General features: G+C 54.3%; 61 protein-coding genes (2 of these 61 running past the window's edge). 20 read left to right on the top strand and 41 right to left on the bottom strand.

Annotated features, from left to right (window positions below; genetic code table 11):
- On the top strand, positions 1–435 hold the 3' end of the coding sequence (ldtC, locus tag AM379_RS16935) for a L,D-transpeptidase LdtC (RefSeq protein ID WP_032681246.1). Its footprint begins 531 nt before the window's first position; 435 of the gene's 966 nt are visible here — the last part of the coding sequence; its start codon lies beyond the left edge, outside the window; the stop codon is at positions 433–435.
- A gap of 79 nt (positions 436–514) precedes the next feature.
- Here ldtC and bhsA read toward each other — a convergent pair whose 3' ends face one another.
- On the bottom strand, positions 515–772 hold the full coding sequence (gene bhsA, locus AM379_RS16930) for a multiple stress resistance protein BhsA (protein WP_106503937.1): 258 nt from the start codon (positions 770–772) through the stop codon (positions 515–517).
- A gap of 243 nt (positions 773–1,015) precedes the next feature.
- Here bhsA and comR point away from each other — a divergent pair, with 243 nt between their 5' ends.
- Positions 1,016–1,651, top strand: coding sequence for a TetR family copper-responsive transcriptional repressor ComR (gene comR / locus AM379_RS16925; RefSeq protein WP_014169591.1), 636 nt, complete (start codon positions 1,016–1,018; stop codon positions 1,649–1,651).
- A 60-nt stretch (positions 1,652–1,711) separates the two neighbouring features.
- On the opposite strand, the gene AM379_RS16920 is transcribed toward comR, so the two are convergent.
- The 8 genes from AM379_RS16920 to hinT all read right to left on the bottom strand — a co-directional run bounded on the left by AM379_RS16920 (position 1,712) and on the right by hinT (position 7,799).
- Positions 1,712–2,251 (bottom strand): glycine zipper 2TM domain-containing protein, encoded by a 540-nt coding sequence (locus AM379_RS16920; protein ID WP_008500779.1) that lies wholly within the window; start codon positions 2,249–2,251, stop codon positions 1,712–1,714.
- 192 nt (positions 2,252–2,443) lie between these two features.
- Positions 2,444–3,748 (bottom strand): NAD(P)/FAD-dependent oxidoreductase, encoded by a 1,305-nt coding sequence (locus tag AM379_RS16915; RefSeq protein WP_014169589.1) that lies wholly within the window; start codon positions 3,746–3,748, stop codon positions 2,444–2,446.
- A gap of 238 nt (positions 3,749–3,986) precedes the next feature.
- Positions 3,987–4,529, bottom strand: a complete 543-nt coding sequence (gene ycfP, locus AM379_RS16910) for an alpha/beta hydrolase YcfP (RefSeq protein ID WP_013097106.1) — start codon at positions 4,527–4,529, stop codon at positions 3,987–3,989.
- Positions 4,530–4,563: 34 nt separating this feature from the next.
- On the bottom strand, positions 4,564–5,589 hold the full coding sequence (gene nagZ, locus AM379_RS16905) for a beta-N-acetylhexosaminidase (RefSeq protein ID WP_020884661.1): 1,026 nt from the start codon (positions 5,587–5,589) through the stop codon (positions 4,564–4,566).
- An 11-nt stretch (positions 5,590–5,600) separates the two neighbouring features.
- Positions 5,601–6,425: a thiamine kinase gene (gene thiK / locus AM379_RS16900; RefSeq protein WP_106503936.1), complete on the bottom strand. Its 825-nt coding sequence runs from the start codon at positions 6,423–6,425 to the stop codon at positions 5,601–5,603.
- Positions 6,406–7,053, bottom strand: a complete 648-nt coding sequence (gene lpoB, locus AM379_RS16895) for a penicillin-binding protein activator LpoB (protein ID WP_014169586.1) — start codon at positions 7,051–7,053, stop codon at positions 6,406–6,408. Before lpoB ends, thiK begins: the two co-directional genes overlap by 20 nt.
- A 10-nt stretch (positions 7,054–7,063) precedes the next feature.
- Complete coding sequence (locus tag AM379_RS16890; RefSeq protein WP_014169585.1) at positions 7,064–7,438, bottom strand: YcfL family protein; 375 nt, start codon at positions 7,436–7,438, stop codon at positions 7,064–7,066.
- Between the two features lies 1 nt (position 7,439).
- On the bottom strand, positions 7,440–7,799 hold the full coding sequence (gene hinT, locus AM379_RS16885; RefSeq protein WP_014169584.1) for a purine nucleoside phosphoramidase: 360 nt from the start codon (positions 7,797–7,799) through the stop codon (positions 7,440–7,442).
- A gap of 350 nt (positions 7,800–8,149) precedes the next feature.
- On the opposite strand from hinT, the gene fhuE reads away from it, so the two are divergent.
- Complete coding sequence (gene fhuE, locus AM379_RS16880; protein WP_106503935.1) at positions 8,150–10,339, top strand: ferric-rhodotorulic acid/ferric-coprogen receptor FhuE; 2,190 nt, start codon at positions 8,150–8,152, stop codon at positions 10,337–10,339.
- Between the two features lie 57 nt (positions 10,340–10,396).
- Here fhuE and ptsG read toward each other — a convergent pair whose 3' ends face one another.
- The 14 genes from ptsG to yceD form a co-directional block, all read right to left on the bottom strand.
- Positions 10,397–11,830, bottom strand: coding sequence for a PTS glucose transporter subunit IIBC (gene ptsG / locus AM379_RS16875; protein ID WP_014169582.1), 1,434 nt, complete (start codon positions 11,828–11,830; stop codon positions 10,397–10,399).
- 297 nt (positions 11,831–12,127) lie between these two features.
- On the bottom strand, positions 12,128–12,922 hold the full coding sequence (locus AM379_RS16870; protein WP_014169581.1) for a metal-dependent hydrolase: 795 nt from the start codon (positions 12,920–12,922) through the stop codon (positions 12,128–12,130).
- 10 nt (positions 12,923–12,932) lie between these two features.
- A complete protein-coding gene (gene holB, locus AM379_RS16865) occupies positions 12,933–13,937 on the bottom strand; it encodes a DNA polymerase III subunit delta' (RefSeq protein WP_078773892.1) in 1,005 nt (334 codons plus the stop codon).
- Positions 13,934–14,575 carry a dTMP kinase gene (gene tmk, locus AM379_RS16860; RefSeq protein ID WP_014169579.1) on the bottom strand — a complete coding sequence of 214 codons (642 nt, stop codon included), beginning with the start codon at positions 14,573–14,575 and terminating at the stop codon, positions 13,934–13,936. Before tmk ends, holB begins: the two co-directional genes overlap by 4 nt.
- On the bottom strand, positions 14,565–15,587 hold the full coding sequence (yceG, locus tag AM379_RS16855; protein WP_078773891.1) for a cell division protein YceG: 1,023 nt from the start codon (positions 15,585–15,587) through the stop codon (positions 14,565–14,567). Before yceG ends, tmk begins: the two co-directional genes overlap by 11 nt.
- 2 nt (positions 15,588–15,589) lie before the next feature.
- Complete coding sequence (gene pabC, locus AM379_RS16850) at positions 15,590–16,399, bottom strand: aminodeoxychorismate lyase (protein WP_106503934.1); 810 nt, start codon at positions 16,397–16,399, stop codon at positions 15,590–15,592.
- Between the two features lie 121 nt (positions 16,400–16,520).
- On the bottom strand, positions 16,521–17,762 hold the full coding sequence (gene fabF / locus AM379_RS16845) for a beta-ketoacyl-ACP synthase II (RefSeq protein ID WP_014169576.1): 1,242 nt from the start codon (positions 17,760–17,762) through the stop codon (positions 16,521–16,523).
- Positions 17,763–17,851: 89 nt separating this feature from the next.
- Complete coding sequence (acpP, locus tag AM379_RS16840; protein WP_003857954.1) at positions 17,852–18,088, bottom strand: acyl carrier protein; 237 nt, start codon at positions 18,086–18,088, stop codon at positions 17,852–17,854.
- A 154-nt stretch (positions 18,089–18,242) separates the two neighbouring features.
- Positions 18,243–18,977: a 3-oxoacyl-ACP reductase FabG gene (fabG, locus tag AM379_RS16835; protein WP_014169575.1), complete on the bottom strand. Its 735-nt coding sequence runs from the start codon at positions 18,975–18,977 to the stop codon at positions 18,243–18,245.
- Positions 18,978–18,989: 12 nt separating this feature from the next.
- Complete coding sequence (gene fabD / locus AM379_RS16830) at positions 18,990–19,919, bottom strand: ACP S-malonyltransferase (RefSeq protein WP_049022666.1); 930 nt, start codon at positions 19,917–19,919, stop codon at positions 18,990–18,992.
- Positions 19,920–19,934: 15 nt separating this feature from the next.
- Positions 19,935–20,888, bottom strand: a complete 954-nt coding sequence (locus tag AM379_RS16825) for a beta-ketoacyl-ACP synthase III (protein WP_014169572.1) — start codon at positions 20,886–20,888, stop codon at positions 19,935–19,937.
- Between the two features lie 6 nt (positions 20,889–20,894).
- The gene (gene plsX, locus AM379_RS16820) at positions 20,895–21,929 is read right to left on the bottom strand and encodes a phosphate acyltransferase PlsX (protein WP_014169571.1); all 1,035 of its coding nucleotides are present in this window, start codon (positions 21,927–21,929) and stop codon (positions 20,895–20,897) included.
- Positions 21,930–22,009: 80 nt separating this feature from the next.
- Entirely contained in the window at positions 22,010–22,183 is a 174-nt protein-coding gene (rpmF, locus tag AM379_RS16815; protein WP_003857964.1) for a 50S ribosomal protein L32, read from the bottom strand.
- 16 nt (positions 22,184–22,199) lie between these two features.
- A complete protein-coding gene (yceD, locus tag AM379_RS16810) occupies positions 22,200–22,721 on the bottom strand; it encodes a 23S rRNA accumulation protein YceD (protein WP_014169570.1) in 522 nt (173 codons plus the stop codon).
- 140 nt (positions 22,722–22,861) lie between these two features.
- Here yceD and AM379_RS16805 point away from each other — a divergent pair, with 140 nt between their 5' ends.
- Complete coding sequence (locus AM379_RS16805) at positions 22,862–23,446, top strand: Maf family protein (protein WP_032677877.1); 585 nt, start codon at positions 22,862–22,864, stop codon at positions 23,444–23,446.
- A 63-nt stretch (positions 23,447–23,509) separates the two neighbouring features.
- On the opposite strand, the gene rluC is transcribed toward AM379_RS16805, so the two are convergent.
- Complete coding sequence (gene rluC, locus AM379_RS16800) at positions 23,510–24,457, bottom strand: 23S rRNA pseudouridine(955/2504/2580) synthase RluC (RefSeq protein WP_014169568.1); 948 nt, start codon at positions 24,455–24,457, stop codon at positions 23,510–23,512.
- A gap of 572 nt (positions 24,458–25,029) precedes the next feature.
- Here rluC and rne point away from each other — a divergent pair.
- A complete protein-coding gene (gene rne, locus AM379_RS16790) occupies positions 25,030–28,140 on the top strand; it encodes a ribonuclease E (RefSeq protein WP_106503933.1) in 3,111 nt (1,036 codons plus the stop codon).
- Positions 28,141–28,180: 40 nt separating this feature from the next.
- On the opposite strand, the gene AM379_RS16785 is transcribed toward rne, so the two are convergent.
- Complete coding sequence (locus tag AM379_RS16785; RefSeq protein ID WP_063214589.1) at positions 28,181–29,116, bottom strand: LysR family transcriptional regulator; 936 nt, start codon at positions 29,114–29,116, stop codon at positions 28,181–28,183.
- A gap of 109 nt (positions 29,117–29,225) precedes the next feature.
- On the opposite strand from AM379_RS16785, the gene AM379_RS16780 reads away from it, so the two are divergent.
- A complete protein-coding gene (locus AM379_RS16780; RefSeq protein WP_106503932.1) occupies positions 29,226–30,440 on the top strand; it encodes an MFS transporter in 1,215 nt (404 codons plus the stop codon).
- A gap of 75 nt (positions 30,441–30,515) precedes the next feature.
- On the opposite strand, the gene flgL is transcribed toward AM379_RS16780, so the two are convergent.
- From flgL to flgB, 11 genes are all read right to left on the bottom strand, one after another.
- The gene (gene flgL, locus AM379_RS16775) at positions 30,516–31,469 is read right to left on the bottom strand and encodes a flagellar hook-associated protein FlgL (protein WP_106503931.1); all 954 of its coding nucleotides are present in this window, start codon (positions 31,467–31,469) and stop codon (positions 30,516–30,518) included.
- 14 nt (positions 31,470–31,483) lie between these two features.
- Positions 31,484–33,124, bottom strand: coding sequence for a flagellar hook-associated protein FlgK (gene flgK / locus AM379_RS16770; RefSeq protein WP_049022670.1), 1,641 nt, complete (start codon positions 33,122–33,124; stop codon positions 31,484–31,486).
- A gap of 75 nt (positions 33,125–33,199) precedes the next feature.
- Positions 33,200–34,153, bottom strand: a complete 954-nt coding sequence (gene flgJ / locus AM379_RS16765) for a flagellar assembly peptidoglycan hydrolase FlgJ (RefSeq protein WP_106503930.1) — start codon at positions 34,151–34,153, stop codon at positions 33,200–33,202.
- Positions 34,153–35,250 carry a flagellar basal body P-ring protein FlgI gene (locus AM379_RS16760; RefSeq protein WP_014169561.1) on the bottom strand — a complete coding sequence of 366 codons (1,098 nt, stop codon included), beginning with the start codon at positions 35,248–35,250 and terminating at the stop codon, positions 34,153–34,155. The genes flgJ and AM379_RS16760 overlap by 1 nt, the downstream gene beginning before the upstream one ends.
- A gap of 12 nt (positions 35,251–35,262) precedes the next feature.
- Positions 35,263–35,961 (bottom strand): flagellar basal body L-ring protein FlgH, encoded by a 699-nt coding sequence (flgH, locus tag AM379_RS16755; protein WP_023311139.1) that lies wholly within the window; start codon positions 35,959–35,961, stop codon positions 35,263–35,265.
- A gap of 57 nt (positions 35,962–36,018) precedes the next feature.
- Positions 36,019–36,801, bottom strand: a complete 783-nt coding sequence (gene flgG, locus AM379_RS16750) for a flagellar basal-body rod protein FlgG (protein WP_008500810.1) — start codon at positions 36,799–36,801, stop codon at positions 36,019–36,021.
- Between the two features lie 11 nt (positions 36,802–36,812).
- Complete coding sequence (locus AM379_RS16745; RefSeq protein WP_014169559.1) at positions 36,813–37,568, bottom strand: flagellar basal body rod protein FlgF; 756 nt, start codon at positions 37,566–37,568, stop codon at positions 36,813–36,815.
- 20 nt (positions 37,569–37,588) lie between these two features.
- Complete coding sequence (flgE, locus tag AM379_RS16740; protein WP_014169558.1) at positions 37,589–38,797, bottom strand: flagellar hook protein FlgE; 1,209 nt, start codon at positions 38,795–38,797, stop codon at positions 37,589–37,591.
- Positions 38,798–38,823: 26 nt separating this feature from the next.
- A complete protein-coding gene (gene flgD, locus AM379_RS16735) occupies positions 38,824–39,534 on the bottom strand; it encodes a flagellar hook assembly protein FlgD (protein ID WP_020884678.1) in 711 nt (236 codons plus the stop codon).
- 11 nt (positions 39,535–39,545) lie between these two features.
- On the bottom strand, positions 39,546–39,950 hold the full coding sequence (gene flgC / locus AM379_RS16730; protein ID WP_013097138.1) for a flagellar basal body rod protein FlgC: 405 nt from the start codon (positions 39,948–39,950) through the stop codon (positions 39,546–39,548).
- Between the two features lie 3 nt (positions 39,951–39,953).
- Complete coding sequence (gene flgB, locus AM379_RS16725; protein ID WP_014169556.1) at positions 39,954–40,370, bottom strand: flagellar basal body rod protein FlgB; 417 nt, start codon at positions 40,368–40,370, stop codon at positions 39,954–39,956.
- Positions 40,371–40,527: 157 nt separating this feature from the next.
- On the opposite strand from flgB, the gene flgA reads away from it, so the two are divergent.
- From flgA to flgN, 3 genes are all read left to right on the top strand, one after another.
- Positions 40,528–41,187 (top strand): flagellar basal body P-ring formation chaperone FlgA, encoded by a 660-nt coding sequence (gene flgA / locus AM379_RS16715; protein ID WP_032677870.1) that lies wholly within the window; start codon positions 40,528–40,530, stop codon positions 41,185–41,187.
- A gap of 93 nt (positions 41,188–41,280) precedes the next feature.
- The gene (gene flgM / locus AM379_RS16710) at positions 41,281–41,574 is read left to right on the top strand and encodes a flagellar biosynthesis anti-sigma factor FlgM (protein ID WP_014169554.1); all 294 of its coding nucleotides are present in this window, start codon (positions 41,281–41,283) and stop codon (positions 41,572–41,574) included.
- Positions 41,575–41,578: 4 nt separating this feature from the next.
- A complete protein-coding gene (flgN, locus tag AM379_RS16705) occupies positions 41,579–42,004 on the top strand; it encodes a flagella biosynthesis chaperone FlgN (RefSeq protein ID WP_025204463.1) in 426 nt (141 codons plus the stop codon).
- Between the two features lie 59 nt (positions 42,005–42,063).
- Here flgN and murJ read toward each other — a convergent pair whose 3' ends face one another.
- From murJ to rimJ, 4 genes are all read right to left on the bottom strand, one after another.
- Positions 42,064–43,599 carry a murein biosynthesis integral membrane protein MurJ gene (gene murJ / locus AM379_RS16700; protein ID WP_020884681.1) on the bottom strand — a complete coding sequence of 512 codons (1,536 nt, stop codon included), beginning with the start codon at positions 43,597–43,599 and terminating at the stop codon, positions 42,064–42,066.
- A 191-nt stretch (positions 43,600–43,790) separates the two neighbouring features.
- Positions 43,791–44,714: a Gfo/Idh/MocA family protein gene (locus tag AM379_RS16695; RefSeq protein ID WP_020884683.1), complete on the bottom strand. Its 924-nt coding sequence runs from the start codon at positions 44,712–44,714 to the stop codon at positions 43,791–43,793.
- Positions 44,715–44,716: 2 nt separating this feature from the next.
- Positions 44,717–45,367, bottom strand: coding sequence for a YceH family protein (locus AM379_RS16690; protein WP_014169549.1), 651 nt, complete (start codon positions 45,365–45,367; stop codon positions 44,717–44,719).
- 9 nt (positions 45,368–45,376) lie between these two features.
- Complete coding sequence (gene rimJ / locus AM379_RS16685; RefSeq protein ID WP_013097146.1) at positions 45,377–45,961, bottom strand: ribosomal protein S5-alanine N-acetyltransferase; 585 nt, start codon at positions 45,959–45,961, stop codon at positions 45,377–45,379.
- Between the two features lie 236 nt (positions 45,962–46,197).
- On the opposite strand from rimJ, the gene mdtH reads away from it, so the two are divergent.
- From mdtH to AM379_RS16640, 9 genes are all read left to right on the top strand, one after another.
- The gene (gene mdtH, locus AM379_RS16680; RefSeq protein ID WP_014169547.1) at positions 46,198–47,406 is read left to right on the top strand and encodes a multidrug efflux MFS transporter MdtH; all 1,209 of its coding nucleotides are present in this window, start codon (positions 46,198–46,200) and stop codon (positions 47,404–47,406) included.
- Positions 47,407–47,530: 124 nt separating this feature from the next.
- Entirely contained in the window at positions 47,531–48,091 is a 561-nt protein-coding gene (locus AM379_RS16675; RefSeq protein ID WP_020884685.1) for a lipoprotein, read from the top strand.
- 126 nt (positions 48,092–48,217) lie between these two features.
- The gene (pyrC, locus tag AM379_RS16670; RefSeq protein WP_032677867.1) at positions 48,218–49,264 is read left to right on the top strand and encodes a dihydroorotase; all 1,047 of its coding nucleotides are present in this window, start codon (positions 48,218–48,220) and stop codon (positions 49,262–49,264) included.
- Positions 49,265–49,338: 74 nt separating this feature from the next.
- Complete coding sequence (gene dinI, locus AM379_RS16665; protein WP_020884687.1) at positions 49,339–49,584, top strand: DNA damage-inducible protein I; 246 nt, start codon at positions 49,339–49,341, stop codon at positions 49,582–49,584.
- Positions 49,585–49,856: 272 nt separating this feature from the next.
- Positions 49,857–50,111 carry a biofilm formation regulator BssS gene (gene bssS / locus AM379_RS16660; protein ID WP_008500827.1) on the top strand — a complete coding sequence of 85 codons (255 nt, stop codon included), beginning with the start codon at positions 49,857–49,859 and terminating at the stop codon, positions 50,109–50,111.
- Between the two features lie 116 nt (positions 50,112–50,227).
- Positions 50,228–51,346, top strand: a complete 1,119-nt coding sequence (solA, locus tag AM379_RS16655) for an N-methyl-L-tryptophan oxidase (protein ID WP_049022472.1) — start codon at positions 50,228–50,230, stop codon at positions 51,344–51,346.
- A gap of 59 nt (positions 51,347–51,405) precedes the next feature.
- Positions 51,406–51,519 carry a DUF2770 family protein gene (locus AM379_RS16650; protein WP_032670549.1) on the top strand — a complete coding sequence of 38 codons (114 nt, stop codon included), beginning with the start codon at positions 51,406–51,408 and terminating at the stop codon, positions 51,517–51,519.
- A 228-nt stretch (positions 51,520–51,747) separates the two neighbouring features.
- Positions 51,748–52,314: a cytochrome b gene (locus tag AM379_RS16645; protein ID WP_032670551.1), complete on the top strand. Its 567-nt coding sequence runs from the start codon at positions 51,748–51,750 to the stop codon at positions 52,312–52,314.
- Between the two features lies 1 nt (position 52,315).
- Positions 52,316–52,894 carry a YceI family protein gene (locus AM379_RS16640; protein ID WP_020884691.1) on the top strand — a complete coding sequence of 193 codons (579 nt, stop codon included), beginning with the start codon at positions 52,316–52,318 and terminating at the stop codon, positions 52,892–52,894.
- 41 nt (positions 52,895–52,935) lie between these two features.
- Here the strand turns inward: AM379_RS16640 and trhO are convergent, their stop codons facing one another.
- Complete coding sequence (gene trhO / locus AM379_RS16635; RefSeq protein WP_020884692.1) at positions 52,936–53,985, bottom strand: oxygen-dependent tRNA uridine(34) hydroxylase TrhO; 1,050 nt, start codon at positions 53,983–53,985, stop codon at positions 52,936–52,938.
- Positions 53,986–54,208: 223 nt separating this feature from the next.
- Here trhO and AM379_RS16630 point away from each other — a divergent pair, with 223 nt between their 5' ends.
- Together AM379_RS16630 and mdtG are read left to right on the top strand one after the other, a co-directional pair.
- Complete coding sequence (locus tag AM379_RS16630) at positions 54,209–55,135, top strand: Kdo(2)-lipid IV(A) acyltransferase (RefSeq protein ID WP_014169534.1); 927 nt, start codon at positions 54,209–54,211, stop codon at positions 55,133–55,135.
- A 141-nt stretch (positions 55,136–55,276) separates the two neighbouring features.
- Positions 55,277–56,443, top strand: partial view of a multidrug efflux MFS transporter MdtG gene (mdtG, locus tag AM379_RS16625; protein WP_032681267.1) — the 5' portion only. Its footprint extends 63 nt past the window's final position; 1,167 of the gene's 1,230 nt are visible here — the first part of the coding sequence; its start codon is at positions 55,277–55,279; its stop codon lies beyond the right edge, outside the window.

Here is a 56,443-nt window from a genome sequence, read left to right as displayed (position 1 = left end):
GCGGGTCCGGAGAATCCGATGGGTCACCACGCGATCCGTCTTGCGGCCTATGGTGGCGTTTACCTTCTGCATGGAACAAATGCGGATTTCGGTATCGGGATGCGCGTCAGTTCCGGCTGTATTCGTCTGCGCGATGATGATATCAAGACGCTCTATAGCGTGATCACGCCTGGTACCCGAGTGAATATTATTAATACGCCCATTAAGGTTTCTGAGGAGCCGGGTGGCGTAAGACTGGTTGAAATTCACCAGCCGTTATCGAAAAACATTGGCGACGATCCGCAGACACTGCCAATTAATCTGAATGCCGCGATGGTGAGCTTTAAAACGAATGCCCGCACGGATGGCATCGTGATGGAGCGCGCGATGGAGGCGCGTTCCGGGATGCCCACCGATGTCACCCGGCATCAGGATGTCACCCAGCAGTCGATGTGATCCCCAATAAAAAAAGCCCTGCTGAGCAGGGCTTTTTTACAGTGGCATCGCAGTGGCATAAATGAGGGTTTAGCCAGGCTTATTTGTAGATAACAGCGGTGCCGTGCAGGGTGTTAGGACCGGTCACGGAGGTGATGCGGAAAGATTTTGCACCCATCTCGTCAGCTTTCTGCGCCAGCTGATCTTCCAGTGAGTCCAGGTTAGTCCCGGCAGAAGCAGAGATAGTCCCGACTTTATGCTGGTCAGCAGGGGTTGATTGCACTTCAACAGCAGCGAAGCTTGCGAAAGAAAGTGAACTCAGAACAGCAGCAGCGATGAGGGTTTTTACGTTTTTCATGATTTTTACCTTTGGCAGATGATTTGGAGGTCGTTAGCCATTTAGTTAACGATCGATAGGTAAATCATAAATGTGATCCAGCTCACGCGTCAACATCTTTTTATAACGAACATTAATTAAATTTTAAATTCGTTATTTTTCATACCCATATGATTAATTTATTTTTCTCTCATCAGTGCTGGTGGTCACCCGCGATTATTTTTATAATGATTATTCAACAAACCAACAGAGGACCAACGGCAAATGACAACCGACGTGACGAGTTGCGCGAAGAAAAGCCGTGGCCGACCAAAAGTGTTCGACAGGGATGCAGCGCTTGATAAGGCCATGACTCTCTTCTGGCAACATGGGTATGAAGCGACCTCGCTTTCCGATCTGGTGGAAGCTACCGGTGCCAAAGCACCAACGCTGTATGCTGAATTCACCAATAAAGAGGGGCTGTTCAGGGCAGTGCTGGACAGATACATTTCGCGCTTTGCGGCGAAACACGAAGCCCAGCTGTTTTGTGAAGAGAAAAGCGTCGAACAGGCGCTACGGGACTATTTCACCACCGTCGCGACCTGCTTCACCAGTAAAGATACCCCTGCGGGCTGCTTTATGATTAACACCTCTGCCACCCTTGCGGCCTCCTCAAAAGAGATTGCCAACACGGTGAAATCGCGCCATGCCATGCAGGAAGAGACGCTAAGCGCGTTCCTGTCTCAGCGCCAACAACGAGGTGAAATTCCTGCGCATTGCAATCCACAGATGCTGGCGCAATACCTGAACTGTATTTTGCAGGGTATGTCGATAAGCGCTCGTGAAGGGGCTACGCTGGAAAAACTGCAAACCATTACCGCGACCACGCTGAAACTGTGGCCTGAACTGCTCAAAATCTGACGCAAAAAAAAAGCTCCTCAGCCTGAGCGCTTGAGGAGCTAAGTTCAGAGAACATCTTTTTTACACTTTGTTATTCAGTACCAGCTGACCGTTTCCATCTAGCGGAATTTGAGTACCCGGGTCTTTATCCATACGGATCTTGCCCTGCTGATCGCCAATTTTGTACGTCACGTCGTAACCCAGCATTTTCTCCGACTTGTCATAGACGGTTTTACAGCGCTGCTGAGTCGTCGTGTACGTGTCGTTATCCTGCATAGCGCCCTGCACCTGGTTACCAGCATAGCCGCCGCCCAGCGCGCCGACCACGGTCGCCACATCTTTACCACGACCACCACCAAACTGATGGCCAATCACACCACCGGCAACCGCACCCAGTACTGAACCGGCGATACGGTTTTCATCCTGTACCGGACGGCGATGGGTCACGGAGACGTTACGGCACTCCTGACGAGGCGTTTTCACGGTTTCTTTAATCGGGGTAGCAGACACGACCTGTGCGTATTGTGGGCCGCGATCCAGTACGTTGAGACTGGCAACGGCAGCCACACCTAACGCAGCAGCGACGCCAATCCCTATACCCGCCAACATTGATTTATTCACGGGACTTCCTCCTTTGTTGCTATTGGTAACAATTTTGCAATGCAGGTCGCGCTTCGCCAATAAGACAAAGGATCAAAAAGTGGACGTGGAGGAGAGATATATCGTGTTTAGGAGAACTCTTAAGCACTCAATGTACGTTGAGCAGCATGATATGCTAAAAATTCCCTCCGGAGGCCCCGGAGGGAGAGAATATTAGTGCAGCTTCAGGCGTGGTCGAATAACGCGGTTGATTCGTCCCACCAGCATCATCAGCCCGGTTTTGAAGTAACCGTGCAGGGCAATCTGGTGCATACGATAGAGCGAGATATAGACAAAGCGTGCAATACGTCCTTCCACCATCATAGAGCCGCGCATCAGGTTACCCATCAGGCTGCCGACGGTAGAGAAGTTCGAGAGCGATACCAGAGAACCATGGTCTTTATAGACATAGGCTTTCATCGGCTTACCTTTGTACTGCGCCAGAATATTGTGCAGTACCAGGCTTGCCATCTGGTGCGCTGCCTGAGCACGCGGAGGCACAAAACCGCCCTCCGGACGCGCGCAGGAAGCACAGTCGCCGATGGCGAAAATGTCCGGATCGCGTGTGGTTTGCAGGGTCGGCTCGGTCACCAGCTGGTTAATACGGTTCGTTTCCAGCCCGCCAATCTCTTTCATAAAATCAGGTGCTTTGATGCCAGCAGCCCAGACCATCAGGTCTGCTTTGATGTACTCGCCATCTTTGGTATGCAGGCCGCCGCCGTCCGCGCTGGTTACCATGGTTTGGGTCAGAACCCGCACGCCCAGCTTGGTCAGTTCATTATGCGCCGCACCGGAAATGCGCGGAGGCAGCGCTGGCAGAATACGTTCACCCGCTTCAACCAGCGTCACGTTCAGCGCATCATTGGTTAAGCCTTTATAACCGTAGCTGTGCAGCTGTTTCACCGCGTTGTGCAGCTCAGCAGAAAGCTCGACGCCCGTCGCCCCCCCACCAACAATCGCGATATTAACTTTCCCGTTCGCACCCATATTGCTGGTGTACTTCAGGAACAGGTTCAGCATTTCCTGGTGGAAACGACGTGCCTGATGTGGGTTATCGAGGAAGATACAGTGCTCTTTTACACCTGGTGTGTTGAAATCATTGGAGGTACTGCCCAGCGCCATGACCAGCGTGTCATACGGCAGTTTGCGCTCAGGAACCAGCAGTTCCCCTTTTTCATCGCGCAGCTCTGCCAGGGTAATGGTTTTGCTCTCACGATTGATATCCACCACGGAGCCCAGCTGGAACTGGAAATGGTGATTGCGCGCATGTGCCAGATAGCTCAGCGCGTCCACGCCCTCATCCAGTGAACCGGTCGCCACTTCGTGCAACAGCGGTTTCCACAAATGGCTGTGGTTACGATCCACCAGCGTAATTTTGGCTTTTTTGCCGCGACCGAGCTTCTTGCCTAACTGTGTAGCCAGCTCCAGCCCGCCAGCACCACCGCCGACAATCACTATCTTTTTCAATGGCGTAGTCAACGTGACCCCCTCAAATTATTAACCAATTGTTAATTAAAAGTTATAAAAATAACCCTTAATTAACAACAGGTTACAGCACTGAAACCATTCAGGTGCATTGAGAATACCACGTCAGGCGCATTGGTCATACCAAAATTGATATGCATCAAGTTTTGATGGCTTAAAAGTAGACAATTCTGGACAAAAAGAAAGCCCGGCGCGCTTTCGCGGCCGGGCCTGGCAGGTCGTACGCAGTGGATTAGCCCAGGGTTTTGAAGGCTTTGATCCGCTGCAAATGCGGGGAGATATTCTTGAATTTGTGGGTCTGTTCTTCATCCCAGACAATTTCATAGTAATGATGCAGCAACTCAGCCGCCCGGTGGCTGTTAAGGGCTTCATCATTACGCGACAGGATCACCAGACAACGGTCGCGGTTTTTCTCCCGAAAATTACTGACGCACTTGGTGGCAATATCGACATACTCTTCAGGGCGGTCAATTTTGCCTTCCATGTTCTCATTCGGGAAAAGATTAGGATTGAACACCACCTGGCGGATATCGCACAGGAATCCAATCCGCTCTGCCCAGTAGCCACCTAATCCCACGCCACAAATCAGCGGACGGTCATCGATGTTGAGCTGCAACATCTTGTCCACCTCTTTGAGCAGGTGCTGCATATCATGCTTTGGATGGCGTGTGCTGTAACTGATCAGCCGGACATCCGGATCGATAAACTGCAGCTGCAGGACCTTCTCATGATTACCAGGACTGTTTGAGTCAAAACCGTGTAAATAGATGATCATTGTCTTCTCACCACGCTACGCCTTCCGGGAGGATTTACAGGCTGGCTTTATGTGCCTGCCAGCGTTCATTCAGGGCTTCAAGCTGCGCGTTGACCGTCTTCCAGCGCGCCGAGTCCATCAGCTCCTGACGGCTAAATGAACCTTTATGATACAATTGTGTAACACGCTGTGCATTGATCGGCGACAGGTTATCCAGCACGCTGACGGCACCTTTACGATTATTGCAGACGAGGATCATATCGCAACCTGCGTCCAGCGACGCCTGACCGCGCTCCGCGTAGCTGCCCATAATCGCCGCCCCTTCCATCGACAAATCGTCTGAGAAAATCACGCCATTAAACCCCAGTTCCTGACGCAAAACGGTTTTCAGCCAGTGCGCGGACCCGCTTGCAGGACGCGGGTCGACGTCGCTGTAAATCACGTGCGCTGGCATGATGGCGTCCAGCTTGTTATCGGTGATCAGGGAGCGGAACACCGACATATCTTTGGCACGAATATCAGCTTCCGGACGCGGATCGCGCGGCGTCTCTTTGTGCGAGTCGGCGGTCACCGCACCGTGTCCCGGGAAATGTTTCCCGGTGGTTTTCATTCCCGCGTCGTGCATACCGTCAATGAAACAGCTCGCTATCGCCAGCGCAATACGCGGATCTTCATGGTATGAGCGTTCGCCAATGGCGGCGCTGATATGCCCCACGTCCAGAACCGGCGCAAAACTGATGTCGATATCCATGGCAATCATCTCGCTGGCCATCAGCCAGCCGGCCTCTTGCGCCAGTTTGCCACCCTCTTCCGTGCCCAGTAATGCCGCAAAAGATTGGGCGGCAGGCAGGCGAGTAAAGCCTTCGCGGAAACGCTGTACGCGTCCGCCTTCCTGATCGACGGCCACCACCAGATGATTGCGCGATGCAGCACGGATCTGGCGCACCAGTTCTCGCAGCTGCGCCGGATCGTGATAGTTGCGGGTGAACAGGATCAAGCCTCCCACCAGCGGGTGCGCCAGTATTTCACGCTCCTCCGCATCCAGCTCAAACCCTTCTACATCCAACATGACTGGACCCACACCAACCTCTCTTATCCTTTAGTTTGTAACTGACGCCAGGCATCATCTGCCAGCGCAATAAATTGTTTATCTCGGGATTGCTGAAAGCGCATTTCAAACCAGCCAGCCATCAGCATGATGACCCACGGTCGCCAGCGCCTCACCTGGCGCCCCAGGATACCGACATTCATGTGCGCTATCCTGGCGTAGTCGGTGATGAGCCGCTGCCGCGCAGTATCATCCTCCGACCAGACTGCCGCCAGCTCCAGCGCCACGTCTCCGTCACCGGCATACTCCCAGTCGATAAGCCTCGCCCCGAGGGACGTATGAACAATATTTCCGGAATGAACATCCATATGCAGCGGCGAGAGCCGAAGCGGCTGCGGTTCGCCCGTTTTACGCAGCCGTTTTAGCTGTGCCAGCCAGAATGGGCTTCGCCTGTCGGCTGAAGCCTGCTGCCAGTATTGTTCAAGCAACGGCAGCAGCGTCACCCGCCATCCCAGACGCGGTTGCCGGTGCAGATGACAGAGCATAGCCGCAAGCACTGCCGTTTCCGGTAGCGTGTTGCCGATCTCCCCTGCCAGATACTCCACGGTCATCCAGCCCTGGCGGTAAAAACGGGGCTTTGGCACCAGATCCGCCGGAAGGCGTTTCAGTGCCCGAAACTGACGGCGGAAATGGGATGCAGACGCTGAGGGATCGTGATTCTGCCGCAATACCAGACGTTGCTCGCCCTGCTCTATAATGCAACTCGCGCCGCCAAGCCCGGAAGGGGCCTGCGGCGCGATAAGGCGATACTGTGGAAAATAACGCGTCAGGATCTCTTCACGCGTACAGTCAGAGTTGCGTAACGGCACCTTTACCTGACCAGATAATCTCGCCTGTCTGAACCAGCATCAGCTGCATCTGCAGGGCTGGCGTATTCACGTTACCGGTGGCACTGGAGTAAAGCACATACTGCGCACCGACGTTACGGGCAATCCCAATCGCCTTGCTGCGTGAACCGAGGCTGTCCTGCGGTGACAGGCCCAACTGCTGCTTGGCTACCGCGAGCTGCTGTGCCGAGACCAGCGTAAACTTACCGTTATTGGCCAGGGCATTGCGCAGGGTTTCTGTCGCTTCGCCCGCGTTCAGCGAACCATTGGTACGGTTATTCACGCTATCAACCAGCAATACGCTGCCCGCGGTCACACCCTGAGCCTGCAACATTTTGCCGACCATCGGTTGCATCGCACCGTTCCAGTCGTAATGGCGCACGCGCGGCGCAGGCTGCGATGTCTGATCCGGATGTTCAATTGGACCAGGCTGCGACGGAATAGACGGCACAGTCGGTACGGTTGGCGGCGGCTGCGTTGGCTGTGTCGGCTGCTCGGTACCCGGTTTGGCCTCTTCCACAGGCGCAGGCTCTTCAGTTCGGGTCACACACCCTGCGAGGAACAGAGCGAAAGCAGTCACGAGCGCATAACGGCTCAAATTTTTAATCAAGGTTCACCCCTTACAAATAAAGATAAAGTCTCACCTTATGTGCACCCAGATAGTTGGCGCTGCCATAGAGCGTTACCGACGATCTTGCCGGAATAGTGACGCTGCGCGGCGCTTCCAGCGGATGCATTTCAAGACCTCGTACGTCATACCAGAAAAAACGGTAGTGCACCGTCACTGGTTCTTGTCTTTCATTAAAGAGCGTAGAGGAAGCAGAAGAGTTGATTTCACTGATCGACAACGCAGGTTGTTGCGCCGTGATGCCCGCAGCAAGTACGGAGGATTCCATCACCAGCGTCTGTTCATCGCTGACGGGGATCGCCGGACGCGTGCTGCACCCTACGATCAACATCGTCATTACCAGCGCTGCAATACGCCCTTTAAGCATGTCAAAGACCTTTATGTGCCAGCATCGGCCCCAGAGGACGTCCACCCAGCAGATGCATGTGAATATGATAAACTTCCTGACCACCGTGGCGATTACAGTTCATGATGAGACGGTAACCGTCATCAGCAATCCCTTCCTGCTCAGCAATTTTTGCGGCCACTGTCAGCATACGACCTAACGCTACTTCATGCTCGGTTTTTACGTCGTTTACGGTCGGAATCAGAATATTAGGAATAATAAGGATATGTGTCGGAGCCTGAGGAGAAATGTCCCGGAAAGCCGTCACCAGCTCATCCTGATAAACGATATCCGAAGGGATTTCGCGGCGGATAATTTTACTAAAAATCGTTTCTTCAGCCATGACCTTTTCCTTTTTTGTTTAATCTGGCGTAGTGCGCCGCCATTAACACATTCTCAGTATTACTGTGTGACACAACACAAGAGTATGAGCGAGATTCTCCTGTCCTTTCAACCTTCTCCACCGATTTCTTTCCTGAATGTCCTCCAGCTGCCTGGAGAGTGAGCGCTGACGCGTCGCGATCGCCTGAAACATTATTTCAGTTCCTTTTGACACATCTGTTTACACCGTTAATCTCAATGCGTATATTTCGCATTTGCATTTTCATGCGCATTTTCAACATAGAAAACGACATCAGCCCGCACACGCGGGACTGATGCAGACCACCTTCACCATTCATTAAGGGTTTGATGATGTCTTTCATTACTCATACCAGGGATGGGCAACGCCAGCCTGTCGCAACACCTTCGTTGCTGGCAGCCTGTATTGCTATGGCATTGATGCCAACCGTCAGTTTTGCCGCCTCCATGACCGAAGATACGGTAGTTGTGGAGGGTGGCTTTGATAACGCACAGGATCCCGCCAGCGGACAGGATCAGGACTACAGCGTAAAAACCACCACCACCGGGACCAAACTGTTACTTGTTCCCCGCGATATCCCCCAGTCCGTCAGCGTGATTAGCCAGCAGCGCATGGCAGATCAGAACCTGCAGTCAGTCGGCCAGGTGTTAACCAACACCACCGGCGTAACGGCCCAGGTGCAGGACAGCGACCGCACCGTATTTTACTCGCGCGGATTCTTCGTCAGTAACTATGCGTTCGATGACCTGCCGACCTCCATCAGCGAAGTATGGAACTTTGGCGACACCGCCGCCGACACCGCCATTTATGACCGTATAGAGGTGGTTCGCGGCGCTACCGGGCTGATGTCCGGCACCGGTAACCCATCCGCCTACGTCAATATGGTGCGCAAGCACGCAGACAGTAACGTATTCAAAGGGAACGTCTCCGCCAGCTACGGCAGCTGGGACAAGCAGCGCTATGTGCTGGATTTACAGGCCCCGCTGGTAGAATCCGGCAAGGTGCGCGGTCGTCTGATCACCGGTTACCAGGACAACGACAGCGCTGTGGATAACTACCACTACCGTAAAAAATTCCTCTATGGCGTGGTGGATGCCGACGTCACCGACAGCACGACCCTCTCCGTAGGCTATGAATACCAAGAAAGTCACACCGCCGATCCTACCTGGGGCGGTCTGCCAACCTGGTATAGCGACGGAAGCAAAACCCATTACAACCGCAGCCAGACCGTTGCGCCTGACTGGGCTTACTCGGATAAAGACAACACCCGTATCTTTGCCAACCTGACCCAACGTTTTGACAACGGCTGGGAAGCGCACATCAACGGCATGCATGCGGAAACCCATTTCGACAGCAAACTGATGTATATGTCCGGCTATCCGGATAAAGAGACCGGGGCGGGCATGGTCGGCTACGGCGGCTGGAACCGCGGTGAACGTAAGCAGGATGCCATCGACGCCTTCCTGCGTGGCGATTTCAGCCTTTTTGGTCGTCAGCATGAGATGATGTTTGGCGGGAGCTTCAGCCGCCAGCGTAACCATTACGATAACAGCATGCCGGATGCGTTATACGGTATGGTGGATGTGGGTAATTTTAAAAACTGGAATGGCACTATCGCCGACCCGCAGTGGACACCGTGGAAGCTCTATAGCCAGGACGACATTCGCCAGTCATCGGCGTATACCTCGGCCCGATTCTCGCTGGCCGACCCGCTGCACCTGATCCTTGGCGCGCGTTACACCAACTATAACATTCGTTACAACCCGGCAGGCTCCCCGGATACCCGTCTGGAAAGTTCCAAAGATGACGTAACGCCTTATGCAGGACTGGTTTATGACATCAATGAAGACTGGTCGACCTATGTCAGCTACACCTCTATTTTCCAGCCACAGGACAAGCGTGACGCGAGCGGCCGTTACCTCGACCCTACGGCCGGGAAAAGCTACGAAGCGGGGGTGAAAGCGGACTGGTTCAACACCCGCCTGACCACCTCACTGGCCGTTTTCCGTATTGAACAGGATAACGTGGCGAGCAATACCTACACCTATATGCCGAGCGGCGAATCTATTTATGAATCACTGGATGGCGTAGTCAGCAAAGGGATTGAATTTGAGCTAAACGGTGCACTGACCGACAACTGGCAGTTAACCTTCGGGGCGACACGGTTTATTGCAGAAGATAAGCGCGGGAATGCCATCAGTTCCGATCAGCCACGCACGACCATGAAGCTGTTTACCCGTTATCAATTGCCTATGCTGCCAGAACTGGCGGTGGGCGGCGGGGTGAACTGGCAGAATAAAGTGTGGACGGATGTGGAGGGTGGCCCGGTGGGCCAGTCACGTGCAGAACAGGGCAGCTATGCGCTGGTGAATCTCTTCAGCCGTTATCAGGTCACCAGGGACCTGGCCTTGCAGGCCAATGTTAACAACCTGTTTGATAAAAAATACTACGACTACGTCGGGTCATACGTTGTCTATGGCGCGCCGCTGAACGTCTCCGTCAGCGCCAATTACTCTTTTTAAGTTTCTACCCATAAAAAAGGCAGCCATTTGGCTGCCTTAGTCTCCCCAGGTCACAGCTTAGCTGTTGCGGATGTACTCATCCATTTCGGTTTTCAGGTTATCGGATTTAGTCCCGAAGATTGCCTGAACGCCCGAACCAGCAACAACAACCCCTGCTGCACCCAGTTTTTTCAGACCCGGCTGGTCTACTTTCGCGACGTCGGCAACGCTAACACGCAGACGAGTGATGCACGCGTCCAGGTTAGTGATGTTCTCTTTCCCGCCGAATGCGGCAACCAGAGCCGGAGCCATTTCGCTTGTCGCGGTGGCTTTGCTGTCTTCTGACGCATCTTCACGACCTGGTGTTTTCAGGTCCAGTGCTTTGATCAGCACGCGGAAGATGGTGTAGTAAACAACGGCATAGCACGCACCAACGATTGGGAACAGCCACAGTTTGCTGCTGTTACCGGACAGAACGATGAAGTCGATCAGGCCGTGAGAGAAGGACGTACCGTCACGCATACCCAGCAGGATACAGATTGGGAACGCCAGACCCGCCAGAACCGCGTGAATGATGTACAGGATCGGCGCAACGAACATGAAGGAGAACTCGATCGGCTCGGTGATACCGGTCAGGAACGAGGTCAACGCTGCGGAGATCATGATACCGCCCACTTTTGCACGGTTCTCTGGTTTAGCAGAGTGCCAGATAGCAATTGCCGCTGCCGGCAGACCGTACATTTTGAACAGGAAGCCACCAGACAGTTTACCTGCAGTTGGGTCACCCGCCATGTAACGTGGGATATCACCGTGGAATACCTGACCTGCTGCGTTGGTGAATTCACCAATCTGCATCTGGAATGGAACGTTCCAGATGTGGTGCAGACCAAATGGTACCAGGCAACGCTCGATGAAGCCGTAGATACCAAACGCCACAACCGGGTTCTGATAAGCAGCCCACTGAGAGAAGGTCTGGATCGCGGAACCGATTGGTGGCCAGATGAAGGACAGGATCACGCCAGTGAAAATCGCTGCCAGGCCAGAAATAATCGGAACAAAACGCTTGCCCGCGAAGAAGCCCAGATACTCAGGCAGCTTGATGCGATAGAAGCGGTTGAACATGTACGCTGCAATCGCACCGGAGATGATACCGCCCAGAACACCGGTGTCTGCCAGGTGTTTCGCAGCGATCTCTTCTGCCGGTAAATGCAGAACCAGTGGCGCAACCACTGCCATGGTTTTCACCATGATGCCGTAGGCAACAACTGCAGCCAGCGCAGAAACGCCGTCGTTATTGGTGAAGCCCAGCGCCACACCGATAGCGAAGATCAGAGGCATGTTAGCAAAGACGGAACCGCCTGCTTCGGCCATCACGTGGGAAACTACGGCTGGCAGCCAGCTGAAGTTAGCAGAACCGACACCCAGCAGGATACCTGCGATAGGCAGTACGGATACTGGCAGCATCAGCGATTTACCGACCTTTTGCAGGTTAGCAAATGCATTCTTAAACATAATTGAGAGTGCTCCTGAGTATTTGTGCTTTTTTTACGCTTTCACGCATTGGCCCGGGGGGAGTACCGTGCCGTGGACAGGACATCTAAGCGCCCTTTATTTATTACACAGAGTAAAATAATTCCCTCTGAGTTTGTTTGACGGCTATCACGTTTCAGCTTAAGACGGTCGAAAAACTTTCAGTTATTTACAAAAAGCATTTCTGGATGTGTCTAAATACACCTTCACCGCCCCAAATGAGGCGGTGAACTTTACTCGTTTTATGTATTAATTACGAGCCTAAAAAAAACAGGCGTATCAAACAGATTGCAGGCGGGCGGGGTCGATATGGAACAGCGTAGAGAAGTTGTCCGTCGTGACGCGAGCCAGCTCTTCAATGCTGACGCCTTTAAGCACGGCCATGTACTCGGCTACGTCTCTCGTCATGGCTGGCTGATTTTCTTTACCGCGATGCGGCACCGGTGCCAGATACGGAGAGTCTGTTTCCACGAGGATGCGATCGAGCGGAACATAGCGTGCAGCCTCGCGGAGTTGCTCAGCGTTACGGAACGTCACGATCCCCGAAAACGAGATATAAAACCCTAAATCAAGCAGTTTACCCGCTGTTTCTCTGTCTTCTGTGAAACAGTGTAGTACGCCACCGCAATCCGTCACCTTTTCTTCCTTCAGGATCGCCAGCGTATCGGCGCGCGCATCACGGGTATGGACAATCACCGGCTTGTTGAGCTCGCGACCAATGCGAATATGATGGCGGAAGGACGCTTGCTGGCGCGGTTTCGTTTCCGGCGTGTAGTAGTAATCCAGCCCGGTTTCCCCCATCGCCACGACGCCCTCTTCTGCGGCCAGCCGGCGCAGTTCCTCAACGTCGTACTCTTCATCCTGATTGAGCGGATGCACACCACAGGAGAAAACAACGTTCTCGCGCTCGCCCACCAGCTCACGCATGGCGCGATACCCCGGTAGCGTTGTCGCCACGGCAAGGCAAAACTTCACATCACGGGCAGCGGCTTTGGCCAGCACGTCGTCCACGTTTTTATGCAGGGATTGATAATCCAGGCCATCAAGATGGCAGTGTGAGTCGACTAAAAACATAATGTCTCTCTCAGAGATGGGAAACAGGCGGTGTCACGCCTGGTTGCAGGTAATGTTCGATACGCAGCAACTGGTCGGTCAGTAAAAGCTCGCGATTAAGACCGGTCACTGTTAAAAGTTGTTCACGACTCTGACAGATATCGTGAAGGATAGCGTGTAATGATGCGCCTGACAGGCCGTTCGCCAGCGTGTTAACCAGCGGCCAGACGTCCGGGTTGGTCAGTAGCGTTGCCCCTTGCTGGAGTTTGAGCGCATCCAGAAGTAAGGAGGCCAGCCAGTGCAGACGTTCCGCGGCCTGCTCGCCGTTAAGCGCAGGCAATAAACTTAGCCAGTCGCGGCTGGTGATGGAAGACTCAACGGCCCGGCAGAGCGCGTCTCGCTGTGACCAGACCTCTGGCTGCAGTAATGCCAGCGCCGCCGCGGGTGCACCGCTGCTCAGGCGCAACGCAGAGAGCGCCCCTTCCTGTGACGTTGTCACTTCTCGCTCAAGCCAGCTCAGCGCCCATGATTCCTGAGGCACCGCGAGGTGATGAAGACGGCAACGGCTGCGCAGCGTTGCCAGCAAACGCCCCGGGTCACGACAGGAGAGAAGGAACCACGTTTTCTCCGGCGGTTCTTCCAGCGTTTTAAGCAGCGCATTCGCCGCCGCCTCGGTAAGCTGTGCTGCGTCTTTGAGCCAGACGACTTTTGCGCCGCTGAGCCGCGCATGTTCGTACAATTTTTCACTGACTTCACGCACGGCATCAATACCGAGCGCGCTTTTGCCCTTCTCGGGCTCGAGCGTGTAATAGTCAGGGTGCGTGCCCGCCTGCATTAACTGGCAGCCACGGCATTTACCACAGCTTTTATGGCCTTCCGGCTGCTGACACATCAGGAAGCGGGTGATGGCGTAAATCAATGCATCATCCCCCATTCCCGGCAGTGCCTGAATCAGTAACGCATGATGCCCCCGACCAGCCTGATAGCTTTCGATCAGCTTTTCAAAATGCGGGCGCAACCATGGGTACCATTTCATGCCTGTTGCTCCTGTAGCCACTGCGTAACCGTCTTCTGAATTGCGCGGGTGACCTCTTCCAGGGATTGCGTCGCATCAATGGTGCGAATACTGCCATCCTGATCCGCCAGTTCCAGATAGCGCGCGCGGGTACGGTTAAAGAAATCAAGAGACTCCTGCTCAATGCGGTCCAGCTCACCGCGAGCACGCGCGCGCTTGAGACCCACTTCCGGCGTCACATCCAGATAGAGCGTCAGGTCAGGGCGAAAATCACCCAGCACCGCATCGCGCAGCGTGGCCAGCATCGTCTGGTCGATACCACGTCCACCGCCCTGATAAGCCTGGGTCGACAGATCGTGACGATCGCCAATTACCCACTTGCCATTAGCCAGGGCCGGTTTAATGACCGTCTCCACCAGCTGCACGCGCGCCGCGTAGAACATCAATACTTCGGCTTTATCTGTGATGACCTCGTCACCAACGGATTTGATATCCAGCACCAGGCTTCGCAGCTTTTCGGCCAGTTGCGTACCGCCGGGCTCGCGGGTAAATACCATGTCCGCAACGCCAAGCGATTTGAGCGTATCCACCACCACGTTGCGGGCCGTGGTTTTACCCGCCCCTTCGAGTCCCTCAATGACAATGTATTTACTGCGCATTTTTTTCCTTAAGTACCTTCAGATAGTCCTGCACGGAGCGATTATGGCTGGCAAGGTTGGTGTTAAAGGTATGCCCCCCTTTTCCATCAGCCACAAAATAGAGATACGGTGTTTTAGCAGGATGCGCAGCCGCACGCAGGGAAGCCTCGCTCGGCGTGGCAATCGGGCCCGGCGGCAGACCGCTAATCACGTAGGTATTATACGCCGTTGGCGTCTCCAGATCTTTTCTTGAAATCTTACCGGTATAACTCTCGCCCATTCCGTAGATGACGGTGGGGTCCGTTTGCAGACGCATGCCGATACGCAGACGGTTAATGAAGACCGATGCCACCTGATCGCGTTCGGCGGCGACGGCCGTCTCTTTCTCAATAATTGAGGCCATCGTGACAAACTGGTTTTGATCTTTGTATGGCAGACCGTCCATGCGCCCTTCCCAGGCGGAATCGACGGCTGCAACCATCTTTTTATGCGCCCGCTTGAGGATAGCCACATCGGTCGTGCCTGCGGTGTACATCCAGGTGTCTGGCCAGAACCAGCCTTCCACCCACTCAGGGTGTTCAAATTTCAGTACTTCGGCCACCGTCTGATAGCGGTCATCTTTCAGGGTATGCTTAATGTACGGAGCATCGCGCAGCTGCTCGAGATAATCGCTCAGGCGCATCCCCTCAACAAAACGCAGCGGGAACTGCGCTTCTTTACCGCTTTCCAGCAGCTGAAGCATCTCTTTGACGGTCATCCCCGGCGTAAAGCGATAGGTACCGGCTTTGAAATGAGACAGTTCAGGCTCGATACGTAACAGCCACTGAAACACGCGCGGACGGTTAATGATCTTGTCGCCATAAAGCTGTTCGCCAAGCGCCAGGCGGCCCGTCCCCGCTTTCAGGGTAAAAATCGTCTCGTCTTTAATCAGGATCTTACTGTTCGCCAGCTGACGAACTTTCCACACTCCCGCTCCGCCGGCAAGACCCAGCGCAACGATAAGGAGGAGGACAAAGCGCAACATTTTCTTCATGACTATCGGGTTTGCTCACATATCGGGGCTAAAAACTGAAACAGCTCGCGCGAGGACAAGCTGTATTGACCATACGCGCGGACGGGTACAACCGGCATCAGCGCATTACAGATGATAATTTCATCAGCCTGGTGCAGCGCCTCTTCTCTCGCGCTCACTTCGACAACGCGAAAGCCAGAGTGTGCCAACTGCTGCAAACAAAACTGACGCATAATCCCGTTGACGCCGGCCTGCTCGAGCGACGGCGTATAAACATCGCTCCCCTGCCGCCAGAGTAAATTAGCCGCACAGCATTCCGTAATAAACCCTTCGCTGTCAAGAACCAGCGCCTCATCAGCGTCCGTCTGTTCAAGATGAGTGCGAATCAGTACCTGTTCAAGGCGGTTGAGGTGTTTTATACCGGCAAGCATGGGGTTTCGCCCCAGACGTACCGGGCTGAGCGTCAGCGTAACGCCCTCTTCACGCCAGCGCAGATAATGAGCAGGACAGGCAGACACCGCAAGGATCCGCGTTGGGTGCTGGCAAGCTGTACCGCTGTATCCCCGGCCACCGCTGCCGCGGCTGATAATCACCTTCAGAACACCGCTTTGCTTCCCGGCCGCCAGCTGGCACATCTCCTGACGCAATGTGTCCCAGTGCGTGAAGGGGATCATCAAGGCTTCACAACCCTGCTGAAGACGACGAAGGTGCGCCTCGAGCAGGCAGACATTGCCGTCGAGAATGCGCGCTGTCGTAAAGCAGCCATCACCAAACTGAGTTGCCCTGTCACCAGCAGGCAGCGTGTTTTGCTCAAGGCCATTGATTAAAAACATGGTGGCTCCTTATGCGTGGGCATTTAGTCTGGCAGGATGCCATGCAGCCGACAAGAAGATTAGGCTTAATAAAAAAGGCCCGACAAGCGGACCTTTTTTAATCGCCATGATGCAGTCAGGCTCAGATCTTTTTGAAGATCAGTGAACCGTTAGTACCACCAAAGCCGAAGGAGTTACACAGGGTGTACTCCATACCACTTACCTGACGCGCTTCGTGAGGAACGAAGTCCAGGTCACAACCTTCATCCGGATTATCCAGGTTGATGGTTGGCGGAACAGCCTGATCGCGCAGCGCAAGGATAGAGTAGATAGACTCTACTGCACCCGCCGCACCCAACAGGTGACCGGTCATGGATTTCGTGGAGCTCACCAGCACGCGGCTGGCGTATTCGCCGAAGATAGACTTAACAGCCTGAGCTTCTGCTTTATCGCCTGCAGGCGTAGAAGTACCGTGCGCGTTAACGTAACCGATGTGCTCCGGGGTAAGACCCGCGTCGCGAATCGCGTTGGCCATTGCCTGCGCGGCGCCCGCACCATTTTCTGGTGGTGACGTCATGTGGTATGCATCGCTGCTCATCCCGAAGCCGACAACTTCAGCATAAATCTTCGCGCCACGTTTTTTAGCATGTTCGTACTCTTCAAGTACGATCATACCCGCACCGTCACCCAGCACGAAACCATCACGGTCTTTGTCCCACGGACGGCTTGCCGCCTGCGGGTTATCGTTGCGGGTAGACAGCGCACGCGCTGCACCAAAGCCACCCACTCCCAGCGGAGTACTGGCTTTTTCCGCACCGCCCGCAACCATAGCATCTGCATCGCCGTACGCAATCATGCGCGCGGCCTGGCCGATGTTATGCACGCCAGAGGTACATGCGGTAGCGATAGAAATGCTTGGCCCACGCAGGCCGAACATGATGGTCAGATGACCTGCCACCATATTAACAATCGTGGACGGAACGAAGAACGGGCTGATTTTACGCGGGCCGCCATTCATCAGAGATGTATGGTTTTCCTCGATCAGACCCAGACCGCCAATCCCGGAACCGATAGCGGCACCGATACGGGTTGCGTTCTCTTCCGTAATCTCAAGGCCAGAATCCTGCATGGCCTGAACGCCAGCGACAATTCCATATTGAATGAAGGCATCCATCTTGCGCTGTTCTTTGCGCGAGATGATCTCTTCACAGTTAAAATCCTTTACTAAGCCAGCAAATTTCGTTGCATAGGCGCTAGTATCGAAATGGTCGATTAGGCTGATGCCGCTCTGACCGGCAAGGAGAGCTTTCCAGGTGGACTCTACGGTATTGCCGACAGGAGACAACATGCCAAGTCCGGTCACAACTACACGACGCTTAGACACGTTTGTCCTCCAGGGAGGGATAAAAAAGGGATTCGTGGGACAAAAAAGATAAAACTCAGGCGGTCGAATGACCGCCTGGAGATGTTCACTTACGCCTGGTGACCGTTGATGTAATCAATGGCAGCCTGAACGGTGGTGATCTTCTCAGCTTCTTCGTCCGGAATCTCAGTATCAAACTCTTCTTCCAGAGCCATTACCAGCTCAACGGTGTCAAGAGAATCTGCGCCCAGGTCTTCAACGAAGGAAGCGGAGTTCACAACTTCTTCCTGCTTAACGCCCAGCTGTTCGCCGATAATTTTCTTAACGCGTTCTTCGATAGTGCTCATACTCTTAAATTTCCTATCAAAACTCGCTTTCGCGATGGTTTTCGTAGTGTATAAAATGTTGAAAAATTTGCAACTAAATCCCGGCAGTTCTTACCACGATTTTACGTTATTTTGAGGCCATTCGCCCTAATAACGCAAATATTTTTCATCGTGATTAAACCATGTACATCCCGCCGTTGACGTGGAGGGTCTCACCAGTGATGTAACCCGCTTCGTCAGAGGCTAAAAATGCAACCGCGCTGGCAATTTCTTTAGGGTCGCCTAAGCGGCCCGCTGGAACAGCTGCCAGCGTACCCGCACGCTGCTCATCAGTTAGCGCACGCGTCATGTCCGTTTCAATAAAGCCCGGAGCAACAACGTTTACAGTAATACCGCGGGACGCAACTTCACGTGCCAGCGACTTACTGAAACCGATCAGACCTGCTTTCGCCGCAGCGTAGTTAGCCTGACCAGCATTTCCCATGGTACCAACCACAGAACCGACAGTGATAATACGACCATGACGCTTTTTCATCATAGCGCGCATTACCGCTTTTGACAGACGGAATACAGATGACAGGTTGGTTTCGATGATATCGTTCCACTCGTCGTCTTTCATTCGCATTAACAGGTTATCACGAGTGATCCCGGCATTATTTACCAGAATATCCACTTCGCCAAATTCTGCGCGAATATTTTCCAGAACAGATTCGATAGATGCAGGTTCGGTCACATTCAGAACCAGACCTTTACCGTTCGCACCCAGATACTCGCTGATGGCCTTAGCGCCATTCTCGCTGGTTGCTGTACCAATCACTTTCGCGCCGCGCGCAACCAGTGTTTCAGCAATTGCACGCCCGATACCGCGGCTTGCGCCAGTGACCAGGGCAATTTTTCCTTCAAAACTCATGGTATTCCTCTTTTATTGCGAGAGTGCCGCTGACATCGCGTCCGGCTCGTTAATTGCCGAAGCAGTCAGGGTGTCAACAATACGTTTTGTCAGACCGGTGAGGACTTTACCTGGGCCGACTTCATACAGATGCTCAATGCCCTGAGAGGCCATAAACTCAACGGTTTTGGTCCACTGTACCGGGCTGTAGAGCTGGCGAACCAGCGCATCACGGATAGCGTCCGGCGAGGTTTCGCATTTCACATCGACGTTGTTCACAACGGAGATTGTCGGTGTGTTAAAAGTAATTTTTTCAAGCTCAACGGCCAGTTTATCGGCAGCAGGTTTCATCAGTGCGCAGTGGGACGGTACGCTGACGGGCAGCGGCAGAGCGCGTTTCGCCCCTGCAGCTTTACAGGCTGCACCAGCACGTTCAACCGCGTCTTTATGACCGGCGATAACCACCTGCCCTGGCGAGTTGAAGTTAACGGGAGACACCACCTGACCTTCAGCGGATTCTTCACACGCTTTTGCAATCGCAGCATCATCGAGGCCGATGATAGCAGACATGCCACCGGTGCCTTCAGGTACTGCTTCCTGCATGAACTTACCGCGCAGTTCAACCAGACGCACCGCGTCAGCAAACGCGATAACACCGGCACACACCAGCGCAGAGTATTCACCCAGGCTATGGCCCGCGAGCAGCGCTGGCGCTTTACCGCCCTGCTGCTGCCAGACACGCCACAGCGCAACGGACGCCGTCAACAGCGCTGGCTGAGTCTGCCAGGTTTTGTTCAGCTCTTCGGCCGGTCCCTGTTGGGTCAGCGCCCATAAATCATAACCCAGCGCAGCGGAAGCTTCACGGAAAGTCTCTTCGATAACCGGATACTTTGCTGCCATTTCAGACAACATCCCAACGGCCTGAGAACCCTGGCCCGGGAACACAAAAGCAAATTGCGTCATTATTTAATCCTTATACTAGAAACGAACCAGCGCGGAACCCCAGGTGAACCCGCCACCAAAGGCTTCAAGCAAGACCAACTGGCCCCGTTTGATTCGTCCGTCACGTACCGCTTCATCAAATGCGCACGGTACTGACGCCGCAGAGGTATTGCCGTGACGATCCAGCGTCACCACAACATTATCCATCGACATGCCCAGCTTTTTAGCGGTCGCGCTGATGATGCGCAGGTTCGCCTGATGCGGCACCAGCCAGTCGAGTGCGGAGCGGTCAAGGTTATTCGCTTCCAGCGTTTCATCGACAATGTGCGCAAGCTCAGTCACCGCCACCTTGAACACCTCATTACCTGCCATCGTCAGGTAAATAGCGTTATCCGGATTAACGCGATCGGCGTTAGGCAGGGTCAGTAATTCGCCGTAGCTGCCATCGGCATGCAGATGCGTAGAGATGATGCCCGGCTCTTCGGACTGACCGAGCAGTACCGCGCCCGCACCATCACCAAAAATAATGATCGTCCCACGATCGGTTGGATCGCAGGTACGTGCCAGCACGTCAGCACCGATGACCAGCGCATATTTCACGGCACCGGATTTAACATACTGATCGGCAACGCTCAGCGCATAGGTGAACCCTGCGCACGCTGCGGCAACGTCAAATGCCGGGCAGCCTTTAATGCCGAGCATGTTTTGCACCTGGCACGCTGCGCTTGGGAAGGCATGCGTGGCAGAGGTCGTGGCAACCACGATCAAGCCAATCTGATCTTTATCAATGCCCGCCATTTCGATAGCACGCTGCGCGGCTTCGTAACCCATGGTCGAAACGGTTTCGTCTGGCGCGGCAATACGACGTTCACGGATACCTGTGCGCGTGACAATCCACTCGTCAGACGTATCTACCATTTTTTCAAGATCGGCGTTGGTACGCACGTGTTTTGGCAGGTAGCTGCCGGTACCTAAAATCTTCGTATACATGTACGCTCAGTCACTTTTAGCTAATACAGATTCCAGGCGAGCGGCAATCCGCTGAGGGACTTGTCGCTGCACCGCCTGCACTGCCTGTTCAATGGCGACAGTAAATGCTCGCTGATTGGCGGCACCATGACTCTTAATCACGATGCCGCGCAATCCTAACAGACAGGCGCCATTATACTGGTCGGGGTTGAGGTGACTGAATCGCCGCGTCAGGCTTTTTTGTAACCAACGCTTTAATAAAATCAACCACCAGGCGCTTTTTTTGCCTTCTCCCTGCGATTTAAGCAGTGAGAGAAACATTCGCACGACCCCTTCCATGGTCTTCAACGTTACGTTCCCGGTGAAGCCATCACACACCAGAACATCCGTTTTCCCCGTCAGCAACTCATTGGCTTCGAGATAACCAATATAGTTGATGGAGGGAACCTGTTTGAGCAATTCGGCAGCTTCGCGAATACTGTCCAGGCCTTTGGTCTCTTCTTCACCGATGTTCAATAACGCAACACGGGGATTGTTTATCCCGACCACTTCTTCTGCCAGCACCGACCCCATCACGGCAAACTGAGCCAGCATTGTACTATCACAATCGACGTTAGCACCCAAATCGAGCACCACGGTCTTGCCCTTCTGCTGATGCGGTAATACCGTCACCAGCGCCGGACGCTCAATACCTTCAATAGGTTTGAGCAACAATTTCGACAGCCCCATCAGCGCGCCGGTATTTCCCGCACTGACGCAAGCCTCCGCGCGTCCTTCCTTCACCAGCTCCAGCGCCATTCGCATAGAACTGCCCCGGCTATTGCGAATCGCCTGCGATGGACGTGCATCACTGGCAATAACTGACTGCGCAGGAATAATCTGCAGACGCGAACGTTGTTCGAAGTCAGCTTTTGCAAGTAATGGCGTGATTGTGTCGGGATTGCCGACTAAAAGAAGTGTGAGTTGCGAATTAGAATTCAGTGCCTGCAAAGCTGCAGGCACTGTCACGGAAGGGCCAAAATCCCCTCCCATGACATCTAACGCCAGGGTTAGACGTGTCAAGGTATCGTCACAGCCTGGTTCGGTAAATTCCCCGTTTGCACGGGGAAATCCTCACTAAGCCTAATCACGCTGACGCGTGATTACTTAGTGATAACCTTGCGGCCGCGGTAGAAACCGTCAGCGGTGATGTGGTGACGCAGGTGTTTCTCACCAGAAGTCTTGTCTACAGACAGGCTGGTAACTGCAGTCAGCGCGTCATGGGAACGACGCATGCCACGTTTGGAACGGGTTGGTTTATTCTGTTGTACGGCCATGGACCTTACTCCTCAATTACTTACGCTTTAAGCTGGCTAATACGGCAAATGGGTTTGGTTTTTGCGCTTCATCAGGCAGTTCCCCAAAGACCATGTCCGCCTCGGACACTTCACAGTGTTCAGATTCATGCACCGGAACGACTGGCAAGGAGAGGATGATTTCATCTTCAACCAGAGCCAGAAGATCGATTTCACCGAATTCATTAACTTCAATCGGTTCATACGCTTCCGGGAGTGCTTCAGCCTGTTCGTCAGAACGGACCGGACTGAAACAATACGTTGTGTGAACATGCTGTACAAACGGTTTCCCGCAACGCTGACATTCGAGGGTTACCGTCACCTTTGCATCACCGGTTAAAACGGCGAGACGCTGGTTATCGATAGCGAACGACATGGAGCATTCTACATCACTGTCCACACTGACTACGGATTCGGCGACACGCTCAGCCTGATCGGAAGTATAAATACCTTCGTAATCGAGGCGTTTTTGAGCCGTGCGAACCGGATCAAGAGTCAGGGGTAATTTTACCTTTTGCATAGGGCGCGCATATTAACTTTGTAACGTCATATAGTCAAAGAAAAAGGCAACCACAGCTGCCTTTTGCCAATTATTCGCACACATTGCGGCCTGTAGTTTAAAATGGCTGGCATCGATACGCTATATCTGGTGATAAAAATATGCCAAATCTCGTTCTTGCCTCCACCTCACCCTACCGCCGAATGTTGCTGGAAAAGCTCGGGATCCCGTTTGAATGCGCGGCGCCGGAAGTTGACGAGACGCCGCAGCCGGGCGAATCACCGCGTCACCTGGTCACCCGTCTTGCGAAGGAGAAAGCGCAATCACTTGCCGCACGCTACCCTTCGCATTTGATTATAGGCTCCGATCAGGTTTGTGTGCTGGACGGTGTTATCACCGGAAAGCCGCACACTGAAGCGAATGCCTGCCAGCAGCTTATGCAAGCGCGGGGCAATATCGTCACCTTTTATACGGGTCTGGCACTCTACAACTCGGCCTCGGGTCACCTGCAAACCGAATGCGAACCTTTCGACGTCCATTTTCGCCATCTTAGTGAGCAGGAAATCGCCGACTATGTGCGTCGGGAGCGACCGCTCAATTGCGCCGGAAGCTTTAAAAGCGAAGGTCTGGGGATTGCCCTTTTCGACAAGCTGGACGGACGTGACCCGAACACGCTGGTCGGGTTGCCGCTGATAGCATTGTGCCAGATGCTCAGACGCGAGGAGTGTAATCCGCTGAAGATGTGAGTGTTACGGGTGATGCATCACTTACCGGCCTGGGAGACCTCAGGCCGGTAAGTGCCAGCCAAATCAGCCGCGCAGCACCTTCAGGCAGCGTTTTAACTGCTCATCAAGGGGGGCTTCAATGCGAATTGTTTCGCCGGTATTCGGGTGAGTGAATGTCAGTGCCGCCGCATGCAGGAACAGGCGTGACAACCCGGTGCCCGCCAGCTGCTTATCAAACTCCCTGTCACCATAGCGGTCATCAAATGCGATCGGATGACCGGCATACTGCGTATGTACGCGGATCTGGTGGGTACGGCCGGTTACCGGGCTGCAGCGCACCAGCGTGGCGAACGCATAGCGCTCTTCCACTTTGAAACGCGTCTCAGATGGCTTCCCTTCCTGATTCACACGTACAATGCGCTCACCGCTTTGCAAAATATTCTTCAGCAAAGGTGCCTGCACCGCCTTAACGTGGGACTGCCAGTGGCCACGAACCAGCGCCAGATAATCCTTCTGCATCCCTTTTTCACGCAGCTGCTCATGCAGGGAACGCAACGCAGAACGTTTTTTTGCGACCAGCAACACGCCGGAGGTATCGCGATCGAGACGGTGAACCAGTTCGAGGAAACGGGCTTCGGGACGCAATGCACGCAGGCCTTCAATCACACCAAAGCTGAGACCACTCCCGCCATGGACAGCGGTACCTGACGGTTTATTCAGCACCAGGATATGATCATCCTCATAAAGGATAACGTCACTCAGGGCGGCCACTTTCTGCAACCTGGGTGAAACGACCTCTTCTTCGCGTTCCGCAACACGGACCGGCGGGATACGCACTTCATCACCGGCTTCGAGTTTGTACTCAGGCTTCACGCGTTTTTTGTTAACCCGCACTTCACCCTTGCGCAGGATGCGGTAAATCATGCTCTTTGGCACGCCTTTGAGTTGGGTACGCAAAAAGTTATCGATACGTTGCCCCGCGTCGTCTTCCGCGATGGCAACCATTTTTACGGCTGGAGTCTCTGTTTTCATGGTTGGCGATTCTAAATATCGTCAGCCATTAGCGCCACTCATTTTTCTATGCTTATATTTACTTTTATCCGGCCTGTCCCCTGTTTCACGCAATCGATTTGGTGGTTATTAAACCAATCACCGCCTTGAAGTGAAGAAACTGTGAGTAACCGGGTGATAATTGGTAAAAGTCATCTTGCTATAACCCGGCGAGCAGTGGAATAATGAACTCGTTTTCCGTGTTAAATCCTGGTTAAGTAAGGATCTCGACGGAATGACCAATTTTGTCTGACCGATCATCCACGCAGCAATGGCGTAAGACGTATTGATCTTTCAGGCAGTTAGCGGGCTGCGGGTTGCAGTACTTCCCGGTATAAGGATTGTTCTCTGGAGAGTTCTACCCAGGCAATTCCCCTGATAATTGCGCTGTGTTTCCGTATGAAATACAGGCAACCGACACTCTGCGCCTCTTAAGCGAGCGACAACCGTGAGGTTGGCGACGTGAATAGACACGAGGCCATCGGTTCATACCCCGGAAAGCGTCACCTTGCCCGCAGCTTTGTCGTCAATGTAAGAATAACGAGTAAGTTACGATGAAAAGAATGTTAATCAACGCAACTCAGCAAGAAGAGTTGCGTGTCGCCCTTGTGGATGGGCAGCGCCTGTACGATCTGGATATCGAAAGTCCTGGACACGAACAGAAAAAAGCGAACATTTACAAAGGTAAAATCACCCGCATTGAACCAAGCCTTGAAGCTGCATTTGTCGATTACGGTGCTGAGCGTCACGGTTTCCTCCCTCTGAAAGAAATCGCCCGCGAATATTTCCCTGCAAACTATAACTCCCATGGCCGCCCAAACATCAAAGATGTGCTGCGTGAAGGTCAGGAAGTCATTGTTCAGATTGATAAAGAAGAGCGTGGCAACAAAGGTGCCGCACTGACCACCTTTATCAGTCTTGCGGGAAGTTACCTGGTTCTGATGCCAAACAACCCGCGTGCCGGTGGTATCTCTCGCCGCATCGAAGGTGATGACCGTACCGAGCTGAAAGAAGCGCTGGCAAGTCTTGAGCTGCCTGACGGCATGGGGCTTATCGTGCGTACCGCAGGCGTCGGCAAATCTGCCGAAGCGCTGCAGTGGGACTTAAGCTTCCGTCTGAAGCACTGGGAAGCAATCCAGAAAGCGGCAGAAAGCCGCGCAGCGCCGTTCCTGATTCACCAGGAAAGCAACGTGATTGTGCGTGCCTTCCGTGACTACCTGCGTCAGGACATCGGTGAGATTCTGATCGATAACCCGAAAGTGCTTGAGCTGGCGCGCCAGCACATCGCTGCGCTGGGTCGTCCGGATTTCACCAGCAAAATCAAACTGTACACCGGTGAAATCCCGCTGTTCAGCCATTATCAGATTGAATCGCAGATTGAATCCGCTTTCCAGCGTGAAGTGCGTCTGCCATCCGGTGGTTCTATCGTTATTGATACGACCGAAGCGCTGACCGCCATCGACATCAACTCCGCACGTGCTACGCGCGGCGGTGATATCGAAGAGACAGCTTTCAACACCAACCTTGAAGCCGCTGATGAAATCGCCCGCCAGCTCCGCCTGCGTGACCTGGGTGGTCTGATTGTTATCGACTTTATCGACATGACCCCTGTTCGCCACCAGCGTGCGGTTGAAAACCGTCTGCGCGAAGCGGTACGTCAGGATCGTGCTCGTATCCAGATTAGCCATATCTCACGCTTCGGCTTGCTGGAGATGTCCCGTCAGCGTCTGAGCCCTTCACTCGGTGAATCCAGCCATCACGTCTGTCCGCGCTGCTCCGGTACCGGTACCGTTCGTGATAACGAATCTCTGTCCCTCTCTATTCTGCGTCTGATTGAAGAAGAAGCGCTGAAAGAGAACACCAAAGAGGTTCATGCCATTGTTCCCGTGCCAATTGCGTCCTACCTGCTGAACGAAAAACGTGCGGCCGTCAGCGCAATTGAATCACGCCAGGGCGATGTTCGCTGCATCATCGTACCTAACGATCAGATGGAAACCCCGCACTACCACGTGCTGCGTGTCCGTAAAGGTGAAGAGACCAGCACGCTCAGCTATCTGCTGCCTAAGCTGCATGAAGAAGAGATGGCGCTGCCTTCCGATGAAGAACCTGCCGAGCGCAAACTGCCAGAGCAGCCAGCCTTAGCGACCTTCATCATGCCTGAAGCTCCGCCAGAAACGGCGCTGGAAAAACCTGTGACCAAACCGGTTGCGCAAAAACCAGAAGCCGTTGCGGTCAAAGCCCAGCCAGAACAACCGGGTCTGCTGAGCCGCCTCTTCGGTGCGCTTAAGAAGATGTTTGCAGGCGAAGAAGTCCAGCAGCCTGAGCAACCGAAAGAAGCACCGAAAGAAGCGAAACCTGAACGTCAGCAGGACCGTCGTAAACGTCAGAACAACCGCCGTGACCGTAACGATCGTAATGACCGTAACGAACGCCGTGACAACCGTTCGGACAATAATGAGGGTCGTGAGCAACGCGAAGACAACCGTCGCAACCGTCGCGAGAAGCAACCGCAGAATGTTGAAGATCGTGAAATTCGCCAGCAGGCGGGCGATGAGTCTGAGAAGAGCAAACAGCGCGACGAGCAGCAGCCACGCCGTGAGCGTAGCCGTCGTCGTAACGACGAGAAGCGCCAGGCGCAGCAGGAAGTCAAAAACCTGAACCGCGAAGAGCCTGTTGAACAGCAGGAAAGCGAGCAGGAAGAACGTACTCAGGTTATGCCGCGTCGTAAGCAGCGCCAGCTGTCACAGAAAGTGCGTGTAGGTGCCCTGCCGGTGGAAGAGACCGTCATCGTCCCTGCAGAAGCAAGTGACACTGCACCAGGCACTCAACTGGCGAAAGTGGATCTGCCAGCCGTCGTCGAAAACAACGCTGAGCAAGACGATAACGGTGAAGGCCGTGATAACGCGGGTATGCCACGTCGTTCACGCCGTTCTCCGCGTCACCTGCGCGTCAGCGGTCAACGTCGTCGTCGTTATCGCGATGAGCGTTACCCGACACAGTCGCCAATGCCATTAACCGTAGCGTGCGCGTCTCCTGAAATGGCATCCGGTAAAGTCTGGATCCGCTACCCGGTTGCTCGTCAGGAGCAGGTTGTGGAAGAACAGGCTGTCACCGAAGAGGTGATTGCCCCGGTAGCCGCAACTGAAGAAGCGGTAAATGAAGCCGCTATCGTGGTTGAGCCACAGGCCGTTGAGTCAGAAGCGCCCCATGCAGTAGACATTGAAACCACGCACCCTGAAGTGATTGCCGCGCCGGTTGACGCCGCACCGCAGCTTATTGCTGAAGAAGACACCGTGGTCGCTGAAGACGTTGTTGCTGAGGTTCAGCCAGCAGCAGCGGTAGAAGAGACCCCGGACGTGGTTGTTGAAACCGTGACTGAAGACGTGGTTCAGGACGTTGAAATTGACGTCGAACCGGTGCGTGAAGCCGCGAAAGCAGAAGAGCCAGAAGTGAAAGCCGAGCCGGTAATCACCGCTCCGGCCCCTGCTCACGTTGCGACAGCCCCGATGACTCGCGCACCAGCGCCGGAATATGTGCCGGAAGCGCCGCGTCACAGTGACTGGGTCCGCCCTGCGTTCAACTTTGACGGTAAAGGCTCTGCCGGTGGCCACAGTGCAACGCATCAGGCGACGGCACCGGCTACCCGTCCGCAGTCTGTTGAGTAACGACACATAGCGTAAAAAGCCGACCTTCGGGTCGGCTTTTTTATTGCTCGCGTGCCGGCTTTCTCATACCCGCAATGTCCGGCATCACCCTCTTCATCATCTCCAGAAAACGGCGTAAACGCGCCGGATAATAACGCGACCACGGATAAACCAGATGAACCGGGAGCGCGGCGGGCTGCCACTGTGGAAGCAAATGCACTAAGCGCCCTTCCTGGATATCCTCCTTGACCGTCCAGCTTGAAACCATCGCCACCCCTAACCCTGTCAGGGCGGTATTGCGCGCAACATGCAGACTATCCGTGCTTAACCGTGGCGCAATGGAGATACGTTTTACCTGCGAAAGATCATCCCACAACTCCACATGTCGCTGATAGAACGTGCTGATGGCAATCCAGGGCAGCGCCTGCAGATCCTCCGGTGTGTGAACCGGCGCAAACTGGTCCAGCAGCGCAGGCGAAGCCACCACACAGCGTGGCACTTCCGCCAGCAGCACGGAGACGGTTGCCGGATCCACCTCTGCGCCAACTCGAATAGCACAATCCAGATTGTCGCTCAGAAAATCCACCGACTTATCGTTGAGCATCCACTCCACCGACAACTGAGGGTAATGCTGCAAAAACTCCGTTAACGGTCTCAGAAGCTGATCCTGCCCAAAGGCGTGCGGTGCACGTACCCGTAACACGCCGACCGGCTCGTCCTCCGTCTGGCCGATCTCATCTTCCAGTGCCAGCCAGCTATCAATGACCCGCCGGGCATGTTGATAGCAGCGCTCGCCGTCATCGGTAAGTTTTGTTGCATGGGTGGTTCGCAATAAAAGCCGTACCCCCAGCAGCGTTTCCAGAGACTGAAGGCGGCGGCTCACCGTGGCCTGACTCGTCGCAAGCAGTCTTGCCGCCCCGGATAGCGATCCGCTTTCCACAATACGAACAAATGTGCGCATGAGTTCCACCCTGTCTATACGCTCAACTCGCTTCATCATTTTACCTGCTATACGCCAAACGTATAAGCGTTTTACCACCAGGCCCTCTACCGTCGCAAGGCGTAGTGATAAAAAATAGCGGCACACTATGAGTGAGGAACGTCTTATGAACACAACAACTGCTCCCCATGCCGCCAGTCGCTGGGTGATTTTTATGCTGGCTCTGGGGGCTGGCTTTAGCGTCGCATCCATTTACTACGCGCAACCGCTGCTGCCGCTGATAGGCGCCGACCTTCATCTTAGTATTGAAGGGATGGGGCTGGTCCCGACGCTGACCCAGGCAGGCTACGCGCTCGGTATTCTTTTTCTGTTGCCGCTTGGCGATCGTCACGACCGCAGGACGTTAATCCTGATAAAAAGCACCGCCCTGGCACTGTTTCTGCTGGGCTGCAGCCTGACCGGGCAGCAGCACTCACTGCTGATGGCAAGCCTGCTGATTGGCATGGCCGCGACCATGGCACAGGATATCGTTCCCGCAGCGGCTATCCTCGCCCCCGAAGGAAAACAGGGAAAAACCGTGGGAACCGTGATGACAGGGTTGCTGATGGGCATCTTGCTGTCGCGAACCGTCAGCGGTGTGGTGGGTGAAGCTTTTGGCTGGCGCGTCATGTATCAGCTGGCCGCTGTAAGCATCGCATTTATTGGGGCGGTGATGTGGCGGGTACTCCCGCGTTTTGCCATTCACTCCACGCTGAGTTATCCCGCCCTGATGCGCTCAATGGAACATCTGTGGCGTCGCTATCCGGCTCTGCGTCGTGCAGCACTGGCACAGGGTTTTCTGTCGATTGCCTTTAGCGCCTTCTGGTCAACGCTGGCGGTCATGCTGCTGGAGCGCTATCACCTGGGGAGCGCCGTCGCGGGTGGTTATGGTATTGCCGGGGCCGCGGGGGCCTTAGCCGCCCCGCTGGCGGGAGGTCTGGCGGACAAGCTGGGCGCCGGAAAAGTCACGCAGCTTGGCGCGGCACTGGTTACCGTCTCGTTTGCCCTGATGTTCCTGATGCCCGCGCTGGGTCTTCATGGACAACTGATTCTGATTGCTGTCTCAGCCATCGGGTTTGATCTGGGGCTGCAGTCCAGTCTGGTGGCGCACCAGAATCTGGTCTATAGCCTTGAGCCTCAGGCCAGGGGGCGTCTTAACGCCCTGCTCTTTACGGTGGTCTTTATCGGCATGGCGCTGGGTTCGGCTGCGGGGAGTAAAATCTACACGCTGGCTGGCTGGACGGGCGTGGTTGCCCTGGCAACGGTATGCGGTGTCATTGCGCTGGCAATACGTCTGATTGAAAGTGCACGCGTCGCCTCCGCACCGGCAGAAATCGCGTAAAAAAAATGCCCAATCCACACGGATTGGGCAGTAAAACATGCCCAGTTTCAAGACATGTTCCAAGAGGTCAAGATGTTATCTGTTCAGCTGGAACAGGGACATGCCCTGCATATCGCTAAAAGCTTTATAAGATGCCTGCAGCGCGGCCTGCTGCATGGTGTAAGAAGAGATCGCTGCGTTCCAGTCCACATCAACCAGGTCGCTCATCTGCTTAGTCTGGCCCAGTGTACGATCGTCACCAAGGTTATCCAGCTTTTCAAGCTCGTTCATCTTGGTACCTACATCAGCAGCGACAGTAAGAATGTTGTTCTGGGTATTTGTGATGCCGGTTTGAGCATCAGAAATGATTTTCCCCTGTGCTTCAGCTGCAGCAGAGTCGGTATCGACGGGAACCTTAAGCGCGGTAATCGCCGTATCGAGGATCTTGAACATGTTCGTCTCGCCATATCCGCCACCAGGCAGTTCTTTGGCGTTACTGGTGATGCTTTCGAAGATCTGCTGACCCGTGTGGCTAATGACCATATTACGCGCGGTATCAACCTGCTGCGAAATAGCCTCAGTACCGCCTTTGTAATCACCGGTAACGGAATCAAACGGTGGCACTTCAGTCTTAAAGCCGGCAAAAATAAACCGACCATTACCATCCGCGGTGTTTGCGAGGTTCATCAATTGGTCGCGAATACCTTGCAAATCGCTCGCCAGCGACAGGCGATCGTCATCACTTAAGGTTGCGTTTCCGGCATAGACTAATTTCTCTTTAGCACTGGTGATGGCTGCAGTGACCTGGTTAAGCACATTATCTTCAAGAGAAACTTTTTGTGATGCGAACGATCTTGCCAACGCAAACTGGCTATTTTGTGACTGTGATTGTGACAGAACAATAGCCTGCGACGCCGCGATAGGATCGTCCGACGGACGATTGACACGCTTGCCGGTGGACATTTGCTCACCATAACTCAACCACTTGCTCTGGGAATCGGTGATCCCGCGCATGTTTTGGTCGTACATCATCTGGGTGCTAATACGCATGTTTCACCTCAGCCTTAGCGAATATTAATGATTGCATCAAAGAGCGAGCTGGCAGTTTGTAGAACCTGCGCATTAGCGAGGTAATACTGCTGATAGCGCTGCAAATTGCCGTACTCTTCGTCAAGGTTTACCCCTGAGATCGACTGCTGCTGTTTGGTTAACTGCGTCGCCACATTCGCTTTCGTTTCGCTGCTGGTTTTCAGTGCCGCTGTTGAGCTACCAACGGTACTGACGAGGGAAGCATAAGCATCATTGAAAGACTTATTCCCGCCGACAAGCTTGCTATTTTGCAGATCCAGCAATTTTTGACCGTTGCGGTTGTCACTTTCGCCACCGGCGCTTGTCGATGCCATCGCCAGTTTGGACTCATCATTAAACTTGAGTTCCATGTTTACGATGACATCAGAAACGGGCTTCACAACAAAACTGTCTTTGTTATTCGCGGTACCGCTCACGTTGACATTCAGGCCGTCGAAAGACAGATTGCCGCTCGCATCCGGACTCATCGTGAAACTGGTCTTATCCGACGTACGCGTAATGGTCCAGTCGGTTCCGTTGAACTGCAGCTTATAATCGGTTGCCTGGACTTTAGTACTGTCAGCCACGGAGGCTGTCAGCGCGGCGGTACCTGAATTCTTGCTGTTGGACACAACCGCAGGCGAGCCAAAGTCAAAGAGCTTGCCGCCAGCATCGCCGTTAGCATCAAAACCCGCTTCATGCTGCTTGTTCATCGCGTCAGCAAAGGCCAGCGCCATCTGGTTAAGGTTATTACGCGCTTTATCCAGATCTTCAGAGCGGAAGGTGAGTAAACCGCCAAGGGTGCCGGTGGTAATCAGCTTTTCAGGAATTTCGATATTGCCTGTAACATCATCGGTATAGGCCAGCGTTGTACGGGTTGGGTCTGCGCTGGATTTCACCGCAGCCAGCTGGTTCGCTTTGCTCCCCTGTACCAGGCTGTAACCGGTGCCAAATGAGACGTTATACGTGCCGCCATCCTGCACAGAAACTTCAACACCGACAATTTTATTCAGCTCGCTCACCAGCTGATCGCGTTGATCGAGCAGGTCATTTGGTGATGAGCCAGCACCCACGCCGGTCAGACGGGAAATCTGATCGTTCAGGTTCGCAATCTGTTTGGCGTAGTTATTAATTTGATCGACGCTGGCAGAAATCGCGGTATTCACCTGAGAATCCTGATCGCGAAGATACTGATCGTTGGTTTTAAACTGATTGACCAGGCCATCCGCTTTGCCCAGCACCGTCTGGCGCGCAGCCGGATCTTCCGCGTTGCTCACCAGCGTCTGCAGACTTTTGAAGAAGTCCTGCAGCGTGGTAGAGAGCGAGTTGGTGGTATCCGAGAGCACATCATCGATCTTTGACATCTGCTGATAGCGCGTAGTCAGGCCGCTGCTCTGGGTCTGCGCGGCGCGCAGCTGGTTGGTAATGAATGCATCATACTCACGCTGGACACCGGAGACATAAACCCCGTTACCTACCCAGCCACCGCCGGTCAGCGTGCTGTTTGACGCGCCCAGCACTGTCGTCTGGCGGGTATAACCTGCCACGTTATAGCTTGAAATATTATTACTGACGGTATTGAGTGCCGACTGCGCAGCACTGAGGCCACTCATGGCACTGTTAATCAAACTGGACATGGGGGTTCCTTTTATACGTTCAGACACGAGTCCTGATGAAGGTTATCGGCAGCCTCCACCGGGACTTGAGAACTTTCAGAACAGATTTTCGATATCTGTGCTATAGGCTTTGCTGACCTTCTCGCCCATCGATTTCAGCTGCTGAATCATACTGGTGAGCTTACGCGCATAGTTCGGATCGGTGGCGTAGCCCGCATTCTGCAGTGCCTGAGCGCCCTGCTCCGCGGTTGCCGCCTGTGTAACGGCGGTGTAACGCGGATTTCGGCTCAACAGGCCCACATAGTCGGATAAGGCTTCCAGATAGGAGCTATAGACACGGAATTTGGCTTTAACCTTCACCGCCGCACCGTTTTCATATTCAGTGGTGGTGATCTCGGTGGTCGGCCCCTTCCAGCTCGACGTGGCCTTCACGCCGAAGATGTTAAAGCTCGGATCGCCGTTTTCTTTACGGATCTGCCGCTGACCCCAGCCGGACTCCAGCGCCGCCTGCGCGAGGATCAGGTGGTGAGGCACGCCGCTCTGTTCACTGGCAAGACGTGCCGGCAGCGAGAGCTGCGCCAGGAAGTCTTTGCTGTTGCCAGAAAGTGGCTCATCGCTGGTGCTCGTGGCCTTCGGTACGGCTTTGCGCACCATCTGCGTCAGGGCCTGATTCTGATAACTGGTCACCGTTTGCAGGTCGAACTTCATCGGCACCTGCTGTGGCTTATCATCCGGCTGGATGCCCTGCGCGGTTTCGGTCTGTTTGACAATCATATCAGCCAGACCGAGGCCTTTCCCGGCGGTCATCTGCTGCGCAATCTGCTGGTCATACATGCTGGTGTAAAGACGGGTTGAATCACTGCTGAACATCCCGTCTTTCGGCAGGGTTTCACGCATGCTTTTCAGCATCATCTGTACAAACATCCCTTCCACCTGGCGGGCGACCGGGCGGATATTCGCCGCCGGATCCTTACCTGCTTTGGTTTTCAGTTCGTTGAGCGACTGGGCATCCCAGGCAGCACCGGTCAACAGCTTGCTATCGGTCAGCATCAGATGATTTCCAGTTTGGCGCGCAGACAGCCCGCGCTTTGCATGGATTGCAGAATCGACATCAGATCCATCGGCGTCGCCCCCAGGGCATTCAGGGCCCGAACCACGCTATTGAGGTTCGCGCTGGAGCGTACGCTCTGCAGCGATCCACCGCTCTGGCGCAAATCAATCTGCGTTTGTGGCGTCACCACGGTCTGGCCACCCCCGAACGGGGTATCAGGCTGACTGACGTTGGCAGAGCGGTTAACCGTCACGGAGAGGTTACCCTGCGCCACGGCACAGCTGTCGAGCGACACTTCGCGGTTCATCACGACCGAACCGGTGCGCGAGTTGATAATCACTTTGGCATCCTGAACCGGAACGTTCACTTCCATATTCTGGATATCAGCCAGCATACGGACCTGGTTGCTGCTGCCGGTAGAAGTGCGGATTTGCACGGTACGGGCATCCAGCGCCGTGGCGCTGCCGTAGCCGCGGCTACGGTTGATGGTATCGGCAATCTGCTGCGCCATCGTGAAGTCTTCATTATTCAGCTGCAGGTTAATGGTGTTGCCTGCGCCAAACTGGGTCGGCAGTTCACGCTCAATGATCGCACCATTGGTGATACGCCCGCCGTTCAGCTGGTTCACCTGCACACTGCTGCCGCCCGCAGACGCGCCGGCACCGCCGACCAGAATGTTCCCCTGCGCCAGCGCATAAACCTGGCTGTCGACCCCTTTCAGCGGAGTCATCAGCAGCGTGCCGCCACGCAGGCTTTTGGCGTTACCCATTGACGAGACCACGACATCAATCGTCTGCCCCTGGCGCGCGAACGCCGGATAGGAGGCGGTGACCATGACCGCGGCCACGTTTTTCAGCTGCATGTTGGTTCCCGCCGGGACGGTAATACCGAGCTGGGAAAGCATGTTGTTCAAACTTTGAGTCGTGAATGGCGTCTGGGTGGTCTGGTCGCCCGTTCCGTCCAGCCCCACCACCAGGCCATAGCCAATCAGCGAGTTTTCGCGTACGCCCTGAACGCTGGTGAGATCGCGAATACGGTCAGCCTGGGCAAACGTTGCCACCAGCGCCAGCGCCACGGCGAAGATCGATTTAAACATGGGTCACCTCGCTTACATCGGCGATAAGTTAAGGAAGAAACGCTGCAGCCAACCCATATTTTGCGCTTCATTGATGTAGCCGTTACCGACGTACTCGATGCGCGCATCCGCCACCTGGGTGGACGGAACGGTGTTGGTGCCGCTGATGGTGCGAGGATTAACCACGCCCGAGAAACGAATGAACTCAGTGCCCTGATTGATGGCGATCTGTTTTTCACCCACAACGTGTAAATTGCCGTTAACCAGCACCTGGTCAACCGTCACCGTCAGCGTGCCGCTAAAGGTATTGCTGGCATTCGCGCCACCTTTACCGTTAAAGGTATTGCCGCCAGAGGCCTCGACATCAGCACGCGCATTGCCGAACAGGCCCTGCAGATAGCGTGGAACGGTATCGAAACCGAAATTGGTTTTGCCATCGCGGCTGGCATTCGCCGACGAGCTCTTGCTCGCGCTGACGTTTTCCTGCAGCACAATGGTCAACGTATCGCCGACATTACGCGGGCGGCGATCTTCAAACAGCGGTTGATAGCCATAATTGATTGGCTGCGCGGTCTGGAAAATGGAGCCGTTCACCACTGGCGCCGGGCCAGGAACGGGTTGGGCGGTAGTCGCACCCTGCACTAAAGGTTTAGACGGGATCAAGGCACACCCGCTGAGGGTGACAGCCAGAACAGTCAGTATCGGATAACGAAACGCCGCGTTTTTTTGCATTGCCTTCATCTTCGAAAACAGGGAGCCGGCGCGGCGTTGACCGCACCGGGCTACACCTTAGAGTTGCGTCAGTTTCTGCAGCATCTGGTCGGTCGTCGACACTGCTTTACTGTTAATTTCATACGCGCGCTGGACCTGGATCATATTCACCAGCTCTTCCGCAACGTTCACGTTCGAGGTTTCCACATAACCCTGATACAACAGACCCGCACCGTTGAGGCCCGGGGTGCTTTCATTTGGCGTACCGGAGGATTGCGTTTCGGTGTAGAGGTTCTCACCAATGCTTTCCAGACCGGTGTCGTTCATGAAGGTGGTTAGGTTCAGCTGTCCAACCTGAACAGGTGCGGCCTGCCCCTGCTGCGTCACACTCACCACGCCGTCACGCCCGATAGTAATACTCAGGGCATTCGCCGGGATGGTAATCGCAGGCTGAACCTGGAAACCACCCGCCGTCACCAGCTGACCATTCTGATCGACCTGGAACGATCCGTCGCGGGTATAGGCAGAAGTACCGTCAGGCAACTGCACCTGGAAGAACCCCTGGCCTTTGATTGCCACGTCTTTGCTGTTGTTGGTCTGAGACAGGTTGCCCTGGCTATGCAGACGCTCGGTGGCTACCGGACGAACACCGGTACCAATCTGCAGACCGGATGGCAGTGTCGTTTGTTCAGAAGACTGCGCTCCAGGCTGGCGGATGGTTTGATAAAGCAAATCTTCGAAAACGGCACGCTGACGCTTGAAACCATTGGTGCTGACGTTTGCCAGGTTGTTGGCAATCACATCCATGTTGGTTTGCTGCGCGTCGAGGCCAGTTTTCGCGATCCATAAAGAACTGATCATAAGGAGTCCTGTTAACTCATAGCCAGAAGTTGGTTAGCCTTGCCCGCGTTTTCATCAACGCTGCTGATAATCTTCATCTGCATTTCAAAACGACGGGCACTGGCGATCATGTCGGTCATCGCTTCGACCGGCTTGACGTTACTGCCTTCCAGAACGCCGGACATCACGCGGATGCTCGGATCGGCCTGTAACGTGGCACCCCGAGTGGCCTGGGTCGCCTGGGTCAGACGGAACATCCCGTCATCGCCACGCTGCACCTCTTTGCCTTCCGCCTTCACCAGCTTCAGACGCCCGACGGGCGCAACGGTATTGGCCGGATCGCCCGGGTTCAATGCCGAAATGGTCCCGTCGGCCGCGATAGTCAGCTCAGACCCTTCCGGCACCGTCAGCGGGCCCGCTTCACCCATTACCGGATGACCCTGAATCGTCAGCTGGCCCGTGGCACTCACCTGGATGTTACCGTTACGGGTATATCCTTCACCGCCGTCAGCGGTCTGCACCGCCAGCCAGCCGTCCTGTTGCAGGGCAACGTCCAGCGGGCGTGAGGTGTAATCCATCTGGCCTGGCGTCATATCCGCACCCGGCGTAGAGGCCGTAACCAGCGTACGCGTCGGCAGGGAGAGCCCTTCCACCGGGACCGCACGCAGCGCATTAAGCTGCGCACGAAAGCCCGGTGTAGAGGCGTTTGCCAGGTTGCTGGCAGTAACAGCCTGCTGATTGAGCGTCTGGCTTGCCGCGCCCATCGCGGTATATATTGCGTGATCCATTGCGCTTTCCTGTCAGCCGCTTAACGCAGGTTAACCAGCGTGTTGAGGATCTGATCCTGGGTTTTGATGGTCTGCGCGTTCGACTGATAGTTACGTTGCGCGACGATCATGTTCACCAGTTCTTTACTCAGATCCACGTTAGACGCTTCCAGCGCACCGTTGGTCAGCGTACCGAAGTTACCGGAGCCCGCGGTACCCAGCAGCGCCACGCCGGAAGACTGGGTAGCAGACCAGACGTTATCGCCTTCAGACTTCAGACCTTCGTTGTTGGCGAAGTTAGCCAGCACGATCTGGCCCAGGGCTTGGGTCTGTTCGTTGGAGTAGTTACCCACCACGGTGCCGTCGTCGTTGATCTGGTAGCTCACCAGGTCACCCGGTTTGTAACCGTTCTGGTTGGTTGCCACGATGTTATTGGCGCCGGTGTTCTGCTGCATGGAATTGGCGAAGCTCATCGCAAACGTGGCTGGCGTTGCACCTGGAACGGTGCCGGTAGTGATATTGATGCTGCCGCCGCCGGTCAGTACGCCGCTGGTGTTGAAGGTCAGCGTAGTCGCCAGGGATGGCGTGCTTCCTGCAACGCTGCCGTCCTGGGCATAGACTTTCCAGGAGTTTGCCGGAGTCGCGTCTTTAACGTAAAACAGGTTCATGTTGTGCGCATTACCCTGGCTGTCAAAGACCGTCACCGTCCCTTTTTTGTTGTAGCTGTCAGGGTTGGTCGGATCAAAGGCCGTGGTTGGCGCGGTGTCAGTGGAGTTCAGGTTGATCTGCTGGGACGCGGTGGTGGTGGATTTCGCCGCCATCAAGGTCGTTGGGATATTGATCGCCTGCGGGTTAGCGCCGGTCTGAACCGTTGGCGGAGTACCCGCAACAGGATAACCGGTTAATTGCAGACCCTGCATGTTCACCAGGTTACGGTTTTCGTCCAGTTTGAACTGACCGTTACGGCTGTAGAACACAGAGCCGTTGGAATCGACCATACGGAAGAAACCGTTCTGGCTGATGGCGACGTCCAGACCACGACCGGTGTTGGTCGTCGTACCGTCGGTAAAGTCCTGAGTGATGCCCGCAACTTTCACGCCCAGACCCACTTTGGAACCGGCAAACATATCTGCAAATGAGGCAGAACCGGATTTAAAACCATAGGTCGCGGAGTTGGCGATGTTGTTGCCAATGACATCCAGGTTGGTGGCCGCAGCATTCAGGCCGCTGACCGCTTGAGAAAAGGCCATGACTTACTCCTGATAAGTGTTAAGGCTTAGATAATCTGCCGAACTTCGTCGAGCGTGGTGGTACCTGAGGTACCCAAATCCAGTTTGTTACCGCCAGCGCCTTTAATCACGCCCTGAACCAGTGCGAACTGCAGCGGCTGTGCCACCAGTTGGGTGGTTCCGTTGCTGGCGCTGATCGCCACTTTGTAAGAACCGTTTGGTGCTTTCGTGCCGTCGGTCAGGCTGCCGTCCCAGGTAAAGGTGTGTACGCCTGCCTTCAGCTCACCGATGTCAATGGTGCGTACCACTGCCCCGCTCGCATCGCTGATCGTCGCAGTCACTTTGTCAGCCGGCTGCTGCAGCTCAACGCCAAACGGCGTGGTGGTCGTGGTTGACGTCCCCTCGGTAGTGCTGGTGCCGGCAAGGATCGTGGTCCCCGGGATCATCACCCCATGACCAATCAGATTCGCAGCCTGCAGAGACTGGCTGTTGTCAATCTGACCGGAAACGGAGCCAAGGGTGGTGTTGAGTTTTTCAATGCCGCTGACGGTACTGATCTGCGCCAGTTGCGTGGTCAGCTCGTTGTTCTGCATCGGATTGGTGGGATCCTGGTTCTTCAGCTGCGCCACCAGCAGCGTCAGAAAGCTGCTCTGCAGATCGGACGCGTTACTGCCCGTCAGGGCGTTGGAACCCGTCGAACTTTTGGCGCCATTAACACCTGAGTTCGTGGGATCATTCACATTTACGGCGATGGACATGCATGTCTCCTTTACTGGCCGAGAGTGAGTGTTTTGAGCATCATGCTCTTCACGGTATTAAGCACTTCGACGTTTGCCTGGTAACTGCGTGACGCCGACATGGAGTTCACCATCTCACCCACCACATCCACGTTAGGCATTTTTACGTAACCGTTCGCATCCGCCAGCGGGTTGCCAGGCTCATACACCAGCTTGTCCGGTGCCTGGCTCTCAACCACATCAGAGACTTTCACACCGCCGGTGGCCGCGCCTGGCGCCGCATCGACCTGAAAGACGACCTGTTTCGCACGATAAGGCTGACCGTCTGGTCCGGTCACGCTGTCGGCGTTCGCCAGGTTACTGGCGGCTACGTTCAGACGTTTGGACTGCGCGGTAAGCGCCGAGCCGGCGATATCAAAAATATTCAGCAAGGCCATTTATCAGTTGCCCCCCTGCAGGACGTTCATCATGCCTTTGATTTGTCCGCCGAGAACGGTCAGGCCTGTCTGGTATTTCAGGCTGTTATCGGCAAACTGTGTACGTTCCCGGTCCATGTCCACGGTGTTACCGTCGAGTGAAGGCTGGTCGGGAATGCGATAAAGCAAATCGGTCGTTGGTGCGGTCATCGTCTGAGCGGGAATATGGCGTGAGGAGGTCAGCGCGAGCGCGACACCGCTCCCTTCTGCGCGTCCACGCTCCATCACTTTTTTAAGCTCACTGGAAAAATCAATATCGCGCGCCTGATACCCTGGCGTATCGGCGTTAGCGATATTGGCGGCTAAAATTTCCTGCCGCTGGGCACGTAAATTGAGCGCTTCCTGCTGAAAACGTAACGCGGCGTCGAGTTTATCGAGCATGTCTCCTCCGCTGATGGCAAAATTTCAGTTCACAGCTTAAATCTCAACCCATCCGCCTTATCGACGGAATAAGCGCAAAATGCGTCGCTATTTATTGCGTTGATGAAAAACCACTGCAGGTAGAATTCACTCAATTCTGGAAACGGTGGAACTTGCGATGCAAACGTTAAAACGTGGCCTGATGGCAACTTTCTTGCTTTTTAGCCCCCTGGTGCAGGCGGATGGTTTACAGGATCAGCTAAACACCTTTTTTGCCCAGAAGCTGGCGGGCTTTAGCGATGAAGTTGTCGTCACGGTACGCACGCCACCAAATCTGTATCCCTCCTGTGAGCAGCCGTCATTTACCGTGACCGGCACCACCAGACTGTGGGGGAACGTGAACGTGCTGGCACGCTGCGCCAACGAAAAACGGTATTTACAGGTTGCAGTCCAGGCGACAGGCAATTATGTTGTCGCCGCTGTCCCCATTGCCCGGGGTACCGCACTGCAGGCCAACAGCGTGACGTTGAAGCGCGGCCGTCTGGATCAGCTGCCGCCACGGACAATGCTTGAAATTAACCAGGCGCAGGACGCCGTCAGCCTGCGTGATGTCGCACCGGGCCAGCCGATACAGCTGTCGATGCTGCGCCAGGCGTGGCGCGTCAAGGCGGGTCAACAGGTGTTGGTGGTGGCCAATGGAGATGGCTTCAGTATCAACAGTGAAGGGAAAGCGTTAAACAATGCCGCGGTAGCGCAAAATGCCCGCGTCAGAATGTCTTCAGGGCAGGTGGTTAGCGGAACCGTCGATTCTGATGGGAATATTCTGATTAACCTATAATCTTTTTAAAGATTTCGCTGCAGCTGCCGATAAATATTCAACTAATGATGATGTCAGGCGCCAACGCCGCGAACCCTCGATGAGGACAACACTATGAGCATTGATCGTACATCAGCCCTGAAGCCGGTAAGCGCTGTACAACCTCGCGAAACGAATGACGCTACGCCGCAGAAAACGCGTCTGGAAAAACCGTCAACGTCTAACAGCACCAGCGTAACCCTGAGCGATGCCCAGGCAAAACTGATGCAGCCAGGCGGCAACGATATCAACATGGAACGCGTTGAAGCGCTGAAAACGGCTATTCGTAACGGCGAGCTGAAAATGGACACCAGCAAAATTGCTGACGCCCTGATTCAGGAAGCGCAGAGTTTCTTACAGAGTAACTAACCGTATGAGTCGACTGTCAGAAATACTGGATCAAATGACGGTTGTCCTGAACGACCTGAAAACGGTAATGGACGCTGAGCAACAGCACCTCTCTTCCGGTCACATCAACGGCAGCGCGTTGCAGCGTATTACTGAAGACAAAAGCTCGCTCCTGGCGACGCTGGATTACCTTGAGCAGCAACGTCGCGCTGAGCAGGATCCTAAGCGCAGTGCTAACGACGATATCGTTGAGCGCTGGCAGACTATTACAGAAAAAACCCAGCATCTTCGCGATCTCAACCAGCATAACGGCTGGCTGCTTGAAGGTCAGATAGAGCGTAATCAGCAAGCGCTTGAGGTGTTAAAACCGCATAAAGAAACCGGGCTGTACGGTGCGGATGGGCAGACAGCGACGGCACGTATTACGGGCGGGAAAAAGATTTCGATTTGAAGCATAAGCGACAAATCAAGCAGTGGGGAGCACCATAAGGTGAACTCCCCTTTTGGCGTTTATGCCGTACGGCGGGCAAACTCTTTCACTTTGAAGCCCAACACGGCGAGGGTGGCAAAGTAAGCCACAACCCCAACACCCACCACGGCCATCAGTCGCAGCAGACGATAAGGCATGGTGCCGAGCGACCACTCCGGCATCACGTGCATCATGCCGAGCAACGCCGCTGCCATCACCAGCACCGCGATAACCAGTCGCACAAGGAAACTCGCCCAGCCCGGCTGCGGCGTGAAGATATCCTGCTTACGCAGCTGCCAGTACAACAGCCCGGCATTCAGACAGGCCGCCAGACCAATAGACAGAGCCAGCCCCGCGTGCTTCAGCGGGCCAATAAACGCCAGGTTCATCAACTGGGTCATCACCAGCGTCACCAGGGCAATCTTCACCGGCGTTTTAATGTTCTGACGGGAGTAGAACCCTGGTGCCAGCACTTTAACAACAATCAGCCCCATCAATCCCACCGAGTACGCCACCAGCGCCTGCTGAGTCATGGACGCATCATGGGCTGAAAATTTACCGTACTGGAACAGCGAGACGGTCAGCGGTTTCGCGAGGATCCCCAGCGCCACCGCGCTTGGCAGTGCCAGCAGGAAACAGAGGCGTAAGCCCCAGTCCATCAGGCGGCAATACTCATCATGGTTGCCGCTGGCAAAGCTTTTAGAGAGCGACGGCAGCAGAATCGTCCCCAGCGCGACGCCCAGTACGCCAGAAGGAAACTCCATCAGACGGTCAGCGTAGTACATCCAGGAGACCGAACCGGACACCAGGAAAGAGGCAAAGATGGTATTGATGATAAGTGAGATCTGGCTGACAGAAACCCCGAGGATTGCAGGTCCCATCTGCTTCATGACGCGCATTGCGCCGGCATCACGGAAATTAATGCGCGGCAGAACCAGCATGCCAATTTTCTTCAGATGCGGCAGCTGATATGCCAGCTGCAGGACGCCACCCACGGTCACCGCCCAGGCCAGCGCCAGTACCGGCGGGTTGAAATGCGGTGCGGCAAACAGGGCAAAGCCGATCATGCTGACATTCAAAAACGTCGGCGCAAACGCCGGAACGGAGAAGCGGTTCCAGGTATTGAGGATTGCCCCCACCAGCGAGGCCAGTGAGATCAACAGGATATAAGGAAAGGTAATGCGCAGCAGCTGGGTGGTGAGCGCAAATTTATCAGCGGTGTCGGCAAACCCCGGCGCGGTCACCATAATCACCCAGGGCGCAGCCAGCATCCCCAGGACTGTCACTATAGCCAGCGCCAGCGTCAGTAGCCCGGAGACGTAGGCGACAAACACCCGCGTAGCATCTTCGCCCTGCTTGCTTTTATATTCTGCCAGAATTGGAACGAAGGCCTGCGAGAAAGCCCCCTCAGCAAAAATACGGCGCAATAAATTCGGCAGTTTGAACGCGACGAAAAAGGCGTCCGTTGCCATCCCAGCACCAAAAACCCTTGCCACAATGGCATCGCGCGCAAAACCCAGTACGCGAGAAAACATGGTCATCGAGCTGACGGCTGCCAGCGATTTTAATAAGTTCATTAATGTGAATTTCCACAACCATACGGCAAAACGCCTGCAGAGCAGGCGTAATGAATGCCCGACGGCGTTGCGCTTGCGCAGGCCTTCGGATTTGCAGGCCGGGTAGGCGAAAAGCCTCCCGGCGAAACCAACAATCGGCGCTTAGTCTACCCGGATTTAAGGGAATTACTATCGGCAGATGTTACAGAGGGTTATTCACTCATGGCCTCTCGCCAGAGCCGTTCCACGATGCGTTGCGCCATGATGGCCTGTTCACCGGCGGTTTCCGGAACCGTCTGATTTTGCACGCAGCTAATGAAGTGACGGGCGCATCCCGCGAAGCCGCGTTGCTCCAGAGTGCTCTGCCAGCCCGGCGCCGGAAGCGTGACCACACCGTTGCCCTTCTCTTCTCGCCACTCCCGCATGTCAGTGATGTCATACAGCGCACCGTCAGTGACGGCCTGGACAAACTCCCGCTGACTGCCCGCACGACGATGCATGCTGGTGGTCACCTGCAGATGTTCCAGCGCAAAGTGGTGCTCGGCGTAGACCATCTCGCCCAGATCGTTGGTCATCAGGGTCCCGCTTTTCAGCTGAGCCTGGCCGTTTGTCAGCCAGAGCGCCGTGTCCACCACGTGCAGATAATCATCGAGAAGCGTAAAGCGCAGATCGTTTGGCCCGACGCTGTCGGTACGGTGTTTATCCATCCTCAGGGAGGCCAGCGCGCCCGGCTGTGACTTCAGCTGCTGATAAAGCGGAGCGAAGCGGCGGTTAAAGCCCACCATCAGCGTCAGGTTCTTGCGTGCCGCCAGCTCTATCAGTCGCTCGGCATCCTGAACGTTCTCCGCCAGGGGCTTATCCACACAGACGTGAACACCGGCATTCAGCAGTTCGCTGACCACCTGATAGTGCGTTGCCGTTGAGGTATGCACAAATACCGCATCGCACTCGCGGGCAAGATCCGACAGCGAAGCGGCATAAGGTATCCGCCAGGTTGCGCAGATGCGTTCAGCCTTCTCGCGGGTAGGTGACCACGCGCCCTGAAGCGTCCAGTCCGTTGCCGCGCCTAATACCGGTAACCAGGCTTTTTGTGCAATACCGCCAAGCCCCACCACGCCTACACGTAATTTTTTCACTGTTAATCTCCCAAATGTGCCAGCAGTGCGTCCAGGCGCTGTTTCAGCCCAGCGACCTCCTCTTCCAGCGCGTCCACGCGCGCCGTCAGGCTGCCGCTGACAACAGTGGACTCTTGTTCCGTTGCCAGCGTCGCGGTATCCACCTCGCCACTGAAGAGATGCATATAGCGGCTCTCACGCTTGCCCGGTTCGCGTGCCAGACGCACCACGTAAGGGCCATCCTCGCGGGTTGCAAGCCCTTCCAGGGTTTGTTCCACTTCCTGCATATCCGCAAACTCATGCATACGGGAAGCCCGCGTGCGCAGCTCGCCGGGAGTTTGTGCCCCGCGCAGTAAAAGGGTCGCGATCACCGCCACTTCCGCGGCGCTCAACTTCAGGTCGCCGAATTCGGAATTACAAAAACGTTGTTCGTACTTGGTGACGCGGTTTCCGAAGCCGCTGACGGTGCGCAGATAATGGCGTTTCACCAGTTCATCCAGCACATCCTGAACGTCATGCTCGCTGAGGTTCATTACCGGCTCGCGGTTGGTCTTTTGGTTGCAGGCCATCATGACGGCATTGACAGAGAGCGGATATTGCTCCGGCGTCGTGACCTGTTTTTCCAGCAGGCATCCGACGACGCGCGCTTCTGCACCGCTTAACTGATATTTCATCTCTTCTCCTTAGCGACCCGCTGTCCAGTCCCGGGTGGTTAATGCCGTGAGGACATGGTCGCGCCATTCTCCATCTATCAGCAGATAGTCTTTGGCGTAACCCTCTTTCTCAAACCCTAAACGCGCCAGCAAATTACCGCTGCGCTGATTATGCGGCATATAGTTCGCCATAATACGATGAATATGTTGCGTGCGTTGCATATAACGGATCGCCACCGTTAATGCTTCATACATCAGCCCCTGCCCCTGCCATTTCTGACCGATGGAGTAGCCGAGGTAGCAGGCGTGAAACGATCCGCGCACGACGTTTGAAAAGTTGGCGATGCCGATGATCTCTTTTTCTTCAGGATCCAGCAGCGCAAAATAAAACGCACTTCCCTGCTTATGAAATTCCGCAATCATACTGAGGCGCGCCTGCCAGCCGGATGGGTAACAATGGCTCTCATCCCGAACGGGTTCCCAGGGTTTTAAAAACTGGCGATTCTCGGCGTAATAATCCGCCAGACGCCAGGCATCACGCTCATGCACCAGACGAACGACCAGCCTGTCCGTTGTCAGACGCACTTTTGGCACATTACTGCGATAGCCAAACATCGATACCACTCCTTCCCGTCACTTCTGCTGACCCATTAGCTTTACTATACCTGTGCCTGCGCCGTCTGTGAAAACAGTGACATACCATTTTGACCTCTTTTCACATTTTTCGATGAGAACTCTCTATCAAAGCGTTCTTTTGATAAAAAAATATTGTCACGCCCAGGGGTGGGAAAACGCGCAGTAACCCCGCAGAATGTTAGCGTGCTCACCATCCTGTTTTCCCTGGAGGGAAAATGTCCCGCGTATCACAGGCGAGGAGCCTGGGTAAATATTTCCTGCTAGTCGATAACATGCTGGTCGTGCTCGGCTTTTTTGTCGTGTTTCCTCTTATCTCGATCCGCTTTGTCGATCAAATGGGCTGGGCGGCGCTGATGGTTGGCATCGCGTTGGGGTTACGCCAGTTTGTCCAGCAAGGCCTTGGGGTGTTTGGCGGCGCCATTGCTGACCGCTTCGGCGCGAAACCGATGATTGTGACCGGTATGCTGCTTCGTGCGGCAGGCTTTGCCACGATGGCGGTTGCCCATGAGCCCTGGCTTCTGTGGTTCTCCTGCTTTCTCTCCGGGATCGGCGGAACCCTGTTTGACCCGCCGCGCACCGCGCTGGTGGTGAAGTTAATTCGCCCGCAGCACCGCGGACGTTTCTTCTCGATTTTGATGATGCAGGACAGCGCGGGCGCGGTAATTGGCGCGCTTCTGGGGAGCTGGTTGCTGCAGTACGATTTCCGTCTGGTCTGCGCGGCTGGCGCGGTGCTCTTTATTCTGTGCGCCCTCTTTAATGGCCTGTATCTGCCAGCATGGAAATTGTCGACGGTGAAAGCGCCGGTACGCGAAGGGCTGGGCCGCGTCCTGCACGACAAACGTTTTGTCACCTACGTATTGACCCTGACGGGTTACTACATGCTTGCCGTGCAGGTGATGCTGATGCTGCCTATCATGGTCAATGATATTGCGGGAACCCCGGCCGCCGTGAAATGGATGTACGCCATCGAAGCCGCGCTTTCGCTGACGCTGCTCTATCCGATTGCCCGCTGGAGTGAACGGCGTTTTCGCCTGGAGCATCGTCTGATGGCCGGGCTGTTTTTAATGACACTGAGCATGATGCCCATCGGTCTGGTGAATTCTCTCCAGCAGCTGTTTACGCTGATTTGCACCTTCTATATCGGCTCTATCATCGCCGAGCCGGCTCGTGAGACGCTGAGCGCCTCGCTTGCAGATGCGCGTGCCCGCGGCAGCTATATGGGGTTCAGCCGACTCGGTCTGGCCTTTGGTGGGGCTTTGGGTTACGCCGGCGGCGGCTGGCTGTTTGATGCAGGCAAAGCGCTGAATCAACCGGAACTGCCGTGGATGATGCTCGGCGCGGTGGGCTTTATGACGCTGCTGGCCCTCTGGTGGCAGTTCAGCCAGAAGCGCAGCGCAAGCGGCATGCTCGAACCGGGCGCGTAGCCCTTCCCTCTGGCGGGAGGTCCCTCCCGCCTCACTTCTCAGTTTTTTCTGCTGGTTTCTGCCATTTCACACTGACATACTGACGTAACAGGACAGAAGCGCCGATTTTTCGTTGAGGAACACTATGAAGAAAATTGTCATTGCCGCTGCATTCATTGTCAGCGGTCTGCTGGTGGGCTGTAACCAGCTTACGCAATACACCGTCAGTGAACAGGAAATTAATCAGGCGCTGGAAAAACATAACAACTTTTCAAAAGACATCGGCGTGCCCGGGCTTGCCGATGCGCATATCGTCCTCAGTAACCTGACCAGCCAGATAGGACGTGAAGAGCCAAACAAAGTGACGCTGAACGGGGATGCAAACCTCGATATGACCTCCCTCTTCGGCAACCAGAAAGCCAATATCAAGCTGAAGCTGAAAGCGCTGCCGGTCTTTAACAAAGAGAAAGGGGCTATTTACCTGCAGGAGATGGAAGTTGTCGATGCGGAAGTCACGCCGGACAAGATGAAATCTGTGCTGCAAACCCTGATGCCTTATCTGAATCAGTCGCTGCGTAACTATTTTAATCAGCAGCCAGCCTATGTCTTAAGTGAAGACAAGAGCAAGGGTGAAGCGCTTGCGAAAAAGTATGCTAAAGGGATAGAGGTGAAACCGGGAGAAATCATTATTCCCTTCACTGATTAACCCGTAGGGCGCCGAGGCGCCCTTTTTTTTACGGAAAAGTGTGCAAACGAAAACGTTTCCGCTTATGATTTGTGTCCGGCAAAAACAGCCATCCGAATGACTGATTCCTGACAAGCCGGAGCTTCCATGACTGCACAACCCCAGGTTCTTAAAATCCGCCGCCCTGACGACTGGCATATCCATCTGCGCGATGGCGATATGCTCAAAACCGTCGTGCCTTATACCAGCGAAATTTATGGCCGCGCGATTGTCATGCCTAACCTGGTGCCACCAGTCACCACCGTCGATGCCGCAATGGCGTATCGCCAGCGCATTCTGGATGCCGTCCCGGCGGGCCATGATTTCACCCCGCTGATGACCTGCTACCTGACCGATTCCCTGGATCCAAACGAAGTGGAACGCGGGTTTAACGAAGGCGTATTCACCGCTGCGAAACTTTACCCGGCCAATGCCACCACCAACTCCAGCCACGGCGTTACCAGCATTGATGCCATCATGCCGGTACTGGAGCGCATGCAGAAACTGGGTATGCCGCTGCTGGTTCACGGTGAAGTCACGCATGCCGAGATCGACATCTTCGACCGTGAAGCCCGTTTTATCGACACCGTGATGGAGCCCCTGCGTCAGCGCCTTCCCGCGCTCAAAGTGGTCTTCGAGCACATCACCACCAAAGATGCCGCGGAGTATGTCCGCGACGGTAACGAGCTTATCGCCGCCACCATCACGCCACAGCATTTGATGTTTAACCGTAACCACATGCTGGTTGGCGGTGTACGTCCGCATCTGTACTGCCTGCCGATCCTCAAGCGTAACATTCACCAGCAGGCGCTGCGCGAACTGGTTGCCAGCGGTTTCTCCCGCGCGTTTCTGGGCACGGATTCCGCACCTCATGCGCGTCATCGCAAAGAAGCAAGCTGCGGCTGTGCGGGCTGCTTTAATGCCCCAACCGCTCTCGCCAGCTATGCAACCGTGTTTGAAGAGATGAATGCCCTGCCGCATTTCGAGGCGTTCTGCTCACTCAATGGCCCCCGTTTTTATGGGCTGCCGGTCAATGAGACCTTCATTGAGCTGGAACGTAAAGAGAGCCAGGTTGAGGAAGCCATTCCACTGACCGATGACACGCTGATCCCATTCCTGGCAGGTGAAACCGTTCGCTGGACGGTAAAACGCTAAAAAATCAGTGCCCCTTGTTGTCAAACCGATAATATACCTGTATAAATAAACAGTATATTACACAGGGGGCATTTATGCGTATTGAAGTCACCATAGCCAAAACTACCGTTCTGCCTGCCGGCGCGCTTGATGCGCTTGCAGGCGAATTATCCCGTCGTATTAACAACACCTTTCCCGAAAACGATGGTGCCGTAACGGTGCGTTACGCGGCCGCAAACAACCTCTCCGTCATTGGCGGCGCGAAAGAAGATAAAGCGCGTATCACCGAAATCCTGCAGGAAACGTGGGAAAGCGCCGACGACTGGTTCATCACAGATTAACACTGCTCCCTCATTGTGTTTTTTGCCGGGTCGCCCCGGCTTTTTTTTCGCCTGAAAATCCAGAAAGTTCAAATTAATTCGGCAACTTCTTTAAAAATCGTGAACAACATGGTGTTTTATTGTTCGAACAATCCTAAAAAGCAGAAAAATGTGTTGCTAGCTGTTTATTTTTCCCTTAGGAACCCTTATTACTTGTATACTGAAGTTGCTTCAGAAAAACATGCATTGAACCTCGAAGTCGTTGTCTTCTAACACGCATTATGGGGGTTATAATGGAAAAGAATAGCGAAGTCATCCAGACCCACCCACTCGTTGGCTGGGATATCAGTACCGTAGACAGCTACGATGCACTGATGCTGCGTTTGCACTACCAGACCCCAAATCAGCTGAACCGTGAAGAAGCGGAAGTTGGACAGACGCTGTGGCTTACGACAGACGTCGCCCGTCAGTTTATTTCTATTTTGGAAGCAGGCATCGCAAAAATAGAATCTGGCGACTACCAGGAAAATGAGTATAAACGGCATTAGCGTTTAGCCCACTTTTCACTCTACAGGCACCCTTGGGGTGCCTTATTTATTTCTCCCTTGTATAAGCCCCCGATGTTAATTACTCTGCTAACAAAGCGTTAGTTTAAGAGATGCCCATGAAATATGATCTGATTATTATTGGTAGCGGCTCCGTTGGTTCTGCCGCCGGATATTATGCCACCCAGGCTGGCCTCAAGGTTCTGATGATAGATGCCCATCTTCCCCCTCATTCAGAGGGAAGCCATCATGGCGATACTCGCCTCATTCGTCACGCCTATGGTGAAGGCGAGCGCTATGTCCCGCTGGTACTTCGCGCGCAAGCGCTCTGGGACGAACTGGCTAAACAGACTGAGGAACGCATTTTCGAACGCACGGGTATCATTAACCTTGGTCCTGCCCACTCTGATTTTCTCGCCAGCGTCGAACGCAGCGCGAAGACATTCAACCTGGACGTTGAGAAGCTCGACGCGGCGGGGATCATGTCACGCTGGCCGGAAATCACCGTCCCGGACGATTATGTTGGTCTCTTTGAAGCCCATTCTGGGGTGTTGCATTGCGAAACAGCAATAAAAACCTGGATAGCGCTGGCCGCGAAAGCAGGCTGCGCCCAGCTTTTCAATTGCCCGGTCGAGGCCATTAAACATGACGCTGACGGCGTCACGGTGACAACCCTGGACGGAGAGTACACGGCCTCCCGATTGCTCATCAGTGCAGGTACCTGGGTAACCCGTCTGCTGCCAGACCTGCCCGTACAGCCGGTGCGCAAGGTCTTCTCCTGGTTCCAGTCTGATGGCCGTTACAGTACGCAGAATAAATTCCCGGCGTTCACCGGCGAGTTACCCAACGGCGATCAGTTCTACGGCTTCCCTTCGGATAAAGACGCGCTCAAAATCGGGAAACACAATGGGGGACAAATTATCTCCTCTCCTGAAGAACGTAAACCGTTTGGCGCCTACCCACAGGATGGCTCTGAAGCCTTCTCGTTCCTGCGAAATATTCTGCCGGGCGTCGGTGGCTTACTCTATGGCGCGGCATGTACCTACGACAACACGCCGGACGAAGACTTTATTATCGATACGCTCCCCGGGCATGAGAATACATTGCTCATCACCGGTCTGAGCGGTCACGGCTTTAAGTTCGCGTCGGTGCTGGGTGAAATTGCCGCGCAGTTTGCCCAGGGTATTACACCGCAGTTTGATCTGACGCCCTTCTCTCTTTCACGTTTTAACGGATAATCCACCACGGGCTTCGGACGTTCCGGAGCCCGTCTTCATGTTACGGTTTGCGGGGCGCTATGCGCAAAGTTGTGGGTTTTCTCATCAATAATATTCGTGAGCATTTGATGCTCTATATCTTATTGTGGGCGCTGCTGGCCATCATTGATTTTATTTACATTGTATTTTACTGAAAGCCTGCCTGACATTTATTGACATTACTTTATATTTACTTAAGTTAGAACAATTCCTCAATTAGCCCTTTGTTAAGTCTTGCACGAAGACATTGAATTACCTTTGCGGATCATTTTCAAAACCGCTGAAATAAATAAAATAAAAATCAATATCGACTTATTTCAGTTGCAATATCATTCCTTCCCGTTCATTTTTACTGCTCTGTTTATTTGATAATGGTAATCCTGATGCAATTGCGTAACACCTCCCGGCGCTATGGAATTATATCCATAAGCTTGCACTGGATATTTGCTATTGCGGTCTATGCCATGTTCGGACTTGGCCTCTGGATGGTGACGCTAAGCTATTACGATGGCTGGTATCACCAGGCCCCGGAGCTGCATAAGAGCATCGGCGTGCTGCTGATGATGGGGCTGGTTATTCGCGTGATCTGGCGACACATTTCACCGCCGCCTGCCGCGCCAAAGACCCACAGTAAATTTACCCGTATCAGCGCTGTTGCCGCGCATATTACGCTTTATGCGCTGCTCTTCGCGCTTCTGATCAGCGGCTATCTCATCTCGACAGCAGAAGGTAAGCCAATAAGCGTTTTTGGCATTTTTGATGTCCCGGCAACGCTTGCCGATGCGGGATCACAGGCCGATATTGCCGGGGTGATTCACCTCTGGCTGGCATGGAGCGTGGTTATCCTGTCCGTGCTGCACGGGCTTGCCGCCCTTAAACATCATTTCATCGATAAAGACGATACGCTAAAGCGCATGCTTGGCCGCTCGTCAGTTGACTCTGGAGCTTAAAATGAAAAAACACCTGCTGGGTATCGCACTGGGTTCTCTGTTATTTACCACCGGCTCAGCCGTTGCTGCTGACTATAAAATTGATAAAGAGGGCCAACATGCTTTCGTCAATTTCCGTATTCAGCATCTCGGGTATAGCTGGCTGTATGGCACCTTTAATGATTTTGACGGCACATTCAGCTTTGACGAAAAAAATCCTGCCGCCGATAAAGTCAACGTGACCATTAATACCAACAGCGTCGACACCAATCATGCAGAACGCGATAAACATTTGCGCAGTGCGGAATTCCTGAACGTGTCTAAATTCCCACAGGCCACCTTCACCTCCACGGAAGTGAAAAAAGATGGCGATAAGCTGGATATTACCGGCAACCTGACGCTCAACGGCGTGACAAAACCGGTTACGCTGAATGCAAAATTAATGGGCCAGGGTGACGATCCGTGGGGGGGTAAACGTGCCGGATTTGAAGCCGCAGGTAAAATTCACCTGAAAGACTTTAATATTACTACCGATTTGGGCCCGGCTTCTCAGGATGTCGAACTGATTATTTCCGTTGAAGGCGTTCAGCAGAAGTCTTAATAACGACGCCCGGCAGGCTTTCACACTGCCGGGCATCAGCCTTATTCAGGGTCGGGAATACCCAGTTTGGTGTTCAGACGGCCACGGGATTTATTAAAAATCTTGTTACCGTTTTCCCGTCCTGCACGACGACGGCGCTGTTCCTCTTCCGGCAGCATACTCTCTTCACTGCACAGTTCGCTGCAGCATCCGTTAAATTTCTCGGCACAGGCCGGACACTGAATAAACAGCAAATGACATCCGTCATTTTTGCAGTTGGTATGGGTATCACACGGCGTACCGCACTGGTGACAGTGGGCAATCACATCCTCTGAAATACGCTCGCCCATTCGTTCGTCAAAGACAAAGTTCTTACCGATAAAACGCACCGGTAAACCCTGCTCACGGGCACGGCGGGCGTACTCAATAATGCCGCCTTCAATGTGCCAGACCTTATTAAACCCGTTGTGCTTCATCCAGGCGCTGGCCTTCTCACAGCGGATCCCGCCGGTGCAGTACATCACGATCTTTTTATCTTTATGTTCCTGCATCATCTCAACCGCTTTTGGCAGTTGCTCGCGGAAGGTATCAGCCGGAATTTCCATCGCGTTTTCGAAATGCCCCACTTCATACTCATAGTGGTTACGCATATCGATGAACACCGCATCCGGATCGTCCAGCATCGCATTCACTTCCGCCGCTTTCAGGTATTCCCCGACATCAGCGGCGTTAAACGCCGGATCGTCAATACCGTCCGCGACAATGCGTTCACGCACTTTCATGCGCAGCACCCAGAATGATTTACCGTCATCATCCAGGGCAATGTTCAGGCGTACACCGTTGAGAGCCGGATCGAACCCGTAAAGCAGGTCGCGGAAGGCGTTTACTTTGCTTTCCGGTACGCTGATCTGGGCATTGATGCCTTCACGGGCAAGATAGACGCGACCGAAAACATTCAGCGTCGTGAAGGCCTGATAAAGCGCATCGCGGGTCGCTTGTGGATCGTTGATGGTGAAGTATTTGTAGAATGAGATTGTCGTGCGCGGTTCGGTTTCAGCCAACATACGCGCCTTTAACATCTCATTCGAAACGCGGTTGTGTAACACTGGCATGGTGTACAAGTCCTGCAATCGTTAGAGAGAATGAAAAATCGGTCGGCATCATATAGCAAACAATGACAATTTACATCCACACAATTTACGCTACATTTCACACACCCCTAGTTAGTCAGACTTAACAATTGCTGCATTCGTACACGTTTCGAAGACAGACATTTTGGCTACGCCTCAAAAAATGAGACAATAGCTAAACAGGACGTTAGAACACAGGAAAGACATGACCCAGTTACCGAAATTTACTGTCGCCCTTTTGCATCCCCGCTATTGGTTGACCTGGCTTGGCATTGGTTTTTTATGGCTGATGGTCCAACTCCCTTACCCTGTGATTTTCCGTGTGGGCAAATGTGTGGGCCGTATTGGTCAAAAATTCATGAAACGCCGCGCCAGGATTGCCTACCGCAACCTTGAGCTGTGCTTCCCGCAGATGAGCGAGGCGGAACGTCATGAGATGGTTACCAGGAATTTCGAATCCGTTGGCATGGGGCTGATGGAAACCGGTATGGCATGGTTCTGGCCAGACAAACGGATGGCCCGCTGGAGTGAAGTCACCGGGACAGGTATGGAGCCTGTGCATACGCTTCAGGCCAATAAGACAGGCGTACTGCTGATTGGCGTGCATTTTCTGACGCTGGAGATCGGTGCGCGTATGTTTGGCATGCAGGCACCCGGTATTGGTGTTTATCGCCCTAACGATAACCCGGTGATCGATTTAATCCAGACCAATGGTCGTATGCGCTCCAACAAAAGTATGATCGACCGTAAAGACCTGAAGGGGATGATCCGCGCGCTGAAATCAGGTGAAGTGATCTGGTATGCCCCTGACCACGATTATGGCCCACAATCCAGCGTATTTGTCCCGTTCTTCGCCGTTGAAGAGGCGGCCACAACCACCGGTACCTGGATGCTGGCGAAAATGTCCAAAGCCGCGATCGTCCCGTTTGTCCCGCGTCGCAAGCCGGATGGCTCAGGCTACGAGTTAATGATGCTCGAGCCGGAACTCGCGCCGCCGCTGGACGATGCGGAAACGACCGCTCGCTGGATGAACAGAGTGGTTGAGAAATGCATCATGCTCGCGCCGGAGCAGTATATGTGGCTCCATCGTCGCTTCAAAACGCGGCCAGAGGGTATGCCGTCGCGCTATTAATTTTCCGTGCGGCCATCAGGGCCGCACGCTCATTTAGCTTTAAAAGCGCCTCCGCATTGCAGCGATCATAACCCAGGCGCATACTTAGCAGGCTTATTACTTCAGGCCTATGGTGCTCTGCACCTCATTATGCGGATTGTTATGTCACCCTCAGATGCCCCCATAAACTGGAAGCGTAACCTCACGGTTGCGTGGCTTGGTTGTTTTCTCACCGGTGCGGCGTTTAGCCTGGTGATGCCCTTCCTGCCGCTTTACGTTGAACAACTTGGCGTCACCGGTCACAGTGCGCTCAATATGTGGTCTGGCCTGGTCTTCAGTATCACCTTTCTCTTTTCCGCGATTGCTTCGCCCTTCTGGGGTGGCCTTGCCGATCGCAAAGGACGAAAGATCATGCTGCTGCGTTCGGCACTGGGGATGGCCATCATCATGGCGCTGATGGGCCTTGCGCAGAACGTCTGGCAATTTCTGATTTTGCGCGCGTTACTGGGCCTGCTGGGGGGCTTTATTCCTAACGCAAATGCGCTCATCGCCACCCAAATTCCGCGACACAAAAGCGGCTGGGCGCTCGGCACGCTCTCCACCGGTGGCGTGAGCGGCGCATTGCTGGGACCGCTGGCAGGCGGGCTGCTGGCGGATAACTACGGCCTGCGTCCGGTCTTTTTCATTACTGCCAGCGTCCTTTTTCTCTGCTTTATCGTCACGCTGCTCTGTATCCGTGAACGTTTCACCCCAGTCCCCCGAAAAGAGATGCTCCACGCACGGGATGTGCTGACCTCGCTTAAAAATCCCAGGCTGGTGCTAAGCCTGTTCGTCACGACCCTGATTATTCAGGTAGCAACCGGGTCGATTGCCCCTATTCTGACGCTCTACGTTCGCGATCTGGCCGGTGACGTCAGTAATATTGCGTTTATCAGCGGGCTTATCGCGTCGGTGCCCGGCGTGGCAGCGCTGCTCAGCGCCCCGAGGCTGGGAAAACTGGGGGACCGCGTGGGCCCGGAAAAAATCCTGATATGCGCCCTGGTGATTTCCGTTCTGCTCCTCATTCCGATGTCGATGGTACAAGCGCCGTGGCAACTTGGCCTGCTGCGTTTCTTACTGGGAGCAGCAGACGGCGCGTTACTGCCTGCGGTTCAGACCCTGCTGGTGTACAACTCAACGAACCAGATAGCCGGCCGCATTTTTAGCTATAACCAGTCATTTCGCGATATCGGCAACGTCACCGGACCGCTTGTCGGAGCCGGGATTTCCGCCAGTTTTGGTTTCCGCGCCGTGTTTATCGTCACCGCGGGCGTGGTGTTGTTTAATGCG

This window comes from Enterobacter cloacae complex sp. FDA-CDC-AR_0132 (genome assembly GCF_003010695.1).
Taxonomy (GTDB): domain Bacteria; phylum Pseudomonadota; class Gammaproteobacteria; order Enterobacterales; family Enterobacteriaceae; genus Enterobacter; species Enterobacter ludwigii.
Note: the sequence above shows the minus strand (reverse complement) of the source record. Positions and strands in the feature narration are given on the sequence as shown.

Coding starts and splice junctions, on each gene's coding strand:
- flgJ (WP_106503930.1), bottom strand. CDS start 34,153: ATGCTGACCGATAGCAAGCTGTTGACCGGTGCTGCCTGGGATGCCCAG.
- flgE (WP_014169558.1), bottom strand. CDS start 38,797: ATGGCCTTTTCTCAAGCGGTCAGCGGCCTGAATGCTGCGGCCACCAAC.
- AM379_RS16760 (WP_014169561.1), bottom strand. CDS start 35,250: ATGTTTAAATCGATCTTCGCCGTGGCGCTGGCGCTGGTGGCAACGTTT.
- comR (WP_014169591.1), top strand. CDS start 1,016: ATGACAACCGACGTGACGAGTTGCGCGAAGAAAAGCCGTGGCCGACCA.
- AM379_RS16870 (WP_014169581.1), bottom strand. CDS start 12,922: ATGTTTTTAGTCGACTCACACTGCCATCTTGATGGCCTGGATTATCAA.
- flgG (WP_008500810.1), bottom strand. CDS start 36,801: ATGATCAGTTCTTTATGGATCGCGAAAACTGGCCTCGACGCGCAGCAA.
- flgM (WP_014169554.1), top strand. CDS start 41,281: ATGAGCATTGATCGTACATCAGCCCTGAAGCCGGTAAGCGCTGTACAA.
- AM379_RS16780 (WP_106503932.1), top strand. CDS start 29,226: ATGAACACAACAACTGCTCCCCATGCCGCCAGTCGCTGGGTGATTTTT.
- yceG (WP_078773891.1), bottom strand. CDS start 15,587: ATGAAGAAAATGTTGCGCTTTGTCCTCCTCCTTATCGTTGCGCTGGGT.
- AM379_RS16745 (WP_014169559.1), bottom strand. CDS start 37,568: ATGGATCACGCAATATATACCGCGATGGGCGCGGCAAGCCAGACGCTC.
- flgB (WP_014169556.1), bottom strand. CDS start 40,370: ATGCTCGATAAACTCGACGCCGCGTTACGTTTTCAGCAGGAAGCGCTC.
- ptsG (WP_014169582.1), bottom strand. CDS start 11,830: ATGTTTAAGAATGCATTTGCTAACCTGCAAAAGGTCGGTAAATCGCTG.
- flgK (WP_049022670.1), bottom strand. CDS start 33,124: ATGTCCAGTTTGATTAACAGTGCCATGAGTGGCCTCAGTGCTGCGCAG.
- AM379_RS16675 (WP_020884685.1), top strand. CDS start 47,531: ATGAAGAAAATTGTCATTGCCGCTGCATTCATTGTCAGCGGTCTGCTG.
- AM379_RS16630 (WP_014169534.1), top strand. CDS start 54,209: ATGACCCAGTTACCGAAATTTACTGTCGCCCTTTTGCATCCCCGCTAT.
- AM379_RS16805 (WP_032677877.1), top strand. CDS start 22,862: ATGCCAAATCTCGTTCTTGCCTCCACCTCACCCTACCGCCGAATGTTG.
- dinI (WP_020884687.1), top strand. CDS start 49,339: ATGCGTATTGAAGTCACCATAGCCAAAACTACCGTTCTGCCTGCCGGC.
- trhO (WP_020884692.1), bottom strand. CDS start 53,985: ATGCCAGTGTTACACAACCGCGTTTCGAATGAGATGTTAAAGGCGCGT.
- AM379_RS16650 (WP_032670549.1), top strand. CDS start 51,406: ATGCGCAAAGTTGTGGGTTTTCTCATCAATAATATTCGTGAGCATTTG.
- AM379_RS16825 (WP_014169572.1), bottom strand. CDS start 20,888: ATGTATACGAAGATTTTAGGTACCGGCAGCTACCTGCCAAAACACGTG.
- bssS (WP_008500827.1), top strand. CDS start 49,857: ATGGAAAAGAATAGCGAAGTCATCCAGACCCACCCACTCGTTGGCTGG.
- pyrC (WP_032677867.1), top strand. CDS start 48,218: ATGACTGCACAACCCCAGGTTCTTAAAATCCGCCGCCCTGACGACTGG.
- AM379_RS16645 (WP_032670551.1), top strand. CDS start 51,748: ATGCAATTGCGTAACACCTCCCGGCGCTATGGAATTATATCCATAAGC.
- flgH (WP_023311139.1), bottom strand. CDS start 35,961: ATGCAAAAAAACGCGGCGTTTCGTTATCCGATACTGACTGTTCTGGCT.
- flgL (WP_106503931.1), bottom strand. CDS start 31,469: ATGCGTATTAGCACCCAGATGATGTACGACCAAAACATGCGCGGGATC.
- fabD (WP_049022666.1), bottom strand. CDS start 19,919: ATGACGCAATTTGCTTTTGTGTTCCCGGGCCAGGGTTCTCAGGCCGTT.
- AM379_RS16785 (WP_063214589.1), bottom strand. CDS start 29,116: ATGAAGCGAGTTGAGCGTATAGACAGGGTGGAACTCATGCGCACATTT.
- flgA (WP_032677870.1), top strand. CDS start 40,528: ATGCAAACGTTAAAACGTGGCCTGATGGCAACTTTCTTGCTTTTTAGC.
- solA (WP_049022472.1), top strand. CDS start 50,228: ATGAAATATGATCTGATTATTATTGGTAGCGGCTCCGTTGGTTCTGCC.
- acpP (WP_003857954.1), bottom strand. CDS start 18,088: ATGAGCACTATCGAAGAACGCGTTAAGAAAATTATCGGCGAACAGCTG.
- AM379_RS16640 (WP_020884691.1), top strand. CDS start 52,316: ATGAAAAAACACCTGCTGGGTATCGCACTGGGTTCTCTGTTATTTACC.
- fabG (WP_014169575.1), bottom strand. CDS start 18,977: ATGAGTTTTGAAGGAAAAATTGCCCTGGTCACTGGCGCAAGCCGCGGT.
- AM379_RS16890 (WP_014169585.1), bottom strand. CDS start 7,438: ATGCTTAAAGGGCGTATTGCAGCGCTGGTAATGACGATGTTGATCGTA.
- ycfP (WP_013097106.1), bottom strand. CDS start 4,529: ATGATCATCTATTTACACGGTTTTGACTCAAACAGTCCTGGTAATCAT.
- rluC (WP_014169568.1), bottom strand. CDS start 24,457: ATGAAAACAGAGACTCCAGCCGTAAAAATGGTTGCCATCGCGGAAGAC.
- bhsA (WP_106503937.1), bottom strand. CDS start 772: ATGAAAAACGTAAAAACCCTCATCGCTGCTGCTGTTCTGAGTTCACTT.
- mdtH (WP_014169547.1), top strand. CDS start 46,198: ATGTCCCGCGTATCACAGGCGAGGAGCCTGGGTAAATATTTCCTGCTA.
- tmk (WP_014169579.1), bottom strand. CDS start 14,575: ATGCGCAGTAAATACATTGTCATTGAGGGACTCGAAGGGGCGGGTAAA.
- murJ (WP_020884681.1), bottom strand. CDS start 43,599: ATGAACTTATTAAAATCGCTGGCAGCCGTCAGCTCGATGACCATGTTT.
- flgC (WP_013097138.1), bottom strand. CDS start 39,950: ATGGCCTTGCTGAATATTTTTGATATCGCCGGCTCGGCGCTTACCGCG.
- yceD (WP_014169570.1), bottom strand. CDS start 22,721: ATGCAAAAGGTAAAATTACCCCTGACTCTTGATCCGGTTCGCACGGCT.
- rne (WP_106503933.1), top strand. CDS start 25,030: ATGAAAAGAATGTTAATCAACGCAACTCAGCAAGAAGAGTTGCGTGTC.
- AM379_RS16690 (WP_014169549.1), bottom strand. CDS start 45,367: ATGAAATATCAGTTAAGCGGTGCAGAAGCGCGCGTCGTCGGATGCCTG.
- flgD (WP_020884678.1), bottom strand. CDS start 39,534: ATGTCCATCGCCGTAAATGTGAATGATCCCACGAACTCAGGTGTTAAT.
- fhuE (WP_106503935.1), top strand. CDS start 8,150: ATGTCTTTCATTACTCATACCAGGGATGGGCAACGCCAGCCTGTCGCA.
- flgN (WP_025204463.1), top strand. CDS start 41,579: ATGAGTCGACTGTCAGAAATACTGGATCAAATGACGGTTGTCCTGAAC.
- rimJ (WP_013097146.1), bottom strand. CDS start 45,961: ATGTTTGGCTATCGCAGTAATGTGCCAAAAGTGCGTCTGACAACGGAC.
- pabC (WP_106503934.1), bottom strand. CDS start 16,399: ATGTTTTTAATCAATGGCCTTGAGCAAAACACGCTGCCTGCTGGTGAC.
- holB (WP_078773892.1), bottom strand. CDS start 13,937: ATGAAATGGTACCCATGGTTGCGCCCGCATTTTGAAAAGCTGATCGAA.
- hinT (WP_014169584.1), bottom strand. CDS start 7,799: ATGGCTGAAGAAACGATTTTTAGTAAAATTATCCGCCGCGAAATCCCT.
- rpmF (WP_003857964.1), bottom strand. CDS start 22,183: ATGGCCGTACAACAGAATAAACCAACCCGTTCCAAACGTGGCATGCGT.